General features: G+C 54.6%; 55 protein-coding genes and 3 tRNA genes (1 of these 58 cut by a window edge). 32 read left to right on the top strand and 26 right to left on the bottom strand.

Going from position 1 to position 56,734, the window contains the following annotated elements:
• The 5 genes from pdxY to anmK form a co-directional block, all read right to left on the bottom strand.
• Positions 1 to 628 carry the 5' portion of a pyridoxal kinase PdxY gene (gene pdxY / locus ABLU86_RS09260; protein ID WP_015366860.1) on the bottom strand. The gene continues 233 nt to the left of window position 1, outside the view, so the window shows 628 of its 861 coding nt (coding positions 1-628); the start codon lies at positions 626 to 628; the stop codon falls past the left edge of the window.
• 60 nt (positions 629 to 688) lie between these two features.
• Positions 689 to 1,963: a tyrosine--tRNA ligase gene (tyrS, locus tag ABLU86_RS09255; RefSeq protein ID WP_348796098.1), complete on the bottom strand. Its 1,275-nt coding sequence runs from the start codon at positions 1,961 to 1,963 to the stop codon at positions 689 to 691.
• 125 nt (positions 1,964 to 2,088) lie between these two features.
• Positions 2,089 to 2,745, bottom strand: coding sequence for a pyridoxamine 5'-phosphate oxidase (pdxH, locus tag ABLU86_RS09250; RefSeq protein WP_032706215.1), 657 nt, complete (start codon positions 2,743 to 2,745; stop codon positions 2,089 to 2,091).
• A 57-nt stretch (positions 2,746 to 2,802) separates the two neighbouring features.
• Positions 2,803 to 3,132 (bottom strand): C-type lysozyme inhibitor, encoded by a 330-nt coding sequence (mliC, locus tag ABLU86_RS09245; protein ID WP_161798796.1) that lies wholly within the window; start codon positions 3,130 to 3,132, stop codon positions 2,803 to 2,805.
• An 85-nt stretch (positions 3,133 to 3,217) separates the two neighbouring features.
• Positions 3,218 to 4,342 carry an anhydro-N-acetylmuramic acid kinase gene (gene anmK, locus ABLU86_RS09240; RefSeq protein ID WP_015366864.1) on the bottom strand — a complete coding sequence of 375 codons (1,125 nt, stop codon included), beginning with the start codon at positions 4,340 to 4,342 and terminating at the stop codon, positions 3,218 to 3,220.
• Between the two features lie 263 nt (positions 4,343 to 4,605).
• Here anmK and slyB point away from each other — a divergent pair, with 263 nt between their 5' ends.
• Positions 4,606 to 5,073, top strand: coding sequence for an outer membrane lipoprotein SlyB (slyB, locus tag ABLU86_RS09235; protein WP_015366865.1), 468 nt, complete (start codon positions 4,606 to 4,608; stop codon positions 5,071 to 5,073).
• A 221-nt stretch (positions 5,074 to 5,294) separates the two neighbouring features.
• Positions 5,295 to 6,653 carry a GGDEF domain-containing protein gene (locus ABLU86_RS09230; protein WP_032707903.1) on the top strand — a complete coding sequence of 453 codons (1,359 nt, stop codon included), beginning with the start codon at positions 5,295 to 5,297 and terminating at the stop codon, positions 6,651 to 6,653.
• A 37-nt stretch (positions 6,654 to 6,690) separates the two neighbouring features.
• Here the strand turns inward: ABLU86_RS09230 and slyA are convergent, their stop codons facing one another.
• Entirely contained in the window at positions 6,691 to 7,131 is a 441-nt protein-coding gene (gene slyA, locus ABLU86_RS09225; protein ID WP_020078997.1) for a transcriptional regulator SlyA, read from the bottom strand.
• Between the two features lie 172 nt (positions 7,132 to 7,303).
• Between slyA and ABLU86_RS09220 the strand changes: the two genes are divergently transcribed.
• Genes ABLU86_RS09220 through ABLU86_RS09210 form a run of 3 tightly spaced genes read left to right on the top strand, consistent with a single transcriptional unit; the run spans position 7,304 to position 10,471 of the window.
• Positions 7,304 to 7,540, top strand: a complete 237-nt coding sequence (locus ABLU86_RS09220) for a DUF1656 domain-containing protein (protein WP_015366868.1) — start codon at positions 7,304 to 7,306, stop codon at positions 7,538 to 7,540.
• Positions 7,541 to 7,550: 10 nt separating this feature from the next.
• On the top strand, positions 7,551 to 8,447 hold the full coding sequence (locus tag ABLU86_RS09215; protein WP_045388350.1) for an HlyD family secretion protein: 897 nt from the start codon (positions 7,551 to 7,553) through the stop codon (positions 8,445 to 8,447).
• On the top strand, positions 8,447 to 10,471 hold the full coding sequence (locus ABLU86_RS09210) for an FUSC family protein (RefSeq protein WP_015366870.1): 2,025 nt from the start codon (positions 8,447 to 8,449) through the stop codon (positions 10,469 to 10,471). The genes ABLU86_RS09215 and ABLU86_RS09210 overlap by 1 nt, the downstream gene beginning before the upstream one ends.
• Here ABLU86_RS09210 and sodC read toward each other — a convergent pair.
• From sodC to ABLU86_RS09195, 3 genes are all read right to left on the bottom strand, one after another.
• Positions 10,464 to 10,985, bottom strand: a complete 522-nt coding sequence (gene sodC / locus ABLU86_RS09205) for a superoxide dismutase [Cu-Zn] SodC (protein ID WP_015366871.1) — start codon at positions 10,983 to 10,985, stop codon at positions 10,464 to 10,466. The genes ABLU86_RS09210 and sodC overlap by 8 nt on opposite strands.
• Before the next feature lie 70 nt (positions 10,986 to 11,055).
• Positions 11,056 to 11,952, bottom strand: a complete 897-nt coding sequence (locus tag ABLU86_RS09200; RefSeq protein ID WP_020079000.1) for an aldo/keto reductase family oxidoreductase — start codon at positions 11,950 to 11,952, stop codon at positions 11,056 to 11,058.
• 48 nt (positions 11,953 to 12,000) lie between these two features.
• Positions 12,001 to 12,243, bottom strand: coding sequence for a DUF1289 domain-containing protein (locus ABLU86_RS09195; protein ID WP_161799874.1), 243 nt, complete (start codon positions 12,241 to 12,243; stop codon positions 12,001 to 12,003).
• Positions 12,244 to 12,376: 133 nt separating this feature from the next.
• Here ABLU86_RS09195 and ABLU86_RS09190 point away from each other — a divergent pair, with 133 nt between their 5' ends.
• The 4 genes from ABLU86_RS09190 (at position 12,377) to rnt (ending at position 15,524) form a co-directional block, all read left to right on the top strand.
• On the top strand, positions 12,377 to 12,976 hold the full coding sequence (locus ABLU86_RS09190) for a TetR/AcrR family transcriptional regulator (RefSeq protein ID WP_015705222.1): 600 nt from the start codon (positions 12,377 to 12,379) through the stop codon (positions 12,974 to 12,976).
• A gap of 52 nt (positions 12,977 to 13,028) precedes the next feature.
• Positions 13,029 to 14,126 (top strand): alkene reductase, encoded by a 1,098-nt coding sequence (locus ABLU86_RS09185; RefSeq protein WP_015366875.1) that lies wholly within the window; start codon positions 13,029 to 13,031, stop codon positions 14,124 to 14,126.
• Between the two features lie 79 nt (positions 14,127 to 14,205).
• Positions 14,206 to 14,613: a lactoylglutathione lyase gene (gene gloA, locus ABLU86_RS09180; protein WP_015705221.1), complete on the top strand. Its 408-nt coding sequence runs from the start codon at positions 14,206 to 14,208 to the stop codon at positions 14,611 to 14,613.
• 266 nt (positions 14,614 to 14,879) lie between these two features.
• Positions 14,880 to 15,524, top strand: coding sequence for a ribonuclease T (gene rnt, locus ABLU86_RS09175; protein ID WP_015366877.1), 645 nt, complete (start codon positions 14,880 to 14,882; stop codon positions 15,522 to 15,524).
• Between the two features lie 52 nt (positions 15,525 to 15,576).
• On the opposite strand, the gene ABLU86_RS09170 is transcribed toward rnt, so the two are convergent.
• The gene (locus ABLU86_RS09170) at positions 15,577 to 15,924 is read right to left on the bottom strand and encodes a Grx4 family monothiol glutaredoxin (RefSeq protein WP_015366878.1); all 348 of its coding nucleotides are present in this window, start codon (positions 15,922 to 15,924) and stop codon (positions 15,577 to 15,579) included.
• Between the two features lie 339 nt (positions 15,925 to 16,263).
• Between ABLU86_RS09170 and ABLU86_RS09165 the strand changes: the two genes are divergently transcribed.
• Positions 16,264 to 17,139 carry a C40 family peptidase gene (locus ABLU86_RS09165; RefSeq protein ID WP_015366879.1) on the top strand — a complete coding sequence of 292 codons (876 nt, stop codon included), beginning with the start codon at positions 16,264 to 16,266 and terminating at the stop codon, positions 17,137 to 17,139.
• On the opposite strand, the gene ABLU86_RS09160 is transcribed toward ABLU86_RS09165, so the two are convergent.
• Positions 17,136 to 17,591: a helix-turn-helix domain-containing protein gene (locus tag ABLU86_RS09160; protein WP_015366880.1), complete on the bottom strand. Its 456-nt coding sequence runs from the start codon at positions 17,589 to 17,591 to the stop codon at positions 17,136 to 17,138. The two genes, ABLU86_RS09165 and ABLU86_RS09160, sit on opposite strands and share 4 nt — an antisense overlap.
• Before the next feature lie 478 nt (positions 17,592 to 18,069).
• Between ABLU86_RS09160 and sodB the strand changes: the two genes are divergently transcribed.
• A complete protein-coding gene (gene sodB, locus ABLU86_RS09155) occupies positions 18,070 to 18,651 on the top strand; it encodes a superoxide dismutase [Fe] (protein ID WP_348796100.1) in 582 nt (193 codons plus the stop codon).
• 50 nt (positions 18,652 to 18,701) lie between these two features.
• Here the strand turns inward: sodB and ABLU86_RS09150 are convergent, their stop codons facing one another.
• Together ABLU86_RS09150 and ABLU86_RS09145 are read right to left on the bottom strand one after the other, a co-directional pair.
• Entirely contained in the window at positions 18,702 to 19,868 is a 1,167-nt protein-coding gene (locus tag ABLU86_RS09150) for an MFS transporter (protein WP_348796101.1), read from the bottom strand.
• Positions 19,869 to 20,027: 159 nt separating this feature from the next.
• Positions 20,028 to 20,117, bottom strand: a complete 90-nt coding sequence (locus tag ABLU86_RS09145) for a YnhF family membrane protein (protein WP_032705726.1) — start codon at positions 20,115 to 20,117, stop codon at positions 20,028 to 20,030.
• A gap of 295 nt (positions 20,118 to 20,412) precedes the next feature.
• Here ABLU86_RS09145 and purR point away from each other — a divergent pair, with 295 nt between their 5' ends.
• A complete protein-coding gene (gene purR, locus ABLU86_RS09140; protein ID WP_015366884.1) occupies positions 20,413 to 21,438 on the top strand; it encodes an HTH-type transcriptional repressor PurR in 1,026 nt (341 codons plus the stop codon).
• Positions 21,439 to 21,457: 19 nt separating this feature from the next.
• Here purR and punR read toward each other — a convergent pair whose 3' ends face one another.
• The gene (punR, locus tag ABLU86_RS09135; protein ID WP_015366885.1) at positions 21,458 to 22,369 is read right to left on the bottom strand and encodes a DNA-binding transcriptional activator PunR; all 912 of its coding nucleotides are present in this window, start codon (positions 22,367 to 22,369) and stop codon (positions 21,458 to 21,460) included.
• A gap of 112 nt (positions 22,370 to 22,481) precedes the next feature.
• On the opposite strand from punR, the gene punC reads away from it, so the two are divergent.
• Both punC and cfa read left to right on the top strand, forming a co-directional pair.
• Positions 22,482 to 23,666, top strand: a complete 1,185-nt coding sequence (punC, locus tag ABLU86_RS09130) for a purine nucleoside transporter PunC (RefSeq protein ID WP_032711519.1) — start codon at positions 22,482 to 22,484, stop codon at positions 23,664 to 23,666.
• Between the two features lie 298 nt (positions 23,667 to 23,964).
• On the top strand, positions 23,965 to 25,113 hold the full coding sequence (gene cfa, locus ABLU86_RS09125; RefSeq protein WP_015705219.1) for a cyclopropane fatty acyl phospholipid synthase: 1,149 nt from the start codon (positions 23,965 to 23,967) through the stop codon (positions 25,111 to 25,113).
• A 51-nt stretch (positions 25,114 to 25,164) separates the two neighbouring features.
• On the opposite strand, the gene ABLU86_RS09120 is transcribed toward cfa, so the two are convergent.
• A complete protein-coding gene (locus tag ABLU86_RS09120; RefSeq protein ID WP_015366888.1) occupies positions 25,165 to 25,800 on the bottom strand; it encodes a riboflavin synthase in 636 nt (211 codons plus the stop codon).
• A 230-nt stretch (positions 25,801 to 26,030) separates the two neighbouring features.
• Here ABLU86_RS09120 and mdtK point away from each other — a divergent pair, with 230 nt between their 5' ends.
• On the top strand, positions 26,031 to 27,404 hold the full coding sequence (mdtK, locus tag ABLU86_RS09115) for an MdtK family multidrug efflux MATE transporter (protein ID WP_015366890.1): 1,374 nt from the start codon (positions 26,031 to 26,033) through the stop codon (positions 27,402 to 27,404).
• A gap of 55 nt (positions 27,405 to 27,459) precedes the next feature.
• On the opposite strand, the gene ABLU86_RS09110 is transcribed toward mdtK, so the two are convergent.
• The gene (locus ABLU86_RS09110) at positions 27,460 to 28,029 is read right to left on the bottom strand and encodes a TIGR00730 family Rossman fold protein (RefSeq protein WP_042892323.1); all 570 of its coding nucleotides are present in this window, start codon (positions 28,027 to 28,029) and stop codon (positions 27,460 to 27,462) included.
• 249 nt (positions 28,030 to 28,278) lie between these two features.
• Here ABLU86_RS09110 and ABLU86_RS09105 point away from each other — a divergent pair.
• The 3 genes from ABLU86_RS09105 (at position 28,279) to ABLU86_RS09095 (ending at position 28,515) form a co-directional block, all read left to right on the top strand.
• Positions 28,279 to 28,355: transfer RNA gene (locus tag ABLU86_RS09105), tRNA-Val, on the top strand.
• Positions 28,356 to 28,358: 3 nt separating this feature from the next.
• Positions 28,359 to 28,435: transfer RNA gene (locus ABLU86_RS09100), tRNA-Val, on the top strand.
• Positions 28,436 to 28,438: 3 nt separating this feature from the next.
• Positions 28,439 to 28,515 (top strand) — tRNA-Val (locus ABLU86_RS09095).
• A gap of 53 nt (positions 28,516 to 28,568) precedes the next feature.
• Here the strand turns inward: ABLU86_RS09095 and ABLU86_RS09090 are convergent.
• Together ABLU86_RS09090 and ABLU86_RS09085 are read right to left on the bottom strand one after the other, a co-directional pair.
• The gene (locus ABLU86_RS09090; RefSeq protein WP_020079007.1) at positions 28,569 to 28,886 is read right to left on the bottom strand and encodes a putative quinol monooxygenase; all 318 of its coding nucleotides are present in this window, start codon (positions 28,884 to 28,886) and stop codon (positions 28,569 to 28,571) included.
• A 101-nt stretch (positions 28,887 to 28,987) separates the two neighbouring features.
• Entirely contained in the window at positions 28,988 to 29,590 is a 603-nt protein-coding gene (locus ABLU86_RS09085; protein ID WP_015366893.1) for a helix-turn-helix transcriptional regulator, read from the bottom strand.
• Between the two features lie 43 nt (positions 29,591 to 29,633).
• On the opposite strand from ABLU86_RS09085, the gene ABLU86_RS09080 reads away from it, so the two are divergent.
• The 3 genes from ABLU86_RS09080 (at position 29,634) to ABLU86_RS09070 (ending at position 31,016) form a co-directional block, all read left to right on the top strand.
• On the top strand, positions 29,634 to 30,320 hold the full coding sequence (locus ABLU86_RS09080) for a B3/4 domain-containing protein (protein ID WP_048228700.1): 687 nt from the start codon (positions 29,634 to 29,636) through the stop codon (positions 30,318 to 30,320).
• Positions 30,321 to 30,341: 21 nt separating this feature from the next.
• Complete coding sequence (locus tag ABLU86_RS09075; protein WP_348796102.1) at positions 30,342 to 30,692, top strand: hypothetical protein; 351 nt, start codon at positions 30,342 to 30,344, stop codon at positions 30,690 to 30,692.
• Positions 30,693 to 30,806: 114 nt separating this feature from the next.
• On the top strand, positions 30,807 to 31,016 hold the full coding sequence (locus ABLU86_RS09070) for a YdgH/BhsA/McbA-like domain containing protein (RefSeq protein WP_015366896.1): 210 nt from the start codon (positions 30,807 to 30,809) through the stop codon (positions 31,014 to 31,016).
• A gap of 89 nt (positions 31,017 to 31,105) precedes the next feature.
• On the opposite strand, the gene ABLU86_RS09065 is transcribed toward ABLU86_RS09070, so the two are convergent.
• The 4 genes from ABLU86_RS09065 to ABLU86_RS09050 form a co-directional block, all read right to left on the bottom strand.
• On the bottom strand, positions 31,106 to 31,780 hold the full coding sequence (locus ABLU86_RS09065; protein WP_259677679.1) for a carboxymuconolactone decarboxylase family protein: 675 nt from the start codon (positions 31,778 to 31,780) through the stop codon (positions 31,106 to 31,108).
• Positions 31,781 to 31,890: 110 nt separating this feature from the next.
• A complete protein-coding gene (locus tag ABLU86_RS09060) occupies positions 31,891 to 32,526 on the bottom strand; it encodes a carbonic anhydrase (RefSeq protein ID WP_015366898.1) in 636 nt (211 codons plus the stop codon).
• Between the two features lie 148 nt (positions 32,527 to 32,674).
• Positions 32,675 to 34,324 (bottom strand): OFA family MFS transporter, encoded by a 1,650-nt coding sequence (locus ABLU86_RS09055; RefSeq protein WP_015705216.1) that lies wholly within the window; start codon positions 34,322 to 34,324, stop codon positions 32,675 to 32,677.
• 280 nt (positions 34,325 to 34,604) lie between these two features.
• Positions 34,605 to 36,383 carry a sigma-54-dependent Fis family transcriptional regulator gene (locus ABLU86_RS09050; RefSeq protein ID WP_015366900.1) on the bottom strand — a complete coding sequence of 593 codons (1,779 nt, stop codon included), beginning with the start codon at positions 36,381 to 36,383 and terminating at the stop codon, positions 34,605 to 34,607.
• A 485-nt stretch (positions 36,384 to 36,868) separates the two neighbouring features.
• On the opposite strand from ABLU86_RS09050, the gene ygeW reads away from it, so the two are divergent.
• The 5 genes from ygeW to arcC all read left to right on the top strand — a co-directional run bounded on the left by ygeW (position 36,869) and on the right by arcC (position 42,992).
• Positions 36,869 to 38,056, top strand: coding sequence for a knotted carbamoyltransferase YgeW (gene ygeW / locus ABLU86_RS09045; RefSeq protein ID WP_015366901.1), 1,188 nt, complete (start codon positions 36,869 to 36,871; stop codon positions 38,054 to 38,056).
• Positions 38,057 to 38,115: 59 nt separating this feature from the next.
• Positions 38,116 to 39,315, top strand: coding sequence for a diaminopropionate ammonia-lyase (gene dpaL / locus ABLU86_RS09040; RefSeq protein ID WP_348796103.1), 1,200 nt, complete (start codon positions 38,116 to 38,118; stop codon positions 39,313 to 39,315).
• Between the two features lie 63 nt (positions 39,316 to 39,378).
• The gene (locus ABLU86_RS09035) at positions 39,379 to 40,590 is read left to right on the top strand and encodes a YgeY family selenium metabolism-linked hydrolase (RefSeq protein ID WP_015705213.1); all 1,212 of its coding nucleotides are present in this window, start codon (positions 39,379 to 39,381) and stop codon (positions 40,588 to 40,590) included.
• A 51-nt stretch (positions 40,591 to 40,641) separates the two neighbouring features.
• Positions 40,642 to 42,048: a dihydropyrimidinase gene (gene hydA / locus ABLU86_RS09030; RefSeq protein ID WP_348796104.1), complete on the top strand. Its 1,407-nt coding sequence runs from the start codon at positions 40,642 to 40,644 to the stop codon at positions 42,046 to 42,048.
• 11 nt (positions 42,049 to 42,059) lie between these two features.
• Entirely contained in the window at positions 42,060 to 42,992 is a 933-nt protein-coding gene (gene arcC, locus ABLU86_RS09025; RefSeq protein WP_015366905.1) for a carbamate kinase, read from the top strand.
• An 80-nt stretch (positions 42,993 to 43,072) separates the two neighbouring features.
• Here arcC and yqeB read toward each other — a convergent pair whose 3' ends face one another.
• Positions 43,073 to 44,698 (bottom strand): selenium-dependent molybdenum cofactor biosynthesis protein YqeB, encoded by a 1,626-nt coding sequence (gene yqeB / locus ABLU86_RS09020; protein WP_348796105.1) that lies wholly within the window; start codon positions 44,696 to 44,698, stop codon positions 43,073 to 43,075.
• A gap of 42 nt (positions 44,699 to 44,740) precedes the next feature.
• A complete protein-coding gene (yqeC, locus tag ABLU86_RS09015) occupies positions 44,741 to 45,499 on the bottom strand; it encodes a selenium cofactor biosynthesis protein YqeC (protein ID WP_046884232.1) in 759 nt (252 codons plus the stop codon).
• 34 nt (positions 45,500 to 45,533) lie between these two features.
• On the opposite strand from yqeC, the gene ABLU86_RS09010 reads away from it, so the two are divergent.
• From ABLU86_RS09010 to ssnA, 3 genes are all read left to right on the top strand, one after another.
• Complete coding sequence (locus ABLU86_RS09010; RefSeq protein WP_045366835.1) at positions 45,534 to 46,103, top strand: NTP transferase domain-containing protein; 570 nt, start codon at positions 45,534 to 45,536, stop codon at positions 46,101 to 46,103.
• A 269-nt stretch (positions 46,104 to 46,372) separates the two neighbouring features.
• Entirely contained in the window at positions 46,373 to 49,477 is a 3,105-nt protein-coding gene (gene ygfK, locus ABLU86_RS09005) for a putative selenate reductase subunit YgfK (protein WP_348796106.1), read from the top strand.
• On the top strand, positions 49,474 to 50,808 hold the full coding sequence (gene ssnA / locus ABLU86_RS09000; RefSeq protein WP_348796107.1) for a putative aminohydrolase SsnA: 1,335 nt from the start codon (positions 49,474 to 49,476) through the stop codon (positions 50,806 to 50,808). The genes ygfK and ssnA overlap by 4 nt, the downstream gene beginning before the upstream one ends.
• Positions 50,809 to 50,941: 133 nt before the next feature.
• Here ssnA and ABLU86_RS08995 read toward each other — a convergent pair whose 3' ends face one another.
• Together ABLU86_RS08995 and ygfT are read right to left on the bottom strand one after the other, a co-directional pair.
• Positions 50,942 to 51,418, bottom strand: coding sequence for a 4Fe-4S dicluster domain-containing protein (locus ABLU86_RS08995; RefSeq protein ID WP_015366911.1), 477 nt, complete (start codon positions 51,416 to 51,418; stop codon positions 50,942 to 50,944).
• The gene (gene ygfT / locus ABLU86_RS08990; RefSeq protein ID WP_348796108.1) at positions 51,418 to 53,355 is read right to left on the bottom strand and encodes a formate-dependent uric acid utilization protein YgfT; all 1,938 of its coding nucleotides are present in this window, start codon (positions 53,353 to 53,355) and stop codon (positions 51,418 to 51,420) included. The genes ABLU86_RS08995 and ygfT overlap by 1 nt, the downstream gene beginning before the upstream one ends.
• A gap of 532 nt (positions 53,356 to 53,887) precedes the next feature.
• Between ygfT and ABLU86_RS08985 the strand changes: the two genes are divergently transcribed.
• The 3 genes from ABLU86_RS08985 to ABLU86_RS08975 all read left to right on the top strand — a co-directional run.
• The gene (locus tag ABLU86_RS08985) at positions 53,888 to 55,357 is read left to right on the top strand and encodes a nucleobase:cation symporter-2 family protein (protein ID WP_015366914.1); all 1,470 of its coding nucleotides are present in this window, start codon (positions 53,888 to 53,890) and stop codon (positions 55,355 to 55,357) included.
• A 3-nt stretch (positions 55,358 to 55,360) separates the two neighbouring features.
• On the top strand, positions 55,361 to 55,489 hold the full coding sequence (locus tag ABLU86_RS08980) for a hypothetical protein (protein WP_015366915.1): 129 nt from the start codon (positions 55,361 to 55,363) through the stop codon (positions 55,487 to 55,489).
• A gap of 11 nt (positions 55,490 to 55,500) precedes the next feature.
• Positions 55,501 to 56,734: molybdopterin-dependent oxidoreductase (locus ABLU86_RS08975; protein WP_348816921.1), on the top strand; the 1,234-nt coding region annotated here is incomplete at its 3' end.

The following is a 56,734-nucleotide window of genomic DNA, read 5'->3' as shown; positions in this document are numbered from 1 at the left end:
GCGGGCGACTGATATGCCAGGCTTCATCCGCTGTCACCAGCAACATCTCAAAGCGATCCATACTCATCCCCGCCCGCGCCAGATGCTTCACCAGCACGACCTGCGGCCCTTGCGCTATCAGCTCACGCGCCGCGCTAACGGCTTCGTCAACGTTAGCAACCGGATGGCCGCACAGGATCTCCAGCTCGACAAGATTCGGCGCGATGATATCGCTGGCCGGCAGCGCATAGCGTACGTGGAATTCAGCCACCCCAGGGGCGACGATGCAGCCTTTTTCCGGGTGGCCCATCACCGGATCGCAAAAATATTTCGCTGCCGGATTCGCCGCTTTAACCTGACGCACGATGCCGAGAATATGTTCACCCTGCTCGGCGGAGCCAAGGTAACCGCTCAGTACCGCATCACAGCTCTGCAGCTTATCGATGTCGGCAATCCCCTGCACGATTTCGGTCAAATGCGAAGGCGGCATGACGCAGCCGGTCCATTTGCCGTACTGCGTATGGTTGGAGAACTGAACGGTATTGAGGGGCCAGACGTTGGCGCCGAGACGGCGCATCGGAAATTCAGCGGCGCTGTTGCCCGCATGGCCAAACACAACGTGAGACTGAATGGCGAGGATGTTCTTCATTTTCTTACCACAACCCTAAAAAGAAAAAGGGCGTGGTTTCCCACGCCCTGGTTTTATTTTTTATTTCCAGCAGATCAGGCAGTAATTCTTCTTACCGCGACGCAGTAAGGTATAGCGGCCGAACAGGCGGTCGCTATCGCTGAATACATATTCCGGATCGGACTGTTTTTCACCGTTAATGGTCACCGCGTTGGAGGCTACGGTTTTACGCGCCTGGCCGCGGGACGGCTGCAGCTCGGAATCTACCAGCGCTTGCAGAAGATCGGCGCCCTTTTCCATTTCGATCATCGGCACGCCATCTTGCGCCAGCTGTTCAAAATCCGCTTCGCTCAGGTCGCTCAGATTGCCGTTGAACAGGCTTTCGGTAATGCGCTTCGCCGCTTCCAGGCCTTCTTCGCCGTGGACCAGACGCGTCACCAGCTCTGCCAGCACGTACTGCGCGCGTGGCGCCTTACCGCTGTTCTTATCTTCTTCTTCCAGCGCATTGATCTCTGCAATGTCCATGAAGGTGAAGAACTTCAGGAAGCGATAAACGTCCGCATCCGCGGTGTTGATCCAGAACTGGTAGAATTTGTACGGGCTGGTTTTCTTCGGATCCAGCCATACCGCGCCGCCTTCGGTTTTACCGAACTTGGTGCCATCGGCCTTGGTGATCAGCGGAACGGTCAAACCGAAGACCTGATTCTGGTGCAAACGACGAGTCAGGTCGATGCCAGATGTGATGTTGCCCCACTGGTCGGAGCCGCCGATTTGTAGCGCCACGCCGTGCAGTTTATTCAGGCAGGCAAAGTCATAACCCTGCAGCAGGTTATAGGAAAACTCGGTGAAAGAGATACCCTGATCGTCACGGTTCAGACGCTGCTTCACCGCTTCTTTGTTGATCATCTGGTTCACAGAGAAGTGCTTACCGATGTCACGCAGGAAGGTCAGCACGTTCATGCCGCCGAACCAGTCGTAGTTATTCGCGGCAATCGCCGAGTTGTCGCCGCAGTTGAAATCGAGGAATGGCGCAACCTGTTTACGGATTTTGTCCACCCACTGCTGCACGGTATCTTCGGTATTGAGTTTACGTTCAGCGGCTTTGAAGCTCGGGTCGCCAATCAGACCGGTCGCGCCGCCCACCAGCGCCACAGGCTTGTGGCCTGCCTGCTGGAAGCGTTTCAGGCATAACAATGGAACAAGATGCCCCAAGTGCAAGCTGTCAGCGGTAGGATCGAAGCCGCAATAGAGCGCGATCGGGCCTTGCGCCAGTCGCTCTGCTAACGCTTCTTCGTCCGTCACCTGGGCTACCAGCCCCCGCTCTTGCAATTGTTTAATCAAGTTACTGCTTGCCATCAAATTCTCCATGTATAAACGACTGCACCTTTGCCGGTACACGACTTTTCGCCAGACGCGAAAGGTACATAGAATAAAGCGCCGGAGCACGTAGCACCAGCGCTTAAAACAACATTTTGCGTCCTTTATGGCGCCAGACGGTCGATTTGCCAGCCATCATTTTGCCGCTGGTATAAAAAGCGGTCGTGTAGACGATGTTCGCCGCCCTGCCAGAACTCCATTTGTTCGATGCTGACGCGGAAGCCGCCCCAGAAACTCGGCAACGGCACTTCGCCTTGCTGGAATTTCTGTTTCAGCTCGAGGAATTTACTTTCCAGGATCCCACGCGCGGAGATACGGCTGGACTGTTGGGAGACCCAGGCGCCGATCTGGCTATCGCGCGGCCGGCTGTGGAAATACTTAACCACTTCCAGCGTCGACAGACGCTCTGCCTGACCTATTACCATCACCTGCCGCTCCAGCATATGCCAGGGAAACAGCAGGCTGATATGGGGATTTTTTTCGATTTGATGTGCTTTGCGACTACCCAGGTTGGTATAAAACACCAACCCTTTTTCGTCATAGTGCTTTAACAATACGATGCGTTGATAGGGCTGGCCGTTTTCATCAACGGTCGCGACCACCATTGCCGTCGGGTCGGCAAGCTTAGCGTCGCAGGCCTGACGCAACCAACGTTCAAATAACGTCAGGGGTTCAGCGGGAAGATCGTGGCGACGAAGGCCGCCACGGGTGTATTCACGGCGCAGATGCGCGATTTGCTGCAATTCGTCGTTATCAGACATAACCATTGAGATCGTTGTCATAGGGTGGCGTTATTGTGCGCCCCCGCTACGGAAATCTCAACGTTTCGCGGTCTGCAACTGGCAGTTGTCCAGTACGACGCGGTCGCGCTTATAAACGGTGGCGCTGTCGCCCTTCGACCAGAAGACATAAACGCCATCAGTATAACGAGCCCCGGAAGCCGACAGCCCCTGGGTCAGGTTTAATTGCTGATTATCATAGATAAAGCTTACCTGCTGACGCGCGTTGTTCAGATGGACAGTCAACGGTTTTTGATCGCACTGATATTCAAGGGTGTCGGTCTGCATCCGTTCAACGAATTGGTTGTAATAGCTACACCCTGCCAGCATGAAAGGGACTACCGCAATAAGAATTTTTTTCATGAGTATGCCTTCGACTTTCCCGGTCAGGAGAGCAAACCGCCCTCCCGGAATTTCGTCCAGTTTACCGGTAAATAAAAAATAGCGACTTCAGTTAACTCTGATTCTGCGCTCGATTCGCGGGATAGATGGCGCCAAGAATGGTCGCTTCGCTGGCGCCGGTAACGGAAGGAAGATTACCCGGCAGGCCAGCAAGCGTACGCCATGCCAGCCACGCAAAGGCCAACGCTTCCATATCGTCGCCGCTGATGCCGGCGTCATCGGTGGTCGTGACTTCAGTACCTGGCAGCAGCGCCGCCAGACGCGCCATCAACAGCGGATTTCGCGCCCCGCCGCCGCAAACTAACAAACGCTCGCAGCCGCCGCTTAACAAAACCTGCTCACTGATAGTCACTGCGGTCAGTTCTGTCAGCGTAGCCTGAACATCCTGCCCTCGCAGATTGGCGTAGCGCGCCAGATGTTTTTCCAGCCAACCATAATTGAAATACTCGCGACCGGTGCTCTTCGGCGCGGGTAACGCGAACCACGGGTCGCTAAGCATATCCTGCAGCAGCGGTAGCAAGACTTTGCCTTCACTGGCCCATTGCGCGTCTTTATCGTAGGGTTTACCACACTGGCGCCAGATCCAGGCGTCCATCAGCATATTTCCCGGCCCGGTGTCGTAACCGCGTACCGGCTGCCCCGGAACCAGCAAGGAAAGGTTGGCTATGCCGCCGATGTTAAGCACCATGCGCCTTTCAACCGGGTGCGCTAACAGAGCCTGATGGAAGGCAGGGACTAGCGGCGCGCCCTGGCCGCCAAGCGCCATATCGCGACGGCGGAAATCCCCCACCACAGTCACGCCGGTATGCGCTGCGATCTGATTGTTATCGCCTATTTGCATCGTGTGCGGCGCATCGCCGGTCGGCTCATGCCACACCGTCTGGCCATGGCAACCGATAGCGACGATATCCTCAGGTTGAAGGTTCTGCTGGCGCATCAGCGCTAATACTGCGTCAGAAAATAGCCGGCCCAAACGGGTATCGAGTCGCCCCAGTTGCGACAAGGTCAGCTGCTGCCCCTGGCAAATCGCTAAAATATCTTCTTTCAGATTGACCGGGATGGGGTACGAGAGGCTCGCCTGCTGCGCCACTATGTTTTCATTTATTGCCGCCAGAACAACATCAACGCCATCAAGGCTGGTGCCAGACATTACGCCAATAAAACGACCTGATTTCATACGCCTACCCTCATTCCATGACTTTTGCAGTATCATCAGTGCATCATAAAGCAGCGTTCAATGCTATGGCGCACTAATACTTTTTAACAATAGTTCTGCCGCAAGAATTTGTTAGGTAAAGTACTTACGTTTATCCGTCGTTAAAGCGAACCTTATTATTTTTAAACGGTCCATAAGGAAGCTATGCCAGCGAACGCTTAAATGCCATATAATTGACCACATGGAAGTTCACTGGAACATTTTGGTACACAGGAGATTCATAGATGATTTTACGTGTTTTGGCTGTCTCGATGATTGGCTTAACCCTGGCGGGTTGCGTCAGCAGCAGTGGCCTATCCGGCGATGTTTACACAGCCTCAGAAGCCAAGCAGGTGCAAAGCGTGACCTACGGTACCATCGTACATACCCGTGCGGTCCAGATCCAAAGCGGCGATGACAGCAATGCCATCGGCGCGATTGGCGGCGCGGTACTCGGTGGCTTCCTTGGTAATACCATCGGCGGCGGTACTGGTCGTTCTCTTGCAACCGCTGCAGGCGCGGTTGCCGGTGGCGTAGCCGGTCAGGGCGTACAGGGCGCGATGAACAAAACGCAGGGCGTTGAGCTGGAAATCCGTAAAGATGACGGTAACACCATCATGGTGGTTCAGAAACAGGGTAACACCCCATTCTCCGTCGGCCAGCGCGTAGCCATTGCCGGTAGCGGCAGTCAAGTGACGGTTTCCCCGCGTTAAGCCTCTCTAATGCGGCCTTTATTGGCCGCATTAATCCCTCATAATTATTATTTAGCTCCAAATAATTCATCATACATATATCAATTTTATTGATATTTCTCCGCGACAACTTGCGTTTGCGCAATATTTTCCGTTGATTAATTCGTTAGCCTGAAGTGGTCTTTCTCATTTAGCGACCTGCACGTCGTTTTTATCCGCCCTTTTATCGCGGGAGTTTGCCTGTGCCTCTGAAACTAAACCGGTTATCACACCGCTTATTTGCTTATATTATTGCCTGCAGCCTGGCAATTATTACGATCGATTTATTATCTAATTCAGTTGTTAATCGTATCCCTACGACTTCTTCACCACTTTTCCCTTTACTGACAATAATATTAATGATTTTTCACATTACTATTTCCTGTTTTATGAGCATGAAGTATTGGTGTGATAAAAACCGGCTGTATCTGATGCCCATCGCCTTCGCTTTTGCCAGCTCTGCCCTGTTGATGCTAGGCACTCTGAGCAGCTATCCCGGCTGGCTACTGTGCAACAGCGAATATATTGTTAAACAAAATGACGCGCTGATCTTTTATTCGTTCCGCAATATTCTGATGGCCGTGTTATTTATCACTGCCATTATAATATATCGTTTTCGCCAACATCTTAACCAGGCTGCTGGCGCACATGCTATAATACTGACGGTATGCTTTCTATTCAGTGCCGCCATTCTTATTTTATCCTGGCTACACTCCAGTAATAGTCCGTTATTAAGCATCGATTTTATCGACGATATCACCAGCACTTTTACTCCGTTATGGCATAACTGGATGGGCTGGCTGCTATTTTTAGCCTGGGTATGTACGTTGATATTATTGATTATGCTAACCCGGCTACGTAATATCTTCTGGTACAGCGGCGCATTTTTCTGTGCCGCCTATATATTTACGCTAAACGTATTACTCACAGCGACAGGTAGTCAGCATATTATCGCCTGGAATCAGGCGCGCCTGTTCGAAACCTTAAGTACCTTATTTATGCTGTTCGTCCTGTTAAGCGACGTTTTTCTTCTCTATCGCGACTCTAACAACAAATACATCAATTCATATCAGAACTCTATCCGTGACCCGTTAACCGGGCTGTACAACCGCAGCTACTTTTACGACACGCTGAATGGACTATTGCCGCATACTTCAGCAGCACAACCGCTTTCCGTCATCGTCAGCGATCTCGATCACTTTAAGCGTATCAACGACAACTACGGTCATGTCCAGGGTGACAAGGTGATTCAGTTTGCCGCCAGCGTATTACAAACCTATGTCCGTCGTGAGGATATTGCCGCGCGCATCGGCGGCGAAGAGTTTGCCCTGTTGTTGGTAAATACTGATGCTGATGATGCGCTGGCGATAGCCGAGCGAATTCGCCAGATGGTCAGCGCCGGGCAGGATTCACTGCCGGAACAAATGACCATTAGTATGGGTGTCTACACGGCGACAAGCTCGCTCATTGAGGCTGAAGAGTGCGTTAAGCGCGCGGATACGGCTATGTACGCGGCGAAAAACGGTGGCCGCAATCGCGTGGTGGTCTGGCAGAATAAATAATTGAAAGGGCTCTGCAAGCGCAGAGCCCTGTTCCTGGCTAGTCTTTAGCCTGAAGATCGAGGATATTGTTTTCAAGTTTACGGATTAAGTTGAGCAGCGTTTCGACTTCCTGCTTTGATACACCTGCAAGGATTTCATCACGCGTTTTGCCGATCACGTCTTCCATTTGGTTGATCAGCGGTTCAGCCTTTTCCGTTAGCTTGATACGTTTCGCCCGGCGATCGTTTGCACAAGTCTGGCGAGAAATAAGCCCTTTCTCCTCCAGTTGATCCAGCGTGCGCACCAAAGAGGGCTGTTCAATACCAATTGCCTTGGCCAACTGGATTTGCGACTGCTCAGGAGGTAGCTGATGAATGTTATGCAGCGTGACCCAGTGCGTCTGCGTTAACTCCAGAGGTTTCAGGCGATGGTCGATCAGCGCGCGCCAAACGCGTACCAAACGTGCCAGATCAGAACCAAGTGGCGATTCCAATTTCATCTCCTTATAATTAGCTTGCTAAGTTATTATACTGCTTTTAGAATAGTGTGCAGCATTTAAATTACCAAAACAAATGAATTACTTGATTCACTAAATTCAAAACAATGATTTACAATGTGAACTAATTCATCACCAAGAACATTATCCCTGCAACGGCAAAGGATTTTTGCTTGTGAAACTGAGTCTTAACACTCCCGGATTGTCGCTACAGGACCTGGTGTTCGGCGCTTCTATCTATTTTCCCCCGTTATTTAAAGCCGTCGTGCTTGGTTTCTTTATTTGGCTAATAGTTCATCGTCAGTTGCGCGACTGGATGTACGCCGGCGAAATCTGGCATCCCCTGCTGATGGACCTTTCCCTGTTTGCGCTGGCCGTTTGCCTGGCGCTGGTTCTCCTGACTCTCTTGTGATGCTCATTTCATGAAGAAACTAAAATATCTCTCAACCTTAATTATCGCCGCCTGCGCAATCATCGCCGCCTGGCTGGTCTGGAACTACTACACTCAGTCGCCATGGACCCGCGACGGTAAAATCCGCGCCGAACAGGTCGGCATCACCCCGCAGGTCTCCGGCAGTATTTTGCAGTTGAATGTTAAAGATAACCAATTGGTCAACGCCGGCGACGTGCTGTTCCGTATTGACGATACGCCTTATCGCATTGCGGTATTAAACGCTCAGGCTCAGTTGGCAAAAGCCAAAGCGGAACTGGCAAAAGCCAAAGCCGAGCAAACCAAGGCCGCCAGCGACGTTACTCGCCGCCGCAGTCTGTCGCAAAACTTCATCTCCGCTGAAGATATGGAAACCGTCAATACCGCCCTGAATACCGCCAATACGACCTATGAGGCGGCTAAAGCGGTCGTTGGCGTGGCGCAAGCCGCGCTGGAGCATGCGCAGTGGCAGCTGACGCAAACCGTGGTTAAAGCCCCGGTTGATGGCTGGATAACTAATTTGTCAACGCGGGTCGGGGACTATGCCTCCGTCGGCCATCCCGTATTTGCCCTTGTCGACAGCCACTCTTTCTATGTGCTGGGTTATTTTGAAGAGACCAAACTACGTCACATCCGCGAAGGTGATAGCGCCCAGGTCGTTCTTTACAGCAGCAAACAAACGTTACAGGGTCACGTTTCCAGCATTGGCCGCGCTATCGTCGACCAGAGCGTCGAAGGCGGTTCGGCGTTGGTCGCTAATATTAAACCCAATATTCCGTGGGTGCGCCTCGCGCAACGCGTACCGGTACGTATCGAGTTCGATAAACTCCCTGTGGATGTCACATTGGTTTCAGGTACCACCTGTACCGTGTCAATTGGCGGACAATAATGAAGCTGCAGGCTCTGCGCTGGCAATCACTGCCGTGGTTTAAAGCCAGCCGCCCGCAATGGCGCTACGCATTGCGCAATGGGATAGCCATGTGTCTGGCGCTTAGCATCGCCTATGCGCTGGATCTTGATGAACCCTACTGGGCAATGACCTCAGCCGCAGTCGTGAGCTTCCCGACCGTCGGCGGCGTTATCAGTAAGAGTTTTGGCCGTATCGCCGGCAGCCTGCTCGGCGCCTGCGCCGCCCTGCTACTTGCGGGCCACACCCTTAACGACCCGTGGCTATTCTTATTCAGTATCTCAGCCTGGATTGCGCTCTGTACCTGGGCCTGCGCGATGTTTACCAATAACGTCGCCTACGCTTTTCAACTGGCGGGCTATACCTGCGCAATCATCGCCTTCCCGGTTATAAATGTTACCGACGCGAATGAACTGTGGACTATCGCTCAGTCGCGGGTCTGTGAAGTGATTGTGGGGATATTGTCCGGCGGATTCATGATGATGATCCTGCCCAGTACCTCAGATGGCGTCACGCTGCTGACGGCGTTGAAGAATATGCACTCACGGTTATTAGAGCATGCCAGCCTGCTGTGGGTGCCGGAAACCACCGATGCGATTCGTAGCGCTCATGAAAGCGTCATCGGTCAGATCCTGACTATGAATCTACTGCGTATCCAGGCCTTCTGGAGCCATTATCGTTTCAGACGGCAGAACCCCTTGCTGAATTATCTGCTGCATCAGCAGTTGCGAATGACCAGCGTCATCTCCAGCCTACGGCGAATGTTATTGAACTGGCCGGATGCGCCTGGTAATACGCGGGCGGTGCTGGAAACGTTACTTAGCGAGCTCGCCAATCCGCACGCAAATGTTTATAGCGTGGCGCGAATTCTGGTGCCGCTAGCCCCCGGCCCTAACGCCGACTATCGCCATCTGGCGTTCTGGAAACGGCTGCGTTATTTCTGTCGTATCTATCTCGAAAGCAGCCGCTGGATCCGCCGCATCGAGAACGCCAGCGCTATCACGGTGTTCAATGTCCCTTCGGCGCCCGCGCTGTCGCGCCATACCGATCAGGCGGAAGCGTTATGGAACGGCTTACGGACCTTCTGCGCGCTGGTGGCCGTGGGCGCCTGGGGTATCAGCACCCAATGGCAGGCCTGCGCCGCCGCGCTCACCCTCGCCGCCATTAGCTGCGTACTCTACTCGATATCGCCTTCGCCCTTTAAATCGCTCACCTTATTGATGCGTACGCTGGTGCTGTTGTCGCTGTTCAGCTTTGTGGTGAAGTTTGGCCTAATGGTGCAGATAACCGACCTGTGGCAGTTTTTACTGTTTCTCTTCCCGCTGCTCACCACCATGCAGTTATTGAAACTCCAGATGCCGAAGTTCGCAGGGCTGTGGGGGCAGTTAATCGTCTTTATGGGATCGTTTATTTCGGTCACCAACCCTCCGGTTTACGATTTTGCCTCGTTCCTTAATGATAACCTCGGCAAAATCATTGGTGTCGGTCTTGCGTGGCTTGCCTTTGCGATTATCAGCCCCGGCTCGGATGCGCGGAAAAGCCGCCGCCATATTCGTGCGTTACGGCGTCACTTTGTCGATCAGTTGAGCCGACGCCCGCAGCACAGCGAGCATGAATTTGAGTCACTGGTGTACCACCACATTAGCCAGTTAAGCAGCAGCCAGGACGCACTGGCGCGACGTTGGCTGCTGCGCTGGGGCGTGGTGCTGCTCAACTGCTCGCATGTCGTGTGGCAACTACGTGATTGGGAGACACGCTCCGATCCGCTTTCACAAGTGCGCGACTTGTGTATTAGCCTGCTACGCGACGTCATGAGTGAACGCGGCGTCCAGCAACGCCCACTTGCCTCGACGTTGCTGGAGCTGCAGCGGATATGCGATACCCTTAACCACCATCATCAGCCGGCGGCTAAAGAGCTGGCGGCGATTATCTGGCGGTTATACTGCTCGCTATCGCAGTTAGAACAGGCGCCGATTGCCGGCACCATTACCGAACGGACTACTTAATCACCCCGCAGGCAAAACGCTCGCCGCCGCCGCCCAGCGGCTGCGGACTATCGGCCATATTATCGCCGCCGACATGCACCATCAGCGCTTTGCCCTTCACTTCCGCGAGCGTTTTCAGGCGCGGGGCAATAACCGGTTGGTTAGCCACGCCATCGTCGTTCACCACCAGCAAAGGAAGATCGCCAAGATGCCCTGCCCCTAATGGCCCTTCATGTTTGCCGGTATGTTGTGGGTCGAAATGACCGCCCGCCGCGCCAGCGGCGACCGCCTTACCGTCTTTTATCGCCGGTTGGCAACTCCCTTCTGCGTGGATATGAAAGCCGTGTTTGCCCGGCGGAAGCGCGCGTAAATCAGGCGTAAACTCAAGGCCTCTGTCGGTTTCAGTGATTTTAACGCTGCCGACGGCCTGGCCAACGCTCTGGCTGGTGACAAGATTGAGGGAGACATCTTCACTGGCGGCCTGAGCGCCAGCGCAAAATGCGAGAGTGAAAATAGCGAGTAAACATCGTTGCATAACACCTCCGGATTAGCCGTATCCCTGATAAGTGTAAACCAGGTAGCGGCATCCGGAGGCGTAATCTGGCTTACGGGACGTCGTAACCCAGCGCCGCTTTACGAATGCGGAACCACTGCTGGCGCGTCATATGCAGTTTTTCCGCCACAATAGCTGAGCGCACGCGCTCGATTTTCCCCGAGCCAATAATCGGCAGCGGTTTCGACGGCAGGCGCAATACCCAGGCGTAAACCACCTGCTCAATGCTTTCTGCGTTGAGCTCCTGGGCAATTTGCGCCAGCTCGTCGCGCAGCGGCTGGAAGCTTTCGTCGTTGAACAGGCGTCCGCCGCCGAGGCAGGACCAGGCCATCGGGCGAATGCGCAACTGCTGGAGTTGATCGAGGGTGCCGTCAAGCAGCAGTGGCTGATGTACCGGCGAGAGCTCGACCTGGTTAGTGGCCAGGGTAAAAGGCAGGCGCGATTGTAAAAGCGTAAACTGCGCCGGCGTAAAGTTAGATACCCCAAAGTGGCGCACTTTCCCACTATGATGTAACGCGAGGAAAGCCTCAGCGACCTCATCGGCATCCATCAGCGGATCCGGGCGGTGAATCAGCAGTAAATCGAGATGATCGGTCGCCAGATTACGCAGGGATTGCTCGGCGCTGAGAATGATATGGTCGCGGTCAGTAATATAGTGGCCAATAGTATTTTCCGCGCGCGCCTTGGTCGCAATACCGCATTTGCTGACGATTTCCATACGGTTACGCAGGTGCGGGGCGCGTTTAAGCGCTTCGCCAAACGCGGCTTCACACTGATAATCGCCGTAGATATCGGCGTGGTCGACGGTCGTAACCCCCAGATCCAGGTGCTGCTCAATAAAGCCAACCAAAGCGTCGGTGGACATCTTCCAGTCCATGAGACGCCAGTAGCCCATTACAAAACGTGAAAATTCCGGCCCCTGCGGAGCCATAGCAATACGCTGAACCATAAACGCTTCCTCGACAAAAAAGTGTTCTGAGTATACGCATATTTGTCGTCAAAACAGTGAGGGTTGCTGCGGTTCTTCCGCCGGCTCCTGCTTAGTCGCGCGAATTTTACGCAGTAAACGCTGGCGGCACAGACGCAGAACCTCCTGTTTTTGCGCGTCGCTCAGCTTTTGCCAGTTAAAGCGCTCATCCCGGCTACGAAAACAGCCGCGGCAATACCCGCGTTCATCGGACTGACATATTCCCCGGCACGGACTTTGTACCGGGAAAAACTCCAGCTGCTCTGCCACCACCGCTCTCCTGTATTTTCTCTCTGTCTCTCATTGAAGACGTTCCACCGCCAGTGCGCAACTTTTGTTGTCTTCGTATTCGCGCTAACGATCATTTTGCTTGCATTAGACCAATCGGTCTACTACAGTGTGCTCCATGAACAGACACAGCGAATGCGATACCCGAGAACACATCCTCATCACCGGCGAGCAACTATGCATGCATCGTGGTTTTACCGGCATGGGCTTAAGTGAACTTCTGAAAACGGCGGAAGTGCCGAAAGGCTCTTTCTATCACTACTTTCGCTCAAAAGAAGCCTTCGGCGTCGCGCTGCTTGAACATCACTACACCGGCTATCTGCAGCGCCTGGTTGATCACTTTGACCATGGCGAAGGCAACTACCGCGACCGACTGCTGGCCTACTATCAGCACACGCTGAATCAGTTTTGCCAACAGGGCATTATCAGCGGTTGCTTAACCGTGAAGCTGTCGGCGGAGGTGTGCGACCTGTCGGAAGATATGCGTACAGCCATGGATAAAGGCGCCAGCCAGATTATCGCCCTATTGGGCGAAGCGCTGGAAAAGGGCCGTCTGGAGGGTAGCCTGTTGTTTGAGGGGGAAGCTATCACCCTTTCACAGGTGCTGTACTCGTTGTGGTTGGGAGCCAATTTACAGGCCAAAATTACGCGTAGCGCAACGCCGCTGGAAAGCGCCCTTGCTCACGCCAAACAAATCATTGCAGCGCCTGCGGTTTAACAGGCGTTTTATTTAACCAGTTACAAGACGACCGGTCTACTCAGGAGTCATTATGTCAGAATCTAAATTGTTCAGCCCGTTAAAAGTCGGTGCGGTGACCGTACCTAACCGCGTATTTATGGCTCCGCTGACCCGTCTGCGCAGCATCGAACCAGGCGACATCCCTACTCCGCTGATGGCTGAGTACTATCGTCAGCGCGCCAGCTCCGGCCTGATTATCACCGAAGCGACGCAAATTTCCGCCCAGGCGAAAGGCTATGCCGGCGCGCCGGGCCTGCATAGCGCAGAGCAAATGGCCGCATGGCAAAAAATCACCGCTGGCGTTCATGCTGAAAACGGTCATATCGCCGTGCAACTGTGGCACACCGGGCGTATCTCCCATAACAGCCTGCAGCCGGGAGGCGCGGCGCCGGTTGCGCCATCGGCGCTGAGCGCAGGCACGCGTACTTCGCTGCGTGATGAAAACGGTCATGCCATTCGCGTCGATACGTCGATGCCGCGCGCGCTGGAAACGGACGAAATCCCAGGGATCGTGGATGACTTCCGCCAGGCGGTAGGCAATGCCCGCGATGTCGGCTTCGACCTGGTAGAGCTGCACTCCGCGCATGGTTATCTGCTGCACCAATTCCTGTCGCCTTCTTCTAACCAGCGTACCGACCAGTACGGCGGCAGCGTTGAGAATCGCGCTCGCCTGGTGCTCGAAGTGGTCGATGCCGTCAGCAAAGAGTGGAGCGCCGATCGTATCGGCATTCGCGTGTCGCCAATCGGTAGTTTCCAGAACGTCGATAACGGCCCGAACGAAGAAGCCGATGCGCTCTATCTTATTGAGCAGCTGGCAAAACGCGGTATCGCTTATCTGCACATGTCCGAACCAGACTGGGCCGGCGGCCAGCCGTACAGCGACGAATTCCGCCAGAAAGTTCGCGATCGCTTCCCGGGCGCGATTATCGGCGCTGGCGCCTATACGGTGGAGAAAGCCAACGACCTTATCAATAAAGGACTGATCGATGCCGTGGCCTTTGGCCGCGATTACATCGCCAACCCGGATCTGGTGGCGCGTCTGCAGAAGAAAGCTGCGCTTAACCCGCAGCGCCCGGAAAGCTTCTACGGCGGCGGCGCGGAAGGTTATACCGATTATCCAACCCTGTAATCCCTCCATTGATAGCGGCGTACCAACGCCGCTATACTCAAGACTCTGATGTATCAAAACAAACTGCATAGGGGAAATTATGCGCTTACTTCACACCATGCTGCGCGTTGGCGACCTGCAACGTTCTATTGAGTTTTACACCAACGTGCTGGGCATGAAGCTGCTGCGTACCAGCGAAAACCCTGAATATAAATACTCGCTGGCTTTCGTCGGCTACGGCGAAGAGAGCGATACCGCGGTTATCGAACTGACCTATAACTGGGGCGTGGATAGCTACGAACTCGGTACCGCCTATGGCCATATTGCGCTGAGCGTCGACAACGCGGCGCAAGCGTGCGAGCGTATTCGCCAGAATGGCGGCAATGTCACTCGCGAAGCTGGCCCGGTTAAAGGCGGCAGCACGGTTATCGCCTTTGTTGAAGATCCGGACGGCTACAAAATTGAGCTGATCGAAGAGAAAGATGCCGGAAAAGGTCTCGGCAACTAAGTTAATTCGGGCGCGTTCGCGCCCGTCAGGCTGCTGACAAAGAAGGAAAAAGCGTGGTTTTTCCTTCTTTGTAGTTATCAGCCGAAAATCAATAAATTGATTTTCCTTGTTATTTGTCTAATGCAATCTGAAATCCTACTGATTGCATGACGTTTATCATCAATCTCATCGGGCGCGTTCGCACCCGATGTTTTCTCCCTTCCTGCTGCAAGCCGCGGCAAAATTTGCCATAATGCGCGCTACTTTTTTCCAGCTAAGAGAATCTGATGTCCGAGAACGCTCAACTTAATGGTCTGTGCGGCCGTTTTCGCGGTTTTTATCCTGTGGTAATTGATGTTGAAACCGCCGGGTTTAATGCCAAAACCGACGCCCTGCTGGAGATCGCCGCTATTACGTTGAAGATGGATGAGCAGGGCTGGCTGATGCCGGACGAAACGCTGCATTTTCACGTGGCTCCCTTCGAAGGGGCCAATCTGCAGCCGGAAGCGCTGGCTTTCAATGGAATTAACCCAAACGATCCGGAGCGCGGCGCGATAAGTGAATACGATGCGCTGCACGCCATTTTTAAAATGGTTCGCAAAGGAATGAAAGAGAGCGATTGTAGCCGCGCGATTATGGTGGCGCATAACGCGACTTTCGATCACAGCTTTACGATGGCCGCCGCCGAGCGCGCCGGGTTGAAACGCAACCCGTTCCATCCTTTCGTGACCTTCGATACCGCCGCGTTGAGCGGGTTGGCCTTAGGGCAAACGGTATTGTCTAAAGCCTGCATCGCCGCCGGCATGGAGTTTGATGGCAGCAAGGCCCATTCTGCGTTGTACGATACCGAGCAAACCGCCCAGCTATTCTGCGAAATCGTCAACCGCTGGAAGCGCCTTGGCGGCTGGCCGTTACCTGTACCTGAAGCGTAAGCGATAAAAAAGCGACTTCCAGAGAAGTCGCTTTTTCTTTTGCAGCAAAGAATTACTCTGCTTTCGGCTCGTCAGCGTTGTGCTTTGCAGCCGTTTCTTTGATCAGCTGCTGCAGTTCGCCGCGCTGATACATTTCGATGATGATGTCGCAACCGCCAACCAGTTCACCGTCAACCCACAGCTGCGGGAAGGTCGGCCAGTTAGCGTATTTCGGCAGTTCAGCGCGGATATCCGGGTTCTGCAGGATATCAACGTAGGCAAAACGTTCGCCGCAAGCGGAAAGCGCCTGCACTGCCTGAGCGGAGAAACCGCAGCTCGGCAGCTTCGGAGAGCCTTTCATGTACAGCAGGATCGGGTTTTCAGCGATTTGACGTTGGATCGTTTCTAGAGTGGTGCTCATTGTCGTGCTTCCTTAAACATCTTTACGGCAGTAATTTGTCATTGTAGCGTCCTGGACGCAGGACCGATAATAACATTTTTTTCACTCGCCACATTTTATCTTCTGTCGTCTGAAGTTGCCTTAAAAATATCACTTTGTGACGTCACCGCGGGGCGAGTTGCGCACTTTCTGTACGAGGCGGCGATTGTCTGACTCATTTTTTTGCAATCGTTAACCAAACGACATTTTAGATACAAAAGAGTATTAACTTTCTGGCTTTTTATGCTTTAGAATCATTCCGGTTTGTCATTCACCGTCAGGCATTAGTATATGTCTGTAATTTAATCAGGGGATTGCTCAGTGGCGCGGCTCAATAAAATCGCGATATCGCTCTGTGCATTACTGTTTACATCTATCTCGCTTACGCCATTGGCGCATGCTTCAGGGCATACGCACGCTTCGGCTACGCCGAAGGCGCACCCGGCGAAAGGCTCCACCGCCGAGCGTAAGAAGAAAGCAACGCAAAATAAATCCAAATCCACCACTAAAACTACCCGTAAAAAAACCTCAAGCGCGAAGTCCCCTACTCGTACTACCGCAGCAAGCCAAACCGCGCTTAATCGTCAAGTCGCCGGCGCCACTAAAAAATGCGTGTTGCGTAAAGGCTATAAAAAGCAGTGTGCGAAAACGGTAAAATCCAGCGAAGCATCGACGCTGGCGTTGAACAGCGTGAAAAGCAAATGCGTGGTGCGTAAAGGCTACAAAAAACGTTGTAAACCTGTCGCTGATGAACCGAATCTGACGATTGCCGATGCGCACAAAGCCCGAGTGCAAAAAGCGCAAAGCACTGCCATGAATAAACTCATGGATCAGCTAGGCAAACCTTATCGCTGGGGAGGCTCCTCACCGCGTACCGGTTTCGACTGCAGCGGGCTGGTTTATTACGCCTATAAAGATCTGGTAAAAATTCATATTCCGCGCACCGCTAACGAAATGTACCACCTGCGCGATGCCCGCCCGGTTGACCGCGATGAACTGCAAAGCGGCGATCTGGTCTTCTTCCGCACCCGCGGACGCGGCACCGCCGACCACGTAGGCGTTTACGTTGGAAACGGTAAGTTTATCCAGTCGCCGCGTACCGGCCGTGATATTCAGATAACCTCCCTGAGCGAAGATTATTGGGTTCGCCACTACGTCGGCGCGCGCCGCGTAATGACGCCAAAAACCATTCGTTAAGAGGCACAGACCCCGGTTTGCCGCTGCGCCGGCAAACCGCTCTTCTGTACATTCCCCTCCTCTTCCAGATTCAGCGGATACTGCATTCGCTCCTCCAGTTGCGCGGGGTGACGGCGGTAGCTGGTCGGCGACATACCAAAATGACGACGGAAAGTACGGCAAAATGTCGCCTGGCCTTCAAACCCGAGCAGCAATGAGATACTCAACGCCGAATCCTGCGTCTGTTTGAGAATACCGGCGGCAATGGTCATTTTGCGTCGGCTAACATATGTTCCCAGCGTATAACCGGTAATCAGCGCGAACTGGCGCTGAAAGTACCAGTGCGAATAACCCGATTTCCTTGAGATTGCGGTGACGGGTAGCGCGGTAAAGATGTTGTCTTCGATCCACTCGATGATATCTATGACGATCGGAATAATATGTCCGCTGACCATTTCATGTTTATGCGCCATCTCTTCTCATCCATCAATTATGAGCTTTATGCTTGTTCAATAACGATTTCTTACTCCGAGGTTCGTTGCCTACAGAGACAATTATATTTGTCATACAATTAAAATTAATCCCAATGATTATTGGGCATGAAAGTCATTCCCATTGCGCATAATGCTCACAAGCTAATGATTTATACCATTTTAAAAAGATAACAAGGGGTGAGGATACGCAGCGTTTTAGTCGTAGGCAGGGGCATCGATGGGGACTTTGCGAATCATATCGCTCACCATGCGCCAGACTGGCGAAGGCTTAATCAGTCGCATTAGCAATGAATAACCTTTGTTGTTGTAAGTCTTTTAACTGACTTCAGCAAATGTTAACATTCTCAACACAATAACATGTAACACTCGCGACAGCGTTACACAGTAAATACGATATTCAGGTGAACATTCACCTAATTAATGTGAGAAAAAACAAAAAGTTATAAGGAGAGTAGCAATGTCGTTCGAATTACCTGCATTACCATATGCAAAAGACGCCCTAGCGCCGCACATTTCCGCAGAAACCCTGGAATACCATTACGGTAAACATCACCAGGCCTACGTGACCAACCTCAACAACCTGATCAAAGGCACCGCTTTTGAAGGCAAATCTCTGGAAGAGATCGTTCGCTCTTCTGAAGGCGGCGTTTTCAATAACGCAGCGCAGGTCTGGAACCACACTTTCTACTGGAACTGCCTGGCGCCGAATGCCGGCGGTGAGCCGGAAGGCGAACTGGCCGTAGCGATTAACAAATCTTTCGGTAGCTTCGCTGATTTTAAAGCGAAATTCACCGATGCCGCGGCGAAAAACTTCGGCGCAGGCTGGACCTGGCTTGTTAAAAACGCTGACGGCAGCCTGGCTATCGTCTCCACCAGCAACGCCGGCACCCCGCTGACTACCGATGCGACCCCGCTGTTGACCGTTGATGTCTGGGAACACGCCTACTACATCGACTACCGCAATGCCCGTCCTAATTATCTGGAACACTTCTGGGCGCTGGTAAACTGGAAATTTGTTGCCGCCAACCTGGCAGCATAAAAATAAAACCGCAGCAGGGTTACCCCGCTGCGGTTTTTTCTTAGTGCGACTTAGTTATTCGCTAACGCTTCTTCTGTTTGTGAACGCCCGCCAAACAGCACCACCGCCAACGCCAGCCCGGCAATAATCGCCCCCATCACCGGCACAAAAGCATAACCGAGACCGCCGGATATCACCGCGCCGCCCGCCGCCGCGCCCAACGCATTACCGAGATTGAAAGCGCCAATGTTAACCGACGATGACAGGCCCGGCGCTTCGTGCGCCACGCGCATTACCCGCATCTGCAACGGTGGAACCACCGCGAAGGTTGCCGCGCCCCACACGACCATGCTGACGGCAGCACCCAGTTGCGATTGCGCCAGTAACGGAATGGCCAACATGATGGCAATCAGTAACAACAGGAACCCTTTCAGCGTTCCGGAGACTGAACGGTCGGCAAATTTACCCCCCAGATAGTTGCCAAGCGAGAAACCGACGCCGATCAACACCAGCATGGCGGTAACAAACAGCGGTGAAGCGTGGGTGATGGTATGCAGTACCGGAGAAATGTAGGTATACAGCGTGAACATCGCCCCGGCGCCCAGCACGGTAGTCAACAGCGCAGAGAGTACCTGAGGACGCATCAACACCGAAAGCTCGCGCTTCACGTTCGGACGTTCGCCGGCGCTACCCTTCGGCAGGGAGAACCACAGACTGACCATCGCAATTAACCCCAGACCCGCCGTGGCGAGGAACGACATTCGCCAACCGATGGTTTCACCAAGCCAGGTGGCAGCCGGTACGCCGCCGATATTGGCAATGGTCAGCCCCATAAACATGGTCGCGACCGCACTGGCCTGTTTGTGTTTTGGCACCACGCTTGCGGCAACGACTGAGCCGAGGCCGAAGAACGCGCCATGATTGAGGCTGGTGATAATACGCGACAGCAGTAGCGTCGTGTAATCCGGCGCAATAGAAGAGACCACATTGCCGAGGGTGAAGATCCCCATCAGGAAGATCAATGCATTGCGGCGAGCGCGATGCGATAGCAGCAACGTCATTAACGGCGCGCCGACCATCACGCCAATGGCATAGGCGCTAATCAGCATCCCCGCGACCGGAATAGAAACATCGACGCCTTTGGCGATAACCGGCAGTAATCCCATCGGGGAAAACTCGGTGGTACCGATACCAAAGGCACCGATCGCCAACGCGAGTAAGGGAAAGTTGATTTTCATTCAGAGACTCCATCAGGCCGATTCAGGACACGGCATTACATCAGAAGCCAAAAGCATGACATCAATCACAGAAAAACAGAAGTAAACAAAATGACAAAAGATTTTTGCAGATTTGCTAATAATGGCGGGATGGGAGGGGAAGCCCCCTCCCTGCTGGAATCAGTGCAGTACCGCGGTCAACGCGGCGGCGACGATCAGACCCAAAACAATAACCGTCGTTGTCAGCGAAAACTTTAAATTTGTGTCCATCAATTTTCTCCCCTGATTATCCCCACATAGAAAGTGAGCTTGCTCATTTTTGCACAAAAATATGCAAAAATCTTCCCGGATTTAGAGTGATGCACATTTTTGCTCTTCCCCTTTGCCGCGAGATAGGACAAAATCCCACGCTAATTTGAAAGCGTATCGGCCATTGACCCCTTCCTGTCGTTCTGTGTCGTTTTCCCAGGTGTTGCAATGTTGAGCATTGTATACAGGGTGTGTATAGGCAAACGTTTACGTATCGATAATCAGACGATCAGGTCAAGGTCTGGAGTGAGAAGTAATGGCAACTATTAAAGATGTAGCGAAACGCGCAAACGTTTCCACTACAACTGTATCACATGTGATTAACAAAACCCGTTTCGTGGCGGAAGAGACGCGCAATGCGGTGTGGGCGGCAATTAAAGAACTCCACTATTCGCCAAGCGCCGTGGCTCGCAGCCTGAAAGTCAATCACACTAAATCGATCGGTCTGCTGGCCACCAGCAGCGAAGCGGCCTATTTCGCTGAAATTATCGAATCCGTAGAAAAGAGCTGCTTCCAGAAAGGCTATACCCTGATTCTTGGCAACGCCTGGAACGATCCGGAAAAACAGCGCGCCTACTTGTCGATGATGGCGCAAAAGCGCGTTGACGGCCTGCTGGTGATGTGTTCCGAGTACCCGGAGTCGGTGCTCAGTATGCTCGAAGAGTATCGTCATATTCCGATGGTGGTGATGGACTGGGGCGAAGCCAAAGCGGACTTTACCGACTCGGTTATTGATAATGCCTTTGAAGGCGGCTATATCGCCGGCCGTTACCTGATTGAACGCGGCCATCGTGAAATTGGCGTTATTCCGGGCCCGCTTGAGCGCAACACCGGCGCCGGGCGCCTTGCTGGCTTCATGCAGGCGATGAAAGAAGCGCATATCAATGTGCCGGAAAACTGGATTGTTCAGGGCGACTTTGAACCGGAATCCGGCTACCGCGCCATGCAGCAGATCCTTAATCAGCAGCATCGCCCAACCGCCGTGTTCTGCGGCGGCGACATCATGGCGATGGGCGCTATCTGCGCCGCCGACGAAATGGGCCTGCGCGTGCCGCAGGACATTTCGCTGATCGGGTATGATAATGTGCGCAACGCCCGCTACTTCAGCCCGGCGCTGACCACGATACATCAACCCAAGGACTCACTCGGAGAAGCGGCATTCAATATGCTGCTCGATCGTATCGTTAATAAACGTGAAGAGTCGCAGTCCATCGAGGTGCATCCACGTCTTATCGAGCGCCGCTCGGTAGCCGACGGCCCGTTCGTCGATTATCGCCGCTAACACCTTCCTCCGGCGCCGGTTATTCCGGCGCCCGCAACCACTCCCGATTCAACGTTTCGCTGTCGCCAAGATAGTCAAGCAGCCAGCTTAAAGCGGGTGAAGCATCGCTTTGTTGCCAGGTCAAGCAGCAGGCGGCATCCGGGAATGGGTTTTCCAGCGTCAAGGCCGTCCACTCCCCGCTATCGATATGCGGGCGGGCGAAATGGCCTGGCACCATCCCGACGCACAATCCTGCCGAAAGACAGGTGGCTGAAGATTCCCAATCCGGCACCACCACCCGCTTCTGGTTATCCAGCAGCCAGGTTGTGCGCTTCGGCAGCGAGCGTGAGGTATCTTCGCGCACCAGGGACGGCCAGTTGCGCAACACGTCATCACTGAGCGGCCCTTCCATCTGTGCCAGCGGATGACTGCTGGCGACGACACAGTGCCAGTTCAGCATCCCCATATCGCGAAAAGCGTAACGCCCTCCCACCGGTATCGAACGCGTCGCGCCGATAGCGAGTTCTACCCGCCCATCGGCTAACGCATCCCAGACGCCGTTGAAAACTTCCTGAAAAACGATCAGTTCGACATCGCTAAAATGGCGATAAAAATCAACGATCATCTGGCGCATCCGCGCCGGTTTAACGATATCGTCCACCGCAATGGACAGCTGGCCGCGCCAGCCGTTAGCAATTTGCTGGCACTGCTGGCGGGTGATCTGCATTTTTTTGATAACAGAACGCCCTTCCTGCAAAAACCAGTGCCCGGCGGGGGTCAATTCAACATCACGATGGCGACGTTCAAAAAGCGGAACCGCCAGCCACTCCTCCAGCTGTCGCACCGTATAGCTCACCGCCGAAGGTACGCGGTGTAGCTCCTGCGCCGCGGCGCTGAAACTCCCGTTACGTGCTACAGCATCAACCACTTCTAAGGAATATTCAGACCACATATTCTGCCTGCAAAATTTTTGAATGCATGTGACAAATAATAGCGTTTCACAAGGCGGATTACACTCCCTACACTCTGCGGCATCGTACCTGCATCAGTAGAAAGAGAACGTTATGCAACAACCTGGGAAAGGATTTTTAGTGTGGCTGGGCGGCCTGAGCGTGCTTGGCTTTCTGGCCACCGACATGTATCTACCGGCCTTTGCCGCCATTCAGCAAGACCTCAACACCTCTGCCGCATCGGTTAGCGCCAGCCTGAGCTTATTCCTCGCGGGCTTCGCGCTCGGCCAGTTGTTCTGGGGACCGCTGTCGGACCGCTATGGCCGGAAACCGATTCTGCTCGCCGGGCTGGCTATCTTCGCTCTTGGCTGCCTTGGGATGCTGTGGGTACGCGACGCGACGCTGATGCTGGTACTGCGTTTTGTCCAGGCGATCGGCGTATGCGCCGCCGCGGTGACCTGGCAGGCGATGGTGACCGACTACTATCCGGCCCAGCGCACCAACCGCATTTTCGCAACGATCATGCCGCTGGTCGGGCTCTCTCCGGCGCTGGCGCCGTTACTCGGCAGCTGGCTGTTAGTTCATCTGGAATGGCAGGCTATCTTCGCCACCCTGTTCGCTATCACCTTACTGTTGATGCTGCCGGCTTTTCGTCTGAAGGCGGTCGTCAAACCTGCTGGCGAAACCCAGCAGAAACTTACCTTTATGGCCCTGCTGCGTTCACGTGAATATAGCGGTAACGTACTCATTTATGCGGCGTGTTCCGCCAGCTTCTTCGCCTGGCTCACCGGTTCGCCGTTTATCCTCCATGAAATGGGCTATGGCCCGACGGTGATTGGTCTTAGCTACGTGCCGCAAACTATCGCCTTCCTGATCGGTGGTTACGGCTGCCGCGCGGCGCTGCAAAAATGGCAGGGTCATCAGATGCTGCCCTGGCTGCTGGTTGTTTTTGCGCTGAGCGTGGCGGCGACCTGGCTTGCCGGGATACAGGATCATCCGTCACTGGTTGCGCTAATGGTTCCGTTTTGCATCATGGCGATTGTGAATGGCGGGATTTACCCTATCGTCGTCGCCCAGGCGCTGAAACCTTTTCCACAGGCAACCGGGCGCGCCGCCGCCCTGCAGAATACGCTGCAGCTTGGCCTCTGTTTCCTGGCAAGCCTGCTGGTCTCAAGCCTTATCGCCACTCCGCTTCTGACCACCACCAGCGTGATGCTGATTTCCATCGTTCTGGCAGGCATCGGTTTCTGGATGCAGCAACGACGCGTGCAGTTAGTGAACGAATCGTCTCACGCTTGATGATTTTTTAAAGGATCTCCCGGACCAGTAATTAGCCTGCTAATATATTTTTATTGAAAGGCGGTTTTTAGCGGCCTATACTGGATCCGGCATCACATAAATAGAAAGTTTTTTAGATATTAACGGGGGCAGGAAGCAGCCCGTTTCACCATGGAAGGCCTTTCGGCAAGGGTTATCTCCCTTCCTCTGTTCTACGTCGGATAGCACCCTCACGATTTTTTCGTGAGATTTCTCACAAAGCCAAAAAAGCGTCTACGCTGTTTTAAGGTTCTGATCACTTGGGCGTGATGGAGAAGCTATGAGTTCATCGTGTATAGAAGAAGTAAGTGTACCAAACGATGATTGGTACCGGATTGCAGCTGAATTATTGGGCCGTGCCGGAATTGAGATCAATGGTTCCGCACCCTCCGATATCCGGGTAAAAAACCCGCTCTTTTTTAAACGCGTGTTACAGGAAGGGTCTCTCGGATTAGGCGAAAGCTATATGGACGGCTGGTGGGAATGCGAACGCCTGGATATATTCTTTCACAAGGTATTGCGCGCCGGGCTGGATAAGCAACTCCCCCACCACTTCAAAGATACGCTACGTATTGCTGGCGCTCGCCTGTTTAATCTGCAAAGCAAAAAACGCGCCTGGATTGTTGGTAAAGAACACTACGATTTAGGCAACGACCTTTTCCACCGCATGCTCGATCCCTATATGCAATATTCCTGCGGATACTGGAAAGAGGCCGAAAATCTGGAACAGGCGCAGCAGGATAAATTAGATCTTATCTGTCGCAAACTGCAGCTTGAGCCGGGAATGAAAGTGCTGGATATCGGTTGCGGTTGGGGCGGACTGGCCTATTACATGGCCAAAAACTATAACGTCAGTGTGACGGGCGTGACCATTTCGGCCGAACAACAAAAAATGGCACAGGAGCGCTGTGCAGGATTAGATGTCAATATTCTGCTGCAGGACTATCGCGATCTTCACGAAAGTTTTGACCGTATCGTCTCCGTCGGGATGTTCGAGCACGTTGGGCCTAAAAATTACGCTACTTATTTTGAAGTTGTCGATCGTAATTTAAAACCAAACGGTCGTTTTCTGCTACACACCATTGGTTCAAAGATTACCGATCACAACGTCGACCCGTGGATTAATAAATATATATTCCCTAACGGTTGCCTGCCGTCGGTACGCCATATCGCCGATGCCAGCGAGAAGCATTTTGTGATGGAAGATTGGCATAACTTTGGTGCCGATTATGACACCACCTTGATGGCCTGGTACGAGCGTTTTCTTGCCAGTTGGCCGGATATTGCCGATAACTATTCAGACCGTTTCAAACGCATGTTTACCTATTATCTGAATGCCTGCGCGGGTGCTTTCCGCGCCCGCGACATTCAGCTCTGGCAAGTCGTCTTCTCGCGCGGTGTTGAACATGGCCTGCGCGTAGCCCGCTAGACTCGCTAAAAAAAGCCCCCGTAGAAATGTATTTCTGCGGGGGCTTTTTTATTATTCTTCCGCGCTTTTTTGCGCCGCTTCTTTTGCCGCCAGCACGCGTTCCACGGTATCCACCACCGCCTGAGTTTGCGGATCGATTTCGATATTTACTTTATCGCCGAGTTTTTTCACCCCAAGCGTGGTGCGCTGCAGCGTTTCCGGAATAAGATGCACGCAGAAACGAGTCGGGGTCACTTCACCAACCGTCAGGCTAATACCGTCCACGCCAATGAACCCTTTATACAGGATATATTTCATCAGCGCCGGGTCCTGTACCTTAAACCAAATCTGGCGATTGTTTTCCGAGGTGAGGATTTTAACGACTTCGGCGGTGGTCATAATATGGCCGGACATCAAATGGCCGCCGATTTCATCACTGAATTTCGCTGCTCGCTCGACGTTGACCATATCGCCTTCATGGATAGCGCCAAGATTAGTGATACGCAGCGTCTCTTTCATCAAGTCAAAGCTGATTCGCGGGCCGTCAATTTCGGTAACGGTCAGGCAACAGCCATTGTGCGCCACCGAAGCACCGGTCTCCAGGCCATCGAGCATATGCGCCGGCAGCTCCACCACGTGGGTGCGGAAATTCGGTTTCTCATCGATGGACACCACTTTCGCAGTCCCCTGTACAATACCAGTAAACATACTTTGCTCCTGTTGAGAATCGTGACGGTATCATTACCGTTATATATACGCGGAACAATAACAGTTGGCCAAACAGGTTGCCAGCGCGCATCGTGCCCCCACCATTTTTTCACTGGCTTAATGGCTAATCCTCGCTACAATAGACTGGAAATTCCTCCTGTTTTTTCTTCTTGCTGCCATTTAAGGCGGCTTTTTTAGTCTCAAAATAACAACAATATAAAGGTGTTCACGTGCAGAAGTACTTTATAGAAGCGCGTCAGTTATTAGCATTGGCTATCCCGGTCATTCTGGCGCAGGTCGCCCAGACGGCGATGGGCTTTGTCGATACGGTGATGGCCGGCGGCTACAGCGCAACCGATATGGCCGCCGTGGCTATCGGCACCTCGATCTGGCTACCTGCCATCCTGTTTGGCCACGGTCTGCTGCTGGCGCTAACGCCGGTTATCGCCCAACTTAATGGCTCCGGTCGCCGCGATCGTATCGCCCAGCAGGTACGCCAGGGCTTTTGGCTGGCGGGCTTTGTCTCCGTACTGGTGATGGTGGTGCTGTGGAACGCAGGCTATATCATCAGCTCGATGCACAACATCGACCCACAGCTTGCCGACAAAGCGGTGGGGTATCTGCGTGCGCTGCTATGGGGCGCGCCAGGCTATCTGTTCTTCCAGGTCGCGCGTAACCAGTGCGAAGGGCTGGCAAAAACTAAGCCCGGTATGGTGATGGGTTTTATCGGCCTGCTGGTCAACATTCCAGTGAACTACATTTTTATCTATGGTCATTTCGGTATGCCGGAACTTGGCGGCATCGGCTGCGGGGTCGCGACCGCCTCGGTCTACTGGGTCATGTTTGCCAGCATGCTGACCTGGGTGCGCCGCGCGCGCTCAATGCGCGATATCCGCTGCGCTGAGCGTTTCAGTAAACCTGATTTTTCGGTATTAAAACGGCTGGTACAGCTGGGGTTGCCAATCGCGCTGGCGCTGTTTTTTGAAGTCACGCTGTTCGCGGTTGTGGCGCTGCTGGTTTCGCCATTGGGGATTATCGATGTCGCAGGGCATCAAATCGCCCTTAACTTCAGTTCGCTGATGTTCGTTCTTCCGCTCTCGCTGGCGGCGGCGGTAACAATACGCGTTGGTTTTCGTCTCGGCCAGGGCTCGACGCTGGATGCACAGACCTCCGCGCGTACCGGGGTCGGCGTGGGCGTCTGCATGGCAATGATCACCGCGATTTTCACGATCCTGATGCGTAAGCAGATTGCCCTGCTGTACAACGATAACCCTGAGGTGGTGCTACTGGCCTCACAGCTGATGCTGCTGGCGGCGATTTATCAGATTTCCGACTCCATTCAGGTGATCGGCAGCGGTATTCTGCGCGGTTATAAAGATACGCGGTCGATCTTCTTTATTACCTTCACCGCTTACTGGGTACTTGGCCTGCCAAGCGGTTATCTGCTGGCGCTGACGGATATTGTGGTGCCGCGGATGGGACCTGCGGGTTTCTGGTGCGGCTTTATCATCGGCCTGACCTCCGCTGCCATCATGATGATGCTGCGCATGCGCTTCCTGCAACGTCAGCCGTCAAGCGTGATCCTGCAGCGCGCCGCGCGCTAACCAGAAACGCTAAAGAAAAGGGCAAGCCGATAAAACGGTTTGCCCTTTAATAGCGCTACTTCGCAAGCCATTTGCGCTGCGGTGGCGTATAGCGATGGAATGCGGTTAAAATCTCCTGTATATCATCGCTAAAAGTCAGCATCTCAGCATAGCGGCGATGCATAAACCCTTCGGCGGCCATTTTTTCCGCCATCGCCTGCAGCGGGTTGTAATAGCCGTTCACGTTCAGGAAAGCACAGGGCTTTTCATGAATACCGAGCTGCGCCCAGGTCCACTGTTCAAAAATCTCCTCCAGCGTTCCGGCTCCACCCGGCATGGCAATGAAGCCGTCCGCCAGCAGCGACATCTTGTTTTTGCGCTCATGCATATTCTCAACGACATGCAGCTCGCTTAATCCGCTATGCGCAATCTCACGCTCCACCAGCCCGCGCGGCATCACGCCAATGACCCGCCCGCCGTGTTTTATTGCAGCATCTGCCACGGCGCCCATGAGTCCTACTTTACCGCCGCCATACACAAGCTCCACCCCGGCTTGCGCCAGCGCCTTGCCAACCTGTTGCGCGTAAACCTGATAAATCGGGTTTTCCCCGGTAGAAGAACCACAAAAAATGCCAATTGCTTTCATTACTGCGCTCCGTCGTTTATTTGCCGCACACTCTAGCATAAAGTCGGTGAGCGTCTCCCCTGCCAATCCGGGCAGAAAAACGCAACGGAGCAGGACATTGTTGAAGAAATATCCTTTATCATCAGTAAAATATGGGCGATATGGATAAAAGTTCTGCAAACGCGTCTATTCTGCAAGAAAAGTGACGTTTGCCTCTTGCCACACGGCCTCCCTGCCGTTAATATGCGTCCCCGTTGTCACCACAACATTGCGTTCATAGCTCAGTTGGTTAGAGCACCACCTTGACATGGTGGGGGTCGTTGGTTCGAGTCCAATTGAACGCACCATTCGCGTTTATAGCTCAGTTGGTTAGAGCACCACCTTGACATGGTGGGGGTCGTTGGTTCGAGTCCAATTAAACGCACCATATGCGTCCGTAGCTCAGTTGGTTAGAGCACCACCTTGACATGGTGGGGGTCGGTGGTTCGAGTCCACTCGGACGCACCATTTCAATCATTATTGATTTGGTGCGCACTTCTCTTCTTTCCTCTTGCTTTTATCTATAACGACATCAGTCGCTGTACCTGAATACTCTCCAGTTTCCCCTCCAGAATCGCCAGAAAATCGTCATGATACGGCATCGCAACGTGCTGTTTTAGATCGTCTTCCGAGCGCCAACGCTCAATAAACACAAATGAGATCTTTCCTTGCCGGGAAAGCTGCCTGACATCAGGGATCTCCCGGCTTTCGTGCAGGTCATATTGCAGGCACCCTGCTTCTCTGTGCGTCGGCGGCACCATGGCTAATGCCGCCTCTCTGATGGTATCGATATATTCAGGATGGGGGGTCAGCGTGGCAACAATTTTGACTTCACTCATAAGGTTTCCTCTGGCTCACCGTATTCCCCTGGAGGCTATATCTATCCAGGGCGTGAATTATTCAGCGTAGTGGTGAAGCCAGAATTACGCCAGAGTCCGCGTCAGCGCCCTTTCTCATACACGGTCATGGTAAAGACGACGGGCAACTGACTGAAATTACAATATTCATGTGGCACATCGGTACGTGCTACCGCAGAACACCCTTCAGCCACCTGATATGGGTCATTATTCACCGTCAGGGTGAGTTCTCCCTCGGTCACGTATAGCAGTTCCCAGGTGTCGGCCGGATGCCCCGGCGAACGGAACGATTCGCCAGGCAACATCCGCCACTGCCAGAGTTCAAGCATATCCGGTCCGCTGGTGCCGGCCAGCAGCCTGGCACTGCCGCCCTGCTCGCCGCGCCATAATACCGGAATCGCATCACGGTCGATAAGATGAACCATCGGCTCACTGGCAACGTTGACAAACTCCGCCACCGACACCCCCATCGCCGCAGCGATTTTGCACAACAGCGCGATACTGGGATTCGCGCGACACCCTTCGATATCCACCAACATCCCTTTACTGACGCCGGCGCGACGGGAAAGCTCGTCGAGAGAGATCTTCTTTTCGCGTCGAAACTGCTTAATACGCCGCGATACCGCCTCATTAATGCGGCTTAGATCGTTACCGTTATCGGTCGTTATATTGACTTTATCATTCATCGGTCGATATTATGCTCTAAATCAGTCATTACAGGATTATGCAATGTCTCACCCATTACCGTCAATTAGCCCACAGTTAGCCGGGATCGCTCCTGGGTTTCGGGCACTGAGTATTACCGTCAACGCTGCGCCGCTAGGTGATGCTTCTATCGGTGAAGCCGCGCTGGCGTCAGCCTGTCAGGCAGTATTAGCCGGAGAGCCCGCATGGGCGGAGGACCATCTCGCGGCATGGTCTACGGTATTCAAAGCGTTTGGCGCTAAACCGAAACGTACGCCCTGTTCCGCAGAAGCGTTGCGTAAACGCGTACTTCGCGATGGCGCCATGCCGGCAATTGACCCGGTCGTTGACCTCTACAATGCCGTCAGTCTGCGGTATGCCATTCCCGTCGGCGGCGAGAACATCGCCGCCTATTGCGGCGCGCCGCGTCTGGTCATCGCCGACGGCTCTGAGCCCTTTGATACGATGAAGGAAGGCTTAGCCGCCGTAGAATCACCGGAACCAGGAGAAGTCATTTGGCGTGACGATCGCGGTGTGACCTGCCGCCGCTGGAACTGGCGACAGGGAGTTCGTACCCGCCTGAGCGCTCGCGATCGACAGATGTGGTTTATTCTGGAAAGCCTGCCAGAGATGCCGCTCGAAGCGCTGCATGAGGCCGGCCGCATGCTTACCGGGGGGCTGGAGCAGATGATGCCCGGCTTGAGCCACCAGTCCACGCTAATCAGCCTATAAAGTCAGACACAGGAGCAGGTAATGTCACTATTTTTAACCAGTTTTATCTTTGAGAAGAAAGAGTACGACGATGACTTTTATCAACTGGACGGCGAGATCGAGCGCTATACCCAGTCACTGGAGGGAATTATCGGTATGGAGAGCTATCATGATGCCGCCAGCGGCCGAATCATCAACAACTACTACTGGCGCGACCGACAGTCTATGGAAATGATGATGAACCATCTGCAACACCAGCAGGCCAAAGCTCAGGGGCAACGCTGGATCGCCGGTTATCAAACCATCGTTGCCGAGATTGAGGGAAGCCATAATATGAACCTGCCCCATCCACTTGCAGAGTATCCACTACGCTATCACACACAACATCAGTGATTTTGAACAAGATAGGCAAATTGTTTCGATTTTAAACAATTATCATTGGTTCTATTCTTATCACATCGGAGCAACAGCGCTCCTCACCAAACAAAACATTTAAGGAATATGACCATGAAATCCATCAAAACTTTTGCTGCAGTTACCGTGCTGTCCCTGATGTCATTCGGTGCTTTTGCCCAGAGCGTGACGGCAACCGCTTCAACCCTAGACCGTGCGGAAGCCAAAATTGCCGCCCAGGCTGCGGAGCAAGGCGCGTCTTATAAAATTACCAGCGCCCAGTTCAATAACCGCGTCTATATGACTGCCGAACTGAGCAAATAATAGTGCGAGTGTGACGCGCCAGGCTTTATCTCTGGCGCGCCGTGCTGCTTTTCAGCGAAGACAATGTCGTTGTCCTCTCCACCGATGCTTCAACTACCTGCCACTTGCTCCAGCACCGCCGAGGCCTTTGCCGCTATTTCGGCGCTGACTTTTGTCGCCAGCACGTCAATAAATCCACGCAGCTGCTGCGCCATCAGGCCGTTGTGCAGGCTAATCGCGTAATGGCTCTTCAGCTGGCTTTCCACGCCCGATAGTGCGGCCAGCATTGAGATCGTCGCCAGCTCGCGCGTCGGCCAATCCAGGACGTCACGCTGGAAAATATCGCCAAACAGATGCGCCTTCAGATAGCAGTCGATAGCTGGCGCAAATTCAAATAGCGGTCCGCTGACCGTTTGCCCGACCAGTTGTGTCTGATTACGGCTACCGGCCTGCAGGCTATCCCAATTCTCCGGTAACGGGGTCGCTGTCGCCCCCTCGTTATCAATAACGCCTCGCGCCTGACGCTCGGTTATCACCTTCATCAGGCAGGAGAGCGCATTCAGGCTACGCGGAAAGCCGCAGTAGGCATACAGCTGCACCAGCGTCTCTTTTAACTCATTTATCGTCAGGCCGGTGTCCAGCGCGGTATCCAGCGCATGGGCCAGCGCCGCGATATTGCCTTCGGCGGCCAGGGCGGCAACCGGGATCAGCGCCTGTTGGCGCGCGTTCAATGGGTTTTGCATCGTTTGTTCTCCAAACGGAAAATATCGACAGGAGAAAAAGATTATAGAAACTTGGCAGGGGGTTGATTAGCCAGGCAAAAACGAACAGACCTATGAGATGGGCTCATGAATTATCTATTACGATGCACAGGGCTTCCTTGCCCTGGGGGATATTATTCGAAGTAGACTTCCGGGTTTTCCGACAGTGAAACGAAGGTTTTGGTGTCTTTATCCAGCGCGCGAATATCGCCGCTTTCAATATCATAGAACCAGCCGTGCAGACGCAGGGTTTTGTCGCGCAGGCCAACCGCAACCGACGGATGCGTTTTAATGTTGTTCAACTGGGCAATAACGTTTTCCTGCACCATACCGTTCACTTTATCGGTCTCGCTGGCCCAGGTTTTCTTCTCAACCACCGCTTTCGCCGCGTCCGAATAACGCAACCAGTGGGAAACGGCAGGCATTGGTTCCAGACACTGGCAGGTGGCGATGGCTTTCATCGCGCCGCAGTTGGAGTGGCCGCAGATGACAATATCCGTCACACCGAGGGCGACAACCGCATATTCAATGGTGGCTGACACGCCGCCCGGCTCCGGCCCGAAAGAGGGCACAATATTACCGGCATTACGAATAACGAACAGCTGCCCTGGCTCCTGCTGGGTAACCAGCTCCGGGACCAGGCGGCTATCAGAACAAGAGATGAACAACGCTTTTGGATTCTGGCTCGACGCCAGGCTGCGGAAGAGCTCTTTGCGTTGCGGGAAAATCTCTTTCTGGAAGTTGAGGAAGCCCTCAATGATATGTTGCATAGCAGTGTCTCTTTTCTCTGTAGTAATTACGATATGACAAAGATCACATTTAGCTAGTGTATCACCGAAGCGCAGAATGGGAATCGTTATTGAAAATAGCTGTGCAATAAGCACCCAACCTGTCCTTTGGGTGCTTGCCTCTGTGGGTCTACATAAAGAACTTCACCGCTTGTTGCAAGGTGGTGCCCATTCCCCACAGCAAGGGTATACCGACGGCCAGCCAGCTTAGCGTCAGCAGCAGCGGCGCGGGCGTCGGTTCCCAGCTCAGCTGCGCGTCTTTATTGATAGTATACAGACCCCTCGCCTGCTGCTGTTGCTCCGCGGTCATGGCATATTTCTGCGGAATCGGCCGAACCAGCTGATTACAAATAAAGCCGATGATAAGCAACCCGGTCAACGCCAGCAGTGTGATGTCATAAATTCTCGCGGGTTCCACCCCCTGCGCCAGCTGGTACTCGCGCAAATAGTTGACCAGCACCGGGCCGCTGATCCCGGCCGCCGACCAGGCAGTCAGCAGACGGCCATGAATCGCGCCAACCATTTGTGAGCCAAATACGTCGGCAAGATACGCCGGGATGGTCGCGAAACCGCCGCCGTACATAGAAATAATCACACAGAGCGCACAAACAAAAAACGCCACGTAGCCGCCGTGGTTAATCAACGGCAACGTGCCGTAAAGTAGGGTTCCCAGAAAGAAGATCAGCGCGAAGGTGGCTTTCCTGCCGCACATATCGGAAACAGAAGCCCAGAAAAAGCGCCCCAGAATATTAAACAGGCTGAGCAGCCCGGTAAATCCCGCCGCCATCGTCGCGATGCGCTTCAGCTGTTCTGTATTAAGTTCCTGCCAGCCCAGATCCAGGGATAGTAGCTTACCGGCAAAAATCTCCTGCAGCATCGGCGAGGCCATGCCGAGAATGCCAATCCCGGCGGTAACGTTGAGCCACAGCACCAGCCACAGCAGCCAGAATTGCGGCGTGCGCCACGCGACGCTGACGTGAACCTGAACGGTTGGCTGTTTGCTGATGGCTTGCTGCGCCTTCGCGCCGACCGGATGCCAGCCCATAGGCGGCAGACGGTAACCAAAAGTACCGCAGAGCATAAACAGCGCATATATAACCGCCAGCGCCAGAATGCTCTGCCATACCCCACTTCCCTGACCATCGGCGAAAAAATTAATCAGCCAATTAGCCAGCGGCGCTCCCACCAGCGCCCCGCCGCCGAAGCCCATGATCGCCATTCCCGCGGCCATCCCTCGCTTATCGGGGAACCAGCGCAACAGCGTTGAGACCGGCGAGATATAGCCAAGCCCCAGGCCAATGCCGCCAATCACACCGGCGCCCAACCACAGTAGCCACAGCTGATGAAAATAGATTGCCGCGCTCGCCAGCACCAGGCCGCCACACCAGCAGAGGGTGGCGACAAAACTCACCAGACGCGGGCCAACCTTCTCCAGCCAGCTTCCCCAAAGCGCCGCGGAGCAGCCGAGAAAAACGAAGAACAGCGTATAGGTCCAGCCGAGCAGGGAAATTTTCCAGTCGCACTGGCGGGTCACCAGTTGCTGCCAGAATGACATATCGACCGGACACTGCAGCGGCGCGCTGCCGCCGATAAGCTGCGACATTGGCAGCCAGTAGACGGAAAAGCCGTAGGCCATGCCAATGCACAAATGCACCGCCAGCGCCGCGGGAGGGACCAACCAGCGGTTAAATCCAGGTTTAGCAATAATGCGGGGCTTAGCAAAAAAACGACTCAACGATGAAACGGGCGGAGTCGCGAGATTCTCATTTATCTGCACCATATTCCTGTCCTTAACATGTTTGTTTGCCGACTATCGCAGTAGCCGACGGCAAACGGTAAAGGCAAGAACAATGCCATCTGCTGAAAAAACGAACAGAAAATGGCGACTGAAGCGAGCAAGCACAACCCATAAGCCATGAGGAGAGGGAGTTGAAAGCTGTAAAAAAAGAGAAAATCATCGGTAGTGATTTTCTCTTTTCCGGACATCGGGGTATTTTCGTTGCCAGATCAATAACGATCGGCGATTTTGATAAACGTTGCTCTCAGAGTGATACGGCTTATCAGACCCCGACCAGTTCATACTTTTTAATTTTGCGATATAGCGTCGCAATGCCGATCCCGAGCTCATCGGCGGCCTGCTTTTTATTGCTATAGCGCGTCAGCGCATCGCGGATCATCTGTTTTTCCATCTCCTCCAGCGCCGTACCCCCCTCTTCTTCTTTCGCAACGCTGGCTGGCGCCGCCCGGCTGCTTTCGCGCTCGTTGACTTTGCCGCTGCTGATAAGATTTGGCGGCAGCAGCGACAGATCAATCACCTCGCCGGAGGGAACCACGTTAACCAGATACTCCATCAAGTTACTCAGCTCGCGAATATTGCCCGGCCAGCGGTAGTTCTTCAGTAAGGCGATGACTTCCGGGGACACGCCGGGATAGACCAGCTCCAGCCGACGGGTGTGCAGATGCAGGAAATAGTGAATCAGCAGTTCGATATCATCCTGACGCTCGCGCAAAGGCGGCAGGCGCAGTGGGATGACATTAAGCCGATAGAACAGATCTTCGCGGAATTTCCCTTCGGCAATGAACTGCTCAAGGTTCTGGTTAGTGGCCGAAATGATGCGGATATCGACCGGCACCGGATGGCTGGCGCCCACCGGCTGAATTTCGCGCGATTCAATCGCCCGCAGCAGCTTGGCCTGTAGGGTTAATGGCATATCGCCGATTTCATCAAGAAACAGCGTGCCGTGATTAGCCGCCTGAATCAGACCGGTCTTGCCGTTGGCCGAGGCCCCGGTAAATGCGCCTTTGACGTAACCAAAGAGTTCGCTCTCCAGTAGCTGTTCGGGAATGGCCGCGCAGTTGATCGCGATGAAAGGCTTCGCCTGACGGTCGCTAAGCTTATGCACCGCGCGAGCGACCACCTCTTTGCCGGTTCCACTTTCGCCGACGATCATCACGCTCGACGGGCTTGGCGCCACGCGGGTAATCAGTTTTTTCAGCTGACGCATTGGCCGACATTCGCCAACCATCTGTTCAATCTGCGGGCCATCCTGCGGCGGCGCCAGATCGGCCGACGAATGCGACTGATGGAAGGCCATTAAGAACAGCCATTGATCCTGAATAGCGTGCAGCTGACCGATAATAAGCTCTTTCTTATCATCAAAAGAAATGACGTGCTGTACGTGACCGCGAATAAAGTTTTGCGCAAAAGTCAGCGGACGAAAATGAATAGTTTTGCCAATCATACTGCCATGATTCGCGCCAAGGATTTTCATCGCCGCCTGATTGGCAAATTTCACTTTTTGATCCTGGCTAACCACCAGCACACCCTGATCCATGTTTTCAATCATGGTGGAAAACATTTTAAGCATATTATCTCCCCCGCCCTGGTCCTCTAACAGGCGGGAGACAAATATTGAAGAAACGTGGCGTACATAATCTGAAAACTCGTGGAGGTTGTCATTAATGCGCTCCTGCTGCTCGCGAGTTAAGGCGACCAGGCTAATAACCCCGACACACTGTTCCTGATAAATCACCGGGGTACCCAGAAATGCCTTCTCTTTACAGTTCTCTTTATTGGTACAGTCTTTACACAAGGGATCAAAACGCGAATGAGTCACGACCTTTTCTTTTTTTGTTTCTATTATGTAACGTAAAAGTCGCGAATCTGTATTTAATTTTCGCCCCAGAAATTTACCGTAGGCGCCGGTACCGGCGACCCGGCACAGCGTATTGTCGACAATCTCGACCTCGAGTTGTAACACGCTGGAGAGCATGCGGGCAAAACGTTGAATCGTTGGCTGAATCTGCATTAAAACGGATAGCGAATTGGAGGGAATCATAATTGACCTTTTAATATCAGTAGCCGAAAGAAAATGCTGAAGATCGACTCTTTTTATTCTGCGTTTATCATACTACCGCCGCCCAGGCTGAAAAAAGGTGCCAACCCTGCGCTTTTTTACAGCTTAAAGAAAATATGGAAGAGGTATCACATTTTCCTCTCAATATGATAATCCGCAGGGCAAAATTATCATTTTGGTGTTGAAATCACCGTCGCAGAACGATATCCACGCATGTCTGACGGCTCAAAATAAATTTACCGTGACAACTGGCAAATGAATTTCATTTCCATCAGTTGAGCGTTACAAGCCATTTTTCGTGACCCGCCTCGCATAATTCCCTACTTTTCCACTCGTCCACCGCGACTGAATTATAACTGGCACGCTTATTGTTAGTGGTAATACAGCGCTGGCCGTCGCCACTTACATCAATGTCATTTCGACTGCACAGCAATCAATAAGCCGTCATTCACTACCAGGATCGAAATATGAAAACTGTTAACGAACTGATCAAGGATATCAATAAGCTCAACTCTAACCTGCATGAAAAAGATTTCCTGCTGACGTGGGAGCAATCGCCGGACGAGCTGAAGCAGGTGCTGGATGTCGCCGCAGCGCTGAAAACGTTACGGGCGGAAAACATCGCGACAAAAGTTTTTAACAGCGGACTGGGTATTTCGGTCTTTCGCGATAACTCCACCCGCACCCGCTTCTCTTATGCCTCGGCGTTAAACCTGCTCGGCCTGGCGCAGCAGGACCTCGACGAAGGCAAGTCGCAGATAGCCCACGGTGAAACGGTGCGCGAAACCGCCAATATGATCTCCTTCTGCGCAGACGCTATCGGTATTCGCGACGATATGTATCTCGGCGCCGGCAACGCCTATATGCGTGAAGTCGGCGAAGCGCTGGATGACGGCCACAAACAGGGCGTACTGCCGCAGCGCCCGGCATTAATTAACCTGCAGTGCGACATTGACCATCCGACGCAGGCGATGGCCGATCTGGCCTGGCTGCGTGAGCACTTCGGCTCGCTGGAAAATCTGAAAGGTAAAAAAATTGCCATGACCTGGGCCTACTCGCCAAGTTACGGCAAACCGCTTTCCGTCCCGCAGGGAATCATCGGCCTGATGACCCGCTTCGGTATGGATGTCACCCTCGCCCATCCAGAGGGCTACGATCTGATCCCGGACGTTATCGAAGTGGCGAAGAAAAACGCCGCGGCTTCCGGCGGCAGCTTCCGTCAGGTCACCGATATGGCGGAAGCCTTTAAAGACGCCGATATTGTCTACCCGAAATCCTGGGCGCCATACAAAGTGATGGAACAACGCACCGAGCTACTGCGCGCTAACGACCATGACGGGCTGAAAGCGCTGGAAAAAGCCTGTCTCGCCCAGAACGCCAATCACAAAGACTGGCACTGTACCGAAGAGATGATGAAGCACACCAAAGATGGTGACGCGCTGTATATGCACTGCCTGCCGGCGGATATTACCGGCGTCTCCTGCGAGGAAGGCGAAGTCACCGAAGCGGTGTTCGAGAAATATCGTATCGCCACCTATAAAGAGGCCAGCTGGAAGCCGTACATCATCGCCGCCATGATCCTCTGTCGCAAATATGCCAAACCCGGTCAGTTGCTGGAGCAACTGCTGCAGGACGCGCAAAAACGCATCAAATAACTTCGCGAGCCGGTCTGCGGGCCGGCTTCCCCGACTCCAAAGAAGGATAAGGACAGAATATGTCTGCTTTTTCGCTGAAAATGGATATTGCCGACAACCGTTTCTTTACCGGTGAAACCTCGCCGCTGTTCTCTCGTCAGCAGGCACAACAGGCGCGCCATTTTCATCAAAAAATCGCCGGTTACCAACCGACGCCGCTGTATGCCCTGAAGGAACTGGCGACGCTGTTCGGCGTAAAGAACATCCTGGTAAAAGATGAATCCCAGCGCTTTGGCCTCAACGCCTTCAAAATGCTCGGCGGCGCCTACGCCATCGCCCAACTGTTGTGTGAAAAATACCATCTCGATATTAACGCCTTCTCGTTTGAGACCCTGAAATCCACCATCAAAGAGAAGATGACTTTCGCCACTACCACCGACGGCAACCACGGGCGCGGCGTCGCCTGGGCCGCCCAGCAGCTTGGGCAAAACGCGGTGGTGTACATGCCGAAAGGTTCAGCGCAGGAACGCGTGGACGCCATTTTACGCCTCGGCGCGGAATGTATCGTTACCGATATGAACTACGACGATACCGTGCGCTTTACCATGCAAACCGCACAGAAAAACGGCTGGGAAGTGGTACAGGACACCGCATGGGAAGGCTACACCAAAATTCCAACCTGGATTATGCAAGGTTACGCCACCCTCGCCGATGAAGCGGTAGAACAAATGGCGGCGATGGGCATTGCTCGCCCTACCCACGTCTTCCTGCAGGCCGGTGTCGGCGCGATGGCAGGCGGCGTGCTCGGTTATCTGGTCGACGTTTTCGGCGCCCGCGATTTGCACTCGGTGATCGTGGAGCCTGAACTGGCGGACTGCATCTATCGCTCCGGGTTAAAAGGCGACATCGTCAACGTCGGCGGCGACATGGCCACCATCATGGCAGGACTGGCCTGCGGCGAACCTAACCCACTGGGCTGGGAAATCCTGCGCAACTGCGCCACCCAATTTATCTCCTGCCAGGATGCCGTTGCCGCCCTCGGTATGCGCGTACTCGGTAATCCTGTCGGCAATGACCACCGGGTTATCTCCGGTGAATCCGGCGCCGTCGGGCTCGGGACGCTGGCCGCCGTCCACTTCCATCCGCAGCGCCAGGCGCTGATGAACAAACTGGGGCTCGATAGCCACTCCGTGGTGCTGGTCATCAGCACCGAAGGCGACACCGACGTGCAGCATTACCGCGAGGTCGTCTGGGAAGGCAAGCTGCCGGCAGCACGATAAACGTTCAACTTATTCAACATATTCATCCCGCGAAGCGGGAAACCAGGACCGGAGAGTTAATTCATGGCTAAGCACATTCCTTTCAAACTGATTGTCGAAAAAGCAAACCACTACCAGCAGGATATGACCCGCTTCCTGCGCGATATGATCGCTATCCCCAGCGAAAGCTGTGACGAAAAACGCGTCGTGCATCGTATTAAAGAAGAGATGGAAAAAGTCGGCTTCGATAAAGTCGAGATTGACCCGATGGGCAACGTGCTGGGCTATATCGGCCACGGCCCGCGACTGGTCGCCATGGACGCGCATATCGATACCGTTGGCATCGGTAACATCAAGAACTGGACTTTCGACCCCTATCAGGGGATGGAAACCGATGAGCTGATCGGCGGGCGCGGCGCGTCCGACCAGGAAGGCGGGATGGCGTCGATGGTCTACGCTGGAAAAATCATCAAGGACCTCGGTCTGGAAGATGAATATACCCTGCTGGTGACCGGTACCGTTCAGGAAGAAGATTGTGACGGTCTGTGCTGGCAGTACATCATCGAACAGTCCGGCATTCGCCCGGAATTCGTGGTCAGTACCGAGCCGACGGATTGCCAAATCTATCGCGGCCAGCGCGGGCGTATGGAGATTCGCGTCGATGTTCAGGGGGTAAGCTGCCACGGCTCGGCGCCGGAGCGCGGCGATAATGCCATCTTCAAAATGGGGCCGATTCTTAACGAACTGCAGGAGCTGTCCCATAACCTGGGCAATGATGAGTTCCTGGGTAAAGGCACCCTCACCGTTTCAGAAATTTTCTTCACCTCGCCAAGCCGCTGCGCGGTTGCCGACAGCTGCGCGGTCTCTATCGACCGCCGTCTGACCTGGGGTGAAACCTGGGAAGGCGCGCTGGATGAGATCCGCGCCCTGCCTGCCGTACAGAAGGCCGGCGCCGTGGTCTCAATGTACAACTATGAACGCCCGTCATGGACCGGGCTGGTTTATCCAACGGAATGCTACTTCCCGACCTGGAAAGTTGAAGAGGATCATTTCACCGTACGCGCGCTCAGCAACGCTTATGAAGGACTGTTCGGTAAAGCGCCGGTGGTCGATAAATGGACCTTCTCCACCAACGGCGTTTCCATTATGGGCCGCCACGGCATCCCGGTTATCGGTTTCGGGCCAGGTAAAGAGCCGGAAGCCCATGCGCCAAATGAAAAAACCTGGAAACAGCATCTGGTGACCTGTGCCGCAATGTACGCCGCAATCCCGCTGAGCTGGCTGGCCACAGAGTAAGTTTGTACGGTTATTCCTCCCGCCGCGCGTCGGCGGGAGTCTGGAGTTTTTATGCGCGTACTGATTAAAAACGGCATCGTGGTCAACGCCGACGGCCAGGCAAAACAGGATCTGCTGATTGAAAACGGCCTGGTCAGCCAGCTCGCCGAACGGATAACCCCGACCGAACCTTGCCAGACTATCGATGCCGCAGGTTGCTATGTCATGCCCGGCGGCATCGACGTTCATACTCATTTTAATATCGATACCGGGCACGCCCGCAGCTGCGATGATTTCTTCACCGGCACCCGCGCCGCCGCCTGCGGCGGTACCACCACTATCGTCGACCATATGGGCTTCGGCCCCGCCGGCTGCCGCCTTCGTCACCAGCTAGAGGCCTATCACGGCTATGCCGCCTACAAAGCGGTGATCGACTACAGTTTTCACGGCGTTATCCAGCATATCAACCATGCCATCCTCGATGAAATCCCGATGATGGTTGAAGCCGGGATTAGCAGCTTCAAGCTCTACCTGACCTACCAATATAAGTTGAACGATGATGAAGTGCTTCAGGCGATGCGCCATCTCCATCGCGCTGGCGCGCTAACCACCGTTCATCCGGAAAACGACGCCGCTATCGCCCGTAAACGGGCCGAATTTCTGGCGGCCGGCAAAACCGCGCCGCGCTACCACGCCCTTAGTCGCCCGCTGGAGTGTGAAGCGGAGGCTATCGCGCGAATGATCAATCTCGCCCAGCTCGCCGACAACGCGCCGCTGTATATCGTTCATCTCTCCAACGGCCTGGGGCTGGATTATCTGCGTCTCGCCCAGCGGCGGCACCAGCCGGTGTGGATTGAAACCTGTCCGCAATATCTGCTGCTTGACGACCGCTGCTATGAACGCGAAGACGCGCTGGGTTATTTGTTAAGCCCACCGCTGCGCAACGCCAGCAACAATGATGCGCTGTGGTGCGGTATCGCCGATGGTGCGATCGACGTGGTGGCGACCGATCATTGCGCTTTCTCGATGGCCCAACGCCAGCAGCTCTCCGGCGACGATTTCAGCCGCTGTCCGAACGGCCTACCGGGGGTGGAAAACCGCCTGTTGCTCATGTTTTCCCACGGCGTCATGACCGGGCGGATTTCAGCGCAGCGTTTCGTCGCGCTCACCAGCGCCACTCCCGCGAAGCTATTTGGCCTGTGGCCGAAAAAAGGACGATTGGCGCCCGGCGCAGACGGCGATGTCGTCATTATCGATCCGCAGCGCACCACCACGATCCGCCATGAGATGTTGCATGACAACGCCGACTATTCACCCTGGGAGGGCTTTATTTGCCAGGGCGCGATTCGCCAGACCTTATCGCATGGCCGGGTCATTTTTGATAACGGCACCTTCACCGGCAGCGCTGGTCAGGGACGTTTTTTACGCCGCGATCCCTTTTCTACCGCTCACCTTCCGGTCAGCGGAATCACATCTTAAGTGAGGTATTCATGAGTAAGAAAATTGTACTCGCCCTCGGCGGTAACGCGCTCGGCGAGGATCTGGCCGGACAAATGCAGGCCGTCAAACAAACCGCGCAGGCCATCGTCGACCTGATAGCCCAGGGCCACCAGGTAGTCGTGACCCACGGCAACGGCCCGCAGGTTGGGATGATTAATCTGGCCTTCGAAGCCGCAGCCAAAACCGAGGCCCATACCCCGATGCTGCCCATGTCGGTCTGTGTGGCGCTAAGCCAGGGTTATATCGGCTATGACCTGCAAAACGCCCTGCGCGAGGAGTTGCTGTCGCGATCGATGCATATCCCGGTGGCAACAATCATCACCCAGGTGGAAGTCGACGCCAACGACCCGGCGTTCAAAAATCCGACCAAACCTATCGGCTCTTTTTTCACTGAGCAGGAAGCAGAACAGCTGACGCGTCAGGGGTACGCTATGAAAGAAGATGCCGGACGCGGCTATCGCCGGGTTGTCGCCTCGCCGCAGCCGGTCGATATTATTGAGAAAGAGACGGTCAAAGCACTCATGGACGCCTGCCACGTAGTGATCACCGCGGGCGGCGGCGGGATCCCGGTAATCCGCGAAGGCAATCATCTGCGCGGCGCCAGCGCGGTAATTGATAAAGACTGGGCCAGCGCTAAACTGGCGGCGATGATCGACGCCGACATGCTGATCATCCTGACCGCGGTCGAGAAAGTGGCAATCAACTTTGGCAAACCCAACGAGCAGTGGCTGGATAAGCTGTCGCTCAGCGATGCCGAACAGTTCATTCGTGAAGGTCACTTCGCTAAGGGGTCAATGCTACCGAAAGTTGAGGCCGCCGCCTCATTCGCCCGTTCACGTCCGGGGCGCAAAGCGCTGATCACCGTATTAAATAAAGCCAAAGAAGGGATTGAAGGAAAAACCGGTACGGTCATTGAAGGGTAAAAAGGCACCGAATGTAGCCCCGGTAAGCGGTAGCGCCACCGGGGATTTTGAGGCCATCAACACCGGCTTCGTGCTGCTATCTACGCCACCGACAATAACTCACTCTTCTCTTTTATTCTTTTATTCATCAGCGTCATCAGCGCCTCAAGCACCCCACCGCCAATGGCGCGCGCCTTATCGGAGACGCTGGTAAAATCGGCGCTGGCGCCGCGCGGGTCGATATCGCCAATTTTAAAGCCGCTCTCGACCACTAACCCATCGCTGAGCAAACCGCGCACCATACCGCTTAAGGGCGCAATAATCTCGGCCTCGCCGACGGTGGCAATGATATCGCCTTCATTAACAATCTCACCCAGCGCCACTTTCGCGCGCATCACCCCGGCTCCCGGCGCCCGGATCACCCGTCGTGAAGTATGGCCAAGAATATTACCAGGAACCCCGGTGTTCTCCTGCGCTTTGCCATCGTAAATCACCTGCCCCAGCCAATGGCCGCGATTGGTTTCAATCACCGCATGGCAATCCACACCGGCGCAAAAACCAGGGCCTAGCGCAATTACCGCTGGCGCCATCTCTCGCTGCGTACCAAAATTCTCTTTCGCCAGTATTGCATCCACGACGCAGACAGGGCGCAGTTCATTCAGCGATTCGCACAGCGGATCCACCAATACCGGAATCACGCCATTTTCAATTACCCGGATGGCCTCCTGAGCGGATGACACCCGCTTCGCCATCACCCCTTCTACCGTCATTTCACCGTCGAAGACTGCCTGGGCAAAAGCGACGCTGCGGCGGATAACCGTCGGTTTCGCGACTTCCAGCATCACCACTTTGAACCCCGCATGCCACAGACGCAGAGCCACGCCGCTGGCAATATCGCCGGCGCCGCGAATAGCGACCAACTGCTGCTGCGCAGGCGTGGCTGCCGCCATCAGCAAGCCGCCTGGCGCGCGATTTTTTACCTGCAGGATTTCCGCCAGAATGCTAATCGCTATCTCATGCGGCGTTTCGGCGCCAATGTTATAGCCAACCGGCGCATGCAGGCGGGCAATATGTTCTGCGGCAATGCCGTTTTCCCGCATCTGGCGTAAAAACACCTGGACTTTACGGCGGCTGGCCAGCAGCCCAAGCCAGGCGACCGGCCGTTCAATCAGTTTATCCAGAGCTTCACGATCCTGGTTATTGGTGGCGATTAACACAAAGTCATCGCCGCGGATCGCCAGATTCTCCACCGCCTCGCTGAAGGTTTCAGCATGCAGCAACTGCGTTGTCGGCGGAAAATAGTCGGGGTTCAGGCTCTCTGGATAGATATCGGCCACCGCCACCTCAAAACCCAGCAGCGCCGCGCTTTGCGCCACCGCGCGGTTCACGTGCCCGGCGCCGATCAGCACCAGACGCGGGCGCAGGCCATGTACGCTAATATAGACCGACATTGCCCCGCCGCAATCGGAGCCGACCGCATCGCTGCCGCTACGCGCCATCCGCCCATGAAACATGCGCGACGCCTTTTCGCTGAGCGCTTCCAGCGCCTGTTCAATCACTTTGCGCTCAACCATGCCGCCGCCGATGGTGCCGACTATCGAACCATCTTCACGAATTAACATCTGCGCCGAATGGCGCGGCGTTGAGCCGCGGCTATCGACAATCTGCGCCAGCGCAAACGGGCGATTCTGTGCTTCGAGTTTTGCCGCTTCAGAGAAAATATTCATAACAACCTCAATGGATATCCGCTATGCGCCCAAGCCGGGGCGTCACTCTGTTGTTCGTCGTCGCGTTATCGCGGGCTGCTCTTGTACCGCTCCCGCCCACAGGGCGTTAATCCTCCACTGCTGCAACAGCGCCTGCTCCGGTAAATTCTCATTTTGAGAAAGCTGATTCAGCAGCAGGATCCGGCGACTGGCGGGCGGAACGCCTTTAAACGCTCCCTGCGGATGCGTAATTAAGCGATGCAGCATGGGCCAACTCAGCGCCGTATCCGGCGCCGCGCCGGTGATCCGGGAAAAAAGGGGCCAGCGATGAACGGTCGCTGGCCCAACGTTTTGCCCGAGCCTCCAGGCCCCCATGACGGCAATAACGCAGCAACAGGATTGAGGTATGCAAGGTTCGTGCTCAGCTGGCGCTTTTAAGGCGAAACCGTGAGCCCCGTCAGCTTCTACCAGCACCACATCCACGCGCCCCGCGGCAACCAGCGCATCAAGCTGTTGCGGGCTAAACCCACGAACCTTACCCGCAGGGGCGAGCCACGAGGCGTAGCAGGCCTGCAGCGGCCGCCGCCAAACTTCGACAGGCAGCGCCAGCGGTTCGCGGCAAATCACCACAGGTAGTGATGCCGGGAGATACATATGGGTGGTCGTGGTGATCAGAACTCGCCGGCCAGCCTCCAGAAAGCGCTGCGCCAGCCACATTAAGGTACTGGTTTTGCCTCCCGCGCCGACGGCGGAAATGAGCAGCGGACCATCATTTACGCCTAAATCACAAAACAGCGATTGCAGATGCGGTATATTTTCCATGCGCTGGCCAGGATTCCATTATTCAGGGAGGAGTATGAAACAGGTTGATTGTATTATTACCGCCGCCGGATTGTCCTCCCGGATGGGACAGTGGAAAATGATGTTACCCTGGCGCGAAACGACAATACTTGATGCAAGTATAAAAAACGCCCTGCAATTCTGCTCGCGTATTATTTTGGTGAGCGGTTTTCGCGCAGAGGAGCTACATCAACGCTATTCGGCGCATCCGCAAATAACCCTGGTTTATAATCCCAACTATCAACAGGGTCTGTTTACTTCTGTTTGCGCTGGCGCGAGCCAGGTGCGAAACAACTTCTGTTTTATCACCCTCGGCGATTTACCCTGCCTGCCGCCAGCGCTTTTCCAGCGGCTTTGGCAACAACGCGGCGACAGCGCCCTTCTTCCGCAATATCAAGGCGTACCGGGTCATCCCATCCTTATTACCGGCACACAGTTGCGCCAACTTATCACTTACGATGGACCTGACTCAATGCGCAAACGGTTATTACAGAGCCGCCATCGCTGCCTGGAGTTAGATTTTCCGCAAATGGTCTGGGATATCGATACCCCTGCTGATTTTATTCGCCTGCAAAACCAGTATTAATCATGTCTTTGTCGGGAAATTATCATTGTGATATTTCGCCGTTTATTTTGAGAAATCCCGACGGATAAAAACATAGAGTGATTTTAATTCTCATTACCATAGCGTGAGCCCATTCACATAGCCCGGCGTTCTTTAGACCTCTCTCACATTTTTAATTATTTCTCCCTCCTGTCTTTAATAACTGGTTCGATTGTTGCTCCTCCTTAACTATCCGTCGGAATAAGTACCACTAACCGGCAAATTTGATTGCACAAATAAAGGAGAGGGTTATGGGGGATATCATGCGTCCCGTCCCGTTTGAGGAATTATTGACGCGCATTTTCGATGAGTATCAACAACACCATTCCATTTTTGGTATTCCTGAGCAGCAGTTCTATTCGCCTGCCAACCAACGCCGGGTAAGCGTCTTCGGCGAAAGCTGCGCCACCCCAATCGGCCCCGCCGCCGGGCCACATACCCAACTGGCGCAGAATATCATCACCGCCTGGCTCACCGGTGGGCGGTTTATCGAGTTGAAAACCGTACAGATTCTCGACCGGCTTGAGCTGGAAAAACCCTGCATCGATGCCGAAGACGAATGCTTTAACACCGAATGGTCTACGGAATTTACGCTGCAAAAAGCGTGGGATGAGTATCTTAAAGCATGGTTTATTCTGCATCTGTTGGAAGAGATTTTCCCATTCACGCCGGCGAAGAACGGTAAGTCCTTTATTTTCAATATGAGCGTCGGTTATAACCTGGAAGGGATCAAGCAACCGCCGATGCAGCAGTTTATCGATAATATGATGAACGCCGCCGGGCAGCCAAAATTTACCCAGTACCGCGACACGCTGAACCGCTGGCTGCATGATGACGCCTTCCTCACCCGCTTGTCTCTGGATGATATTCGCCCACGGCTGGCGACGCTCGCGGAACGCATTCCTGCAAAACTGGTACAAGGGGTTACCCTCTCAACCATGCATGGTTGCCCGCCAGATGAAATCGAAGCCATCTGCCGCTATATGCTGGAAGAGAAACAGCTCAACACCTTCGTGAAGCTCAATCCGACGCTGTTGGGCTACCCGCGCGTACGCGAAATTCTCGACACCTGCGGCTTTGACTATATCGGTCTGAATGAAGAATCTTTTGAACACGATCTTAAAATCGGCCAGGCGCTGGAAATGTTGACGCGCCTGATGGCGTTGGCGAAAAGTAAACAACTTGGCTTCGGCGTGAAGCTGACCAACACCCTCGGCACGGTCAACAATAAAGGCGCGCTGCCCGGCGATGAGATGTATATGTCCGGCCGCGCGCTGTTCCCGCTCTCCATCAACGTTGCGGCGCTGCTCTCGCGTGAATTCGACGGCAAACTCCCGATCTCCTACTCCGGCGGCGCCAGCCAACTCAATATTCGCGATATCTTTGAAACCGGGATCCGCCCCATTACCATGGCGACCGATCTGCTAAAACCCGGTGGTTATCTGCGTCTTAGCCAGTGCATGCGCGAGCTGGAGCAGGCCGATGGCTGGGAGATGAATCAGGTCGACGTCAAGCGCCTGAACGCGCTGGCGGAAAAAGCGGTCAGCATGGAGTACACGCAAAAACACTGGAAGCCTGACGATCGCATCGACGTTGGCGAGCCGCTGCCGTTAACCGACTGCTACGTCGCCCCTTGCGTCAGCGCCTGCGCCATCAAACAGGATATTCCGGAATACATTCGCCTGATGGGCGAGCAGCGCTATGCCGATGCGCTGGAGCTTATCTATCAACGTAACGCGCTGCCGGCGATTACCGGTCACATCTGCGATCACCAGTGCCAGTACAACTGTACGCGTCTTGACTATGACAGTGCGTTAAATATCCGCGAGCTGAAAAAAATCGCCCTTGAGAAAGGCTGGCCGGAATACCAACGCCGCTGGCATAAACCGGCGGGTTCCGGCAGCCGAAACCCGGTGGCGGTGATTGGCGCAGGCCCGGCGGGGCTGGCGGCGGGCTACTTCCTCGCCCGCGCCGGCCATCCGGTCACGCTCTTTGAGCGCGAAACCAACGCAGGCGGAGTGGTAAAAAATATCATTCCGCATTTCCGCATTCCCGCTGAACTTATCCAGCAGGATATTGAGTTCGTTGTTAATCACGGCGTCAACATTGTCTACGGCTGCAACCCGCATCTCACCGTCGAAAAACTCCGTCAGGAGGGTTATCGCTATGTACTGGTCGGAACCGGCACTGACAAAAACAGCGGCGTGAAGCTTGGCGGCGATAACCCGAATATTCATAAGTCGCTCAACTTCCTGCGCGCGTTCAACCGCGGCGATCGCCTGAACGTGGGTAAACATGTGGCCATTGTCGGCGCGGGTAACACCGCAATGGACTGCGCCCGCGCGGCGCTGCGCATCCCCGGCGTTGAGAAAGCGACGGTGATTTATCGCCGCTCGCAGCAGGAGATGCCGGCATGGCGCGAGGAGTACGAAGAAGCCCTCCAGGATGGCGTTACGTTCCGTTTTCTCAGCAACCCGGAACACTTCGCCGCTGACGGCACGCTAACCGTCCGCACCATGGCCCTCGGCGAGCCTGATGAACAGGGTCGGCGTCGCCCAATGCCCACCGATGAAACCTGGACGCTGCAGGTCGATACGCTGATTACCGCTATCGGCGAACAGCAGGATGGCGAAGCGCTGGCGGCGATGGGGATCCCGCTCAACGATCGCGGCTGGCCTGAAGTCAACGCTGATGGCGAAAGCCGGCTGGCTAATGTATTCCTGATTGGCGACGTACAGCGTGGCCCTTCTTCTATCGTCTCGGCGATAGGCAACGCCCGTCGCGCCAGCGATGCAATCCTCAAACGCGAGAATATCCGCAGCCACTTCGGCGATAAACAGTGGAATAACGTCGATCCCGCGGACATCTACCGCCGCAAAGGGACCATTGCTATCGCTCAGGTTGATAAAGACGACCGCGATGCCTTTGTCGCGCAGGAGGCGGAGCGCTGCCTCGAATGTAATTACGTCTGCAGCAAATGCGTTGATGTCTGCCCGAACCGCGCCAACGTCTCCATTGCGGTACCGGGGTTCGACAACCGCTTTCAGACGCTGCACCTCGACGCGTACTGCAACGAATGCGGCAACTGCGCGCAGTTCTGCCCATGGCAGGGAAAACCCTATAAGGACAAGGTCACCGTTTTTAGCCTCGAACAGGATTTCAACAACAGCAGTAATCCGGGTTTTCTCGTGGAGCAACAGCGCGTCCACGTGCGTCAGGATGGCATGACCTGGCTGCTGGATATCGACCAGCGAGGTCAGTTCGCTGAAGTACCGCCGCAGCTGGATGCCATGTGCCGCATCATCAGCCACATTCATCAACATCATCACTATTTGCTGGGAGCCGTCGAAGTATGAGTATCTTAATGCTTAAAAATGCCACCCTTGCCCAGCTTCACCCGGCAAAAGTGGAAGAAGGTGTCGATATCGTCATTGAAAATGACAGGATTCTCGAAACAGGCGCTAACCTTAGCCCGCGTTACCCGCAGGCGCGTATTAAGGAAATGCACGGCCGACTGGTGATGCCGGGAATGGTCTGCTCGCATAACCATTTTTATTCCGGACTGTCGCGCGGAATTCAGGCCAATATCGCGCCGAGTCCCGATTTTATCTCCACGCTGAAAAACCTGTGGTGGCGCCTGGACCGCGCTCTGGATGAGGAGTCCTTATACTACAGCGGGCTTATCTGTTCGCTGGAGGCCATTCGCAGCGGCTGCACAGCCGTCATTGACCACAGCGCGTCGCCGAACTATATCGCTGGATCATTAAATCAGTTACGTAACGCTTTCATCAAGGTCGGCCTGCGTGGCATGACCTGCTTTGAAACCACCGACCGTAACGGCGGGTTGCAGGAACTTCAGGCAAGCGTCGAGGAAAATATCCGCTTTGCCCGCGAAATCGATCGGGCGCGGGAAAGCGGCGACGAACCGTATCTGGTAGAAGCGCATATAGGGGCTCATGCGCCGTTTACGGTTCCTGATGAGGGGCTATTAATGCTTCGCGAAGCATTAAAAACAACCGGGCGCGGCCTGCATATTCATATGGCGGAAGACCGTTACGACGTTTCTCACAGCCACCATCACTACGGTAAAGATCTGCTGGTACGCCTGGCGGAGTTCGATCTCATCGATAGTAAAACGCTGGTAGCGCACGGGCTGTATCTGTCGGAAGCTGATATTGAACTGCTGAACGAGCACGATGGTTTCCTTGTCCATAACGCCCGCTCTAACATGAACAACCACGTTGGTTATAACCAGCAGTTGACGGCGTTTCGCAACCTGGCGCTGGGTACCGACGGCATCGGCTCCGATATGTTTGAAGAACTCAAGTTCGCTTTCTTTAAACACCGCGATGCCGGCGGGCCACTGTGGCCGGATAGCTTTGCGCGGGCATTAAGCAACGGTAACACGCTGCTTAGCCGCAACTTTAACGACCGTTTCGGCCGTATTGAGGCAGGCTATAAGGCGGATTTAACCATCAGCGATTATATTCCGCCGACGCCGCTGCTGGCGGCGAATCTCGCCGGGCATATCGCCTTCGGTCTGGGGGCCAGCCACGTTCATAGCGTGATGGTAAATGGCGTCATGGTCTATGAGGATCGGCAGTTCGCTATTGATTGCGATACGATTTTCGCCGAAGCGCGGAAGGTGGCGAAGAAGATGTGGCAGCGGATGGATGCGTTGCCGTAAACCCATCACGGCAAAACAAAACCCGGTCGCTGTACCGGGTTTATTTTTTGGCTTCTACCGGGGCTATAAATAGCACAGAAACATCGATCGGGTAGCCCGGATAAGACGCAGTGCGTCGCCATCCGGGACTCTCCTACAAGCTCAACAAACTGGCGCTGGCGATCGTTCTCTGTTTCTGCAGCGCCGCCAGGGCCTCACCGGTCATCAGCGATATTGCCGCCGTTGGGCACACCGATACGCAGGCCGGGCCACCATCTCGCTGCTCGCAGAGATCGCACTTCACAATAACCGGCGGATGCGCCGCCGATGTTTCGATAGTAATCGCGCCAAATGGGCAGGCGACGACGCAGCTCTGGCAGCCAATGCAGCGCCCGGCATCGGCCTCGACCCGCTCGGCGCCCATCGCCAATGCGCCGGTCGGACAGACCCCAACGCATGGCGCGTTTTCACACTGATGGCACATCACCGGCACGCTCAACGTGTCGAGTCGCATCACCTTCAATCGCGGATGAAATTCCGCCCCTTCCGCCACATGCTCCAGTGCGCAGGCGACTTCGCAGGTACGACAGCCGATACAGGCCTGTGAACTGGCAAGAATAAAATGGGTCATCACCGTTCCTTATGGTCAAATCGCGCCAGCATTTCGCTTGCGGCCTGGCGCCCGGCAACCATAGCCGTCACCACCAGATCGGCGCCATGTACCGCATCGCCGCCGGCATAGATTTTGTCATGGCTGGTCTGTGTGGTGCCGCGACCTTTGCCGCCCGTTACAATCTGCCCCCAGCGGTCAAGTTTGATGCCATGCCCCCGCAGCCACGGCATGTCGTGAGCCTGGAAACCAAACGCCAGCACCAGCACATCGGCCGGGAGTTCGAATTCTGAACCGGCAATTGGCCGCGGGCGCCGGCGGCCATCCGGCCCTGGTTCACCCATTTCGGTACGGATCATCCCGACGGCGCTGACCTGGCCTTTACGGTTACGCAGGATATATTGCGGCTGAACGTTAAACTGAAACGCCACGCCCTCCTCCCGCGCGTTCACCACCTCTTTTTTCGATCCTGGCATGCTTAACTCATCGCGACGATAGGCGCAGGTTACGCTCTCGGCTCCGCGACGCACCGCGGTGCGCAAACAGTCCATCGCCGTATCGCCGCCGCCCAGCACCACCACCCGCTTACCCTTAATGTCGGTTAACGGATATTCGGCGCTCTCTTCAATACCCATCACCTCACGGGTATTGGCAATCAGGAACGGCAGCGCCTGAATAACACCCGGCGCGTCTTCGCCATCAAGACCCGCGCCCATCAGCCCATAGGTGCCGACGCCTAAAAAGACCGCATCGTAGTTAGCCAGCAGTTCGCTAAAGTCCACGTCGCGCCCCACTTCCTGATTGAGATGGAAACGAATCCCCATATCGCTGAAGATCTCGCGCCGCAGCGCCATTACCGTTTTTTCCAGCTTGAAAGACGGAATGCCGAAAGTCAGCAGCCCGCCAATTTCAGGATGTTTATCAAAAACATCAACCTGTACCCCGGCGCGCGCGAGAATATCCGCGCAGCCCAGTCCCGCCGGGCCGGCGCCGATAATAGCCACGCGTTCCTGACGCGGGGCAACCTCGCCTGTGGTTGGCCGCCAGCCCATCGCCAGCGCGGTATCGGTGATATAGCGTTCCAGATTGCCAACCGCCACCGCGCCGCCTTCGTTTTTCAGCGTACAGGCACCCTCGCATAGCCTGTCCTGTGGGCAGACCCGGCCGCAGATTTCCGGCAGCGAACTACTTTGATGACAGAGTTCTGCGGCCTCAATAATCTTGCCCTCACGCACCAGTCGGATGAAATCAGGAATATGGTTGTGTAACGGGCAGGTCCAGTTGCACCAGGCTTTTTGCGCACAGTACAGGCAACGCTCGCTTTCATATTCGGCATCACATTCGCTAAGGCGCTGGTAGATCTCGGCAAAATGCGCTTTTCGCTCTTCCGCGGCAAGCTTCTTCGCCCCCACCCGCGGCGCTTTATCCAGGATCGCTTCGCGCCTTGCGCCACGACGCTCGGCTAGCGGCTGCCCCTGGGCAGAACGGATTTGTCTTTCCCGCTGCAACCGCTTCAGGGCGCTCTCGTCCATTACGCGCAGCGCCTGAGTCGGGCAACTGGCCACGCAGGCCTGCTCTGCTGAGGGGCGATCGCGACAAAGATCGCATTTTTGCGCCAGCTGCGGGCCATCTTCCCCGCTGGCGACCATCTCGATTGCGCCAAATGGGCAAGCGACGACGCAGTTTTTGCAACCGATACACTCGGACTGGGTAAACTGGATGCTGTCGTTGGCGACATACAGCGCCTGGGTCGGGCAGGAGGTGACGCAAGGCGCGTCGTTGCAATGGTGGCAAGTGGTCGCAGTACTGGTATTCCGGTGGAAGACAACATGGATGCGCGGAACAAACGCGCTGCGCTGTGCCGGCCAGGCATCCTGATGATGCGCCGTGACGCAGGCCACTTCGCAGGCATGACATCCAATACAGTTCGCAACATCGGCCACAATAAATCGATTCATTTGCTTCCCTTTTATTCTTCTGGAATAGTCTTAGGGATGGATTGCAATATTCGGGCGATATTTGGCGCTCAACTTATGTAGCCATTCATTTTTGCGAGTCAGCTCAAATTATTACTCTCCTGTGGCTCTCGAATAAATAAAACCTCATCAAATCACCGGGATGGCATCTCAATTCCGCCCTGACTTTTTATCATTTTTATCTTCTTAGCGCTTATTTCGCCTACCAAAATGAGACGATATATATCTCAAACTGATATTCGCCATTTTTATTTCTGATGCCCGCTCGCAACGTTAAACAGGCCAGCAAGAAATAGACAAGCCAACCCGTGATTGATTTCACAAATATATTACTCCACTGCCGCATCGCTCATTTTTGGCACAGCTTACGCATAACCCTCCTAACGCATAAGCAACTCCGTGCGCGTTATACGCTGGTGAACATCATCAGCAGAGGGAGGCAATGGCCTTCGAATCGTAACTTCTGCCCTTTCAGTTCGGCACGGGCGGAAGTCGTAAAGGAGACAACTACTTCATGAAAGATTTTGCCATTCCGGCCTCACGCAATACGGCGACTGTCGCGCCGGTCGATGAGGTCCTGCCAATTACGCAAATGATTCTCTATGGATTGCAGCACGTGCTGGTGATGTACGCCGGGGCGGTGGCGGTACCGCTGGTGGTGGGCAACGCGGTCGGTTTGCCTGCGGAGCATATTATTTTATTAATCAGCGCCGATTTGTTTATTTGCGGCGCCGCGACCATCGTGCAATCGATGGGCATCAAGCAGTGGTTGGGCTGCCGCCTACCGCTGATCCAGGGCTGTACTTTCGCCGCGCTGATCCCGATGGTGCTTATTGGTAAAGAGTACGGTATCGGGGCGATCTCCGGCTCGGTTATCGTCTCCGGCATTTTTATCCTCTGCTGCGCGCCGTGGATTAGCCGCCTGATTCGCTTCTTTCCAAAGGTGGTGATGGGCGGCATTGTAACGCTGATCGGCCTCTCTATTATGCCGGTCGCGGGAGGATGGATTGGCGGCGGCAGCAGCGAGATGGCCGGTTTCGGCGATCTCTTCTCGCTGCTGATGGCGGCCATCACGCTGGTCATTATTCTTAACCTGTATACCTTCGCAACCGGCGTGGTCAAAAACACCTCGGTGCTGATCGGGCTGGTGATCGGCACTATTTTATGGAGCTTCTTCAAGCCGCTGGATTTTAACCTCGTCAACGCTACGCCTTGGTTGCATCTGCCACAGGTGATGCAGTTCGCCCGGCCTGAGTTTCATATCGTGCCCGTCGCCCTGCTGTCGATGGTCATGGTGGTGGTGATGGTCGAAACCATGTCGTCCATCATGGCGACCGGCGATATCGTCGGTAAACAGGTCACGGCCAGCATGCTGCGTAACGGCCTGAATACCTGCGGACTGGCGACGACGATCTGTGGCTTCTTTAACCTGTTTCCCTACGCGGCCTTTGCGCAAAACGTCGGCCTGATTGGCCTGACCGGCGTACGCAGCCGCTTCGTGGTGTCGGTCTCGGGCGTCATTCTGATGCTGATGGGCATTTTCGCCAAAATGGCGGCGCTGGTGGTACTGATTCCGAAACCGATCCTCGGCGGCGCCGGTATCGTTATGTTCGGCATGGTTGCTGTTTCCGGTATTCGTACTCTCGGTCAGGTCAACTATCGCAACAATAACAACGGGATGGTGGTCGCACTCACCCTTGGTCTCGGCATGATGCCGGTGCTGGTGCCGAATCTGTTTACCCAGTTCCCGCCAATGATGCAGCTGTTTCTGCACAGCGGCATCACTATCGGCACCCTGACAGCGATTGTCGCCAACCTGACGCTGAACGGCAGCGTGCCGTTCCGAATTTCCCACGATGTCCCGGAACCGGACCCGGCGCCGCCGAGCGCGGCTGCCCGCAACATGGCCGTGCGTACGGTACGCATGTGGCTGCTGCTGCGCAAAGTACAGAAAGGTCAAACCGCCGCTGACGGCCAGGAGTGATTCATGTCTATGTCGCAACGTCTGCTTTTTGCACTGTTGATGATGGCCCTGATGGCGGTTCCCGCCATCCAGGACGCCATTACCCTCGGAATTAACAGCCGTTTTATCTATCTGTTGCCGTACTATTTTTAAGGAGTCACACGATGGAAAAAGTCACCACCGTCTGTCCCTACTGCGCCGCTGGCTGTAAGCTGCGGCTGGTGGTGGACGACGGCATGGTCGTCGGCGCCGAAGCGGCCATGGGGAAAAACAATCAGGGAACCCTGTGTCTGAAAGGCTATTATGGCTGGGATTTCATTAACGATACCCAGATCCTGACCCCGCGTCTCAAAACCCCCATGCTCCGTCGTAAGCGTGGCGGCAAACTGGAAGCCGTCTCCTGGGATGAGGCGCTCGATTACGTCGCCACCCGCCTTGGCGCCATTAAAGAAAAATATGGCCCGGACGCGATCCAGACCACCGGCTCCTCCCGCGGGACCGGTAATGAAACCAACTACGTGATGCAAAAATTCGCGCGCGCCGTTATTGGCACCAATAACGTCGACTGCTGCGCTCGCGTCTGACACGGCCCTTCGGTTGCAGGTCTGCACCAGTCGGTCGGTAATGGCGCCATGAGTAATGCCATCACGGAGATTGATAACACCGACCTGGTGTTTATCTTCGGTTACAACCCGGCGGATTCCCACCCTATCGTGGCGAATCACGTCATTAACGCCAAACGCAACGGGGCGAAAATCATCGTCTGCGACCCGCGCAAGATTGAAACCGCGCGCATCGCCGACATGCACATCGCGCTGAAGAACGGCTCGAATATCGCGCTGCTCAACGCCATTGGCCACGTCATTATTGAAGAGGATCTGTACGATAAATCCTTCGTCGCCAGCCGTTCCGAAGGCTTCGAGGAGTATCGCAAAATCGTCGAAGGCTACACGCCGGAGTCGGTGGAAGAGATAACCGGCGTCAGCGCTCAGGAGATCCGCGCCTGCGCCCGGATGTACGCCAGCGCCAAATCCGCCGCCATCCTGTGGGGCATGGGCGTCACCCAGTTCTACCAGGGCGTGGAGACCGTGCGGTCGCTGACCAGCCTCGCGATCCTCACCGGCAACCTCGGCAAGCCGAGCGTCGGCGTCAATCCGGTACGCGGGCAGAACAACGTCCAGGGCGCCTGCGATATGGGCGCGCTGCCGGATACCTATCCGGGCTACCAGTACGTTAAGTTCCCGGAAAACCGCGAGAAGTTTGCCAGAGCCTGGGGCGTCGACAGCCTGCCGGAGCATACCGGTTATCGCATCAGCGAGCTGCCGCACCGCGCCGAACACGGCGAAGTCCGCGCGGCGTACATTATGGGCGAGGATCCGCTGCAGACCGATGCCGAGC

The organism is Klebsiella sp. JN_Kp121 (assembly GCF_040062145.1).
Classification (GTDB): domain Bacteria; phylum Pseudomonadota; class Gammaproteobacteria; order Enterobacterales; family Enterobacteriaceae; genus Klebsiella; species Klebsiella aerogenes.
The sequence above is the reverse complement of the archived record's forward strand: the minus strand, read 5'-3'. Positions and strand labels throughout refer to the sequence as shown.

Bases quoted from the DNA above. Each gene is read 5' to 3' on its own strand.
- ssnA (WP_348796107.1), top strand. From the start codon at position 49,474: ATGAGTATCTTAATGCTTAAAAATGCCACCCTTGCCCAGCTTCACCCG.
- ABLU86_RS09050 (WP_015366900.1), bottom strand. From the start codon at position 36,383: ATGATTCCCTCCAATTCGCTATCCGTTTTAATGCAGATTCAGCCAACG.
- ABLU86_RS09090 (WP_020079007.1), bottom strand. From the start codon at position 28,886: ATGAGTGAAGTCAAAATTGTTGCCACGCTGACCCCCCATCCTGAATAT.
- ABLU86_RS09215 (WP_045388350.1), top strand. From the start codon at position 7,551: ATGAAGAAACTAAAATATCTCTCAACCTTAATTATCGCCGCCTGCGCA.
- ABLU86_RS08980 (WP_015366915.1), top strand. From the start codon at position 55,361: ATGTCTATGTCGCAACGTCTGCTTTTTGCACTGTTGATGATGGCCCTG.
- ABLU86_RS09010 (WP_045366835.1), top strand. From the start codon at position 45,534: ATGAAACAGGTTGATTGTATTATTACCGCCGCCGGATTGTCCTCCCGG.
- ygfT (WP_348796108.1), bottom strand. From the start codon at position 53,355: ATGAATCGATTTATTGTGGCCGATGTTGCGAACTGTATTGGATGTCAT.
- punR (WP_015366885.1), bottom strand. From the start codon at position 22,369: ATGTGGTCTGAATATTCCTTAGAAGTGGTTGATGCTGTAGCACGTAAC.
- arcC (WP_015366905.1), top strand. From the start codon at position 42,060: ATGAGTAAGAAAATTGTACTCGCCCTCGGCGGTAACGCGCTCGGCGAG.
- ygfK (WP_348796106.1), top strand. From the start codon at position 46,373: ATGGGGGATATCATGCGTCCCGTCCCGTTTGAGGAATTATTGACGCGC.
- ABLU86_RS09080 (WP_048228700.1), top strand. From the start codon at position 29,634: ATGTCTCACCCATTACCGTCAATTAGCCCACAGTTAGCCGGGATCGCT.
- ABLU86_RS09075 (WP_348796102.1), top strand. From the start codon at position 30,342: ATGTCACTATTTTTAACCAGTTTTATCTTTGAGAAGAAAGAGTACGAC.
- ABLU86_RS09160 (WP_015366880.1), bottom strand. From the start codon at position 17,591: ATGGCGCATAAACATGAAATGGTCAGCGGACATATTATTCCGATCGTC.
- dpaL (WP_348796103.1), top strand. From the start codon at position 38,116: ATGTCTGCTTTTTCGCTGAAAATGGATATTGCCGACAACCGTTTCTTT.
- sodB (WP_348796100.1), top strand. From the start codon at position 18,070: ATGTCGTTCGAATTACCTGCATTACCATATGCAAAAGACGCCCTAGCG.
- tyrS (WP_348796098.1), bottom strand. From the start codon at position 1,963: ATGGCAAGCAGTAACTTGATTAAACAATTGCAAGAGCGGGGGCTGGTA.
- ABLU86_RS09185 (WP_015366875.1), top strand. From the start codon at position 13,029: ATGTCAGAATCTAAATTGTTCAGCCCGTTAAAAGTCGGTGCGGTGACC.
- ygeW (WP_015366901.1), top strand. From the start codon at position 36,869: ATGAAAACTGTTAACGAACTGATCAAGGATATCAATAAGCTCAACTCT.
- punC (WP_032711519.1), top strand. From the start codon at position 22,482: ATGCAACAACCTGGGAAAGGATTTTTAGTGTGGCTGGGCGGCCTGAGC.
- rnt (WP_015366877.1), top strand. From the start codon at position 14,880: ATGTCCGAGAACGCTCAACTTAATGGTCTGTGCGGCCGTTTTCGCGGT.
- ABLU86_RS09210 (WP_015366870.1), top strand. From the start codon at position 8,447: ATGAAGCTGCAGGCTCTGCGCTGGCAATCACTGCCGTGGTTTAAAGCC.
- slyB (WP_015366865.1), top strand. From the start codon at position 4,606: ATGATTTTACGTGTTTTGGCTGTCTCGATGATTGGCTTAACCCTGGCG.
- ABLU86_RS09085 (WP_015366893.1), bottom strand. From the start codon at position 29,590: ATGAATGATAAAGTCAATATAACGACCGATAACGGTAACGATCTAAGC.
- ABLU86_RS09070 (WP_015366896.1), top strand. From the start codon at position 30,807: ATGAAATCCATCAAAACTTTTGCTGCAGTTACCGTGCTGTCCCTGATG.
- ABLU86_RS09200 (WP_020079000.1), bottom strand. From the start codon at position 11,952: ATGGTTCAGCGTATTGCTATGGCTCCGCAGGGGCCGGAATTTTCACGT.
- ABLU86_RS08985 (WP_015366914.1), top strand. From the start codon at position 53,888: ATGAAAGATTTTGCCATTCCGGCCTCACGCAATACGGCGACTGTCGCG.
- ABLU86_RS09150 (WP_348796101.1), bottom strand. From the start codon at position 19,868: ATGAAAATCAACTTTCCCTTACTCGCGTTGGCGATCGGTGCCTTTGGT.
- pdxH (WP_032706215.1), bottom strand. From the start codon at position 2,745: ATGTCTGATAACGACGAATTGCAGCAAATCGCGCATCTGCGCCGTGAA.
- gloA (WP_015705221.1), top strand. From the start codon at position 14,206: ATGCGCTTACTTCACACCATGCTGCGCGTTGGCGACCTGCAACGTTCT.
- ABLU86_RS09110 (WP_042892323.1), bottom strand. From the start codon at position 28,029: ATGAAAGCAATTGGCATTTTTTGTGGTTCTTCTACCGGGGAAAACCCG.
- cfa (WP_015705219.1), top strand. From the start codon at position 23,965: ATGAGTTCATCGTGTATAGAAGAAGTAAGTGTACCAAACGATGATTGG.
- ABLU86_RS09145 (WP_032705726.1), bottom strand. From the start codon at position 20,117: ATGGACACAAATTTAAAGTTTTCGCTGACAACGACGGTTATTGTTTTG.
- ABLU86_RS09060 (WP_015366898.1), bottom strand. From the start codon at position 32,526: ATGCAACATATCATTGAGGGCTTCCTCAACTTCCAGAAAGAGATTTTC.
- yqeB (WP_348796105.1), bottom strand. From the start codon at position 44,698: ATGAATATTTTCTCTGAAGCGGCAAAACTCGAAGCACAGAATCGCCCG.
- ABLU86_RS09055 (WP_015705216.1), bottom strand. From the start codon at position 34,324: ATGGTGCAGATAAATGAGAATCTCGCGACTCCGCCCGTTTCATCGTTG.
- hydA (WP_348796104.1), top strand. From the start codon at position 40,642: ATGCGCGTACTGATTAAAAACGGCATCGTGGTCAACGCCGACGGCCAG.
- ABLU86_RS09190 (WP_015705222.1), top strand. From the start codon at position 12,377: ATGAACAGACACAGCGAATGCGATACCCGAGAACACATCCTCATCACC.
- slyA (WP_020078997.1), bottom strand. From the start codon at position 7,131: ATGAAATTGGAATCGCCACTTGGTTCTGATCTGGCACGTTTGGTACGC.
- yqeC (WP_046884232.1), bottom strand. From the start codon at position 45,499: ATGGAAAATATACCGCATCTGCAATCGCTGTTTTGTGATTTAGGCGTA.
- ABLU86_RS08995 (WP_015366911.1), bottom strand. From the start codon at position 51,418: ATGACCCATTTTATTCTTGCCAGTTCACAGGCCTGTATCGGCTGTCGT.
- sodC (WP_015366871.1), bottom strand. From the start codon at position 10,985: ATGCAACGATGTTTACTCGCTATTTTCACTCTCGCATTTTGCGCTGGC.
- ABLU86_RS09170 (WP_015366878.1), bottom strand. From the start codon at position 15,924: ATGAGCACCACTCTAGAAACGATCCAACGTCAAATCGCTGAAAACCCG.
- anmK (WP_015366864.1), bottom strand. From the start codon at position 4,342: ATGAAATCAGGTCGTTTTATTGGCGTAATGTCTGGCACCAGCCTTGAT.
- ABLU86_RS09120 (WP_015366888.1), bottom strand. From the start codon at position 25,800: ATGTTTACTGGTATTGTACAGGGGACTGCGAAAGTGGTGTCCATCGAT.
- purR (WP_015366884.1), top strand. From the start codon at position 20,413: ATGGCAACTATTAAAGATGTAGCGAAACGCGCAAACGTTTCCACTACA.
- ABLU86_RS09035 (WP_015705213.1), top strand. From the start codon at position 39,379: ATGGCTAAGCACATTCCTTTCAAACTGATTGTCGAAAAAGCAAACCAC.